This window comes from Salipiger sp. H15, from assembly GCF_040409955.1.
GTDB lineage: Bacteria > Pseudomonadota > Alphaproteobacteria > Rhodobacterales > Rhodobacteraceae > Salipiger.
On record NZ_CP123384.1, the window covers coordinates 2424020 to 2478543 of the forward strand.

The window sequence follows — 54524 nt, forward strand, 5'->3', positions numbered from 1 at the left end:
CAGAACGAGTACAACGCGGAAGGGCCCCTGGCGCAGCCGATCTGCCTGCAGGTGCAGCGCGGCTCGAACTTCGGCCGCGTCTCGCGTGACCTTGCCGAACAGGGGGCGGTCAGCTCGGACATGCTGTTCCGCCTCGGCGCGGATTACACCGAGAAGACCGGCGCGCTGAAGGCGGGCTCCTACCTCGTGCCCGAGCGCGCCTCCATGTCGCAGATCACCGAGATCGTCACCAAGGGCGGCGCCTCGACCTGCGGCACCGAGGTGGTCTACCGCATTGGCGTGAACACGGCGCAGGTGCAGGTGCGCGAGCTCGACCCCGAGACCGGCCGCTACGTCGAGCGGATCGAGTTCGATCCCGCCAGCGAGGAGCCGCGCCCCGAGGGCTACGAGGCGATCCGCAGCGAGGTCGGCACGCGCTTCCGCGTGGCGCTGGCCGAGGGCGTGACCAGCTGGAAGGTGATCGAGGAGCTGGGCCTGATCGACATCCTCGAGGGCGAGGCCGGCGACCGGCCCGCCGAGGGCTCGCTCGCACCCGACAGCTACGAGATCAGCCCCGGCGACACGCGCGCCGACCTGGTCGCGCGGATGACCCAGGCGCAGGAGGCGATCCTCGCCGAGGCCTGGGCCAACCGTGCCGAGGGCGTGCCCTATGCCTCGCCCGAAGAGGCGCTGGTCATGGCCTCGATCGTCGAGAAGGAAACCGGTGTCGCCGAGGAGCGCCCGCTGGTGGCCTCGGTCTTCGTCAACCGGCTCGAGCGCGGCATGCGCCTGCAGACGGACCCAACGGTGATCTACGGCCTGACCAACGGCGAGGGCGTGCTGGGCCGTGGCCTGCGCCAGTCCGAGCTGCGCAAGGAGACGCCCTACAACACCTACGTGATCGCCGGCCTGCCGCCGACCCCGATCGCCAACCCGGGCCGCGCCAGCATCGAGGCGGCGCTGAACCCGGCGCAGTCCGACTTCCTCTACTTCGTGGCGGACGGCACCGGCGGCCATGCCTTCGCGGCGACGCTCGAAGAGCACAACCGCAACGTCGCCAACTGGCGCAAGATCGAGGCGGAGAAGCCGCAGGGCAACTGAGCCCGCGGCGCGGAAACGGCAAAGGCCGGGCGTGACGCCCGGCCTTTTTCATTCAGGCGCGCTGCAAAGGCGTGCCAGCCCGGAGCCAGGATCAGCCCTTCAGCACCCGCGCCAGCGCGCAGAACTGCTCGAGCGAGACCTGCTCGGCGCGCTCGGTGGGCTCGATGCCCGCGGCCAGGAGCTTCTCCTCGATGTCCGGCGCCAGCCCCTTCAGCGCAGCGCGCAGCATCTTGCGGCGCTGGTTGAAGGCCATGGCGACGACGCGCTCGAGCGTCTTGGCATCGGCGGGATAGCGCGGCTCGGGCAGGGCCTTGAGGTGCACCACGGCCGAGGAGACCTTGGGCGGCGGGGTGAAGGCCGAGGGCGGCAGGCTGATCACGATGCGCGCCTCGCAGCGCCACTGTGCCAGCAGCGCCAGCCGGCCGTAGGCCTTGGATCCCGGCTGCGCCACGATGCGCTCGGCGACCTCGCGCTGGAACATCAGCGTCAGCGTCGACCAGAACGGCGGCCAGTCGGTCGGGGTCAGCCAGCGCACCAGGAGTTCGGTGCCGACGTTGTAGGGCAGGTTGGCGCAGATCGCGATCGGCGGGGTCAGCTTTTCCAGCGGGTCGACCTGCAGCGCGTCGCCGTTGATCACCTCGAGCCGCCCGTCGTAATGCCGCGCGATCTCTTCGAGCGCCGGCAGGCAGCGTTCGTCCTTCTCGACCGCCAGCACCCGGCGTGCCCCCTCGGCCAGCAGCCCGCGGGTGAGACCGCCCGGACCGGGGCCGACCTCGAGCACGTCCATCCCCGAAAGATCCCCCGCCGCCCGCGCGATCTTGGCGGTGAGGTTGAGGTCCAGCAGGAAGTTCTGGCCCAGCGACTTCTTGGCGCTGAGCTGGTGCGTCGCGATCACCTCGCGCAGCGGAGGAAGGCCGTCGATCCCGCTCATGCTTTCATCTTTCCTTAAATACTCCGGGGTGAGCCCGCAGGGCGAGGGGCAGAGCCCCTCTATACCCTTACCCCCGTGCCGCGCCAGCCGAAAGCCCGGCAGCCATGCGCAGCGCCGCCAGCGTCGAGGAGGGGTTGGCGAGCCCCTTTCCCGCGATGTCGAAGGCGGTGCCGTGGTCGGGCGAGGTGCGCACGAAGGGCAGGCCGAGCGTGACGTTGACGCCCTCGTCGAAGCCCAGCGTCTTGACCGGGATCAGCGCCTGGTCGTGGTACATGCAGACCGCGACGTCGTAGCGGACGCGGGCGGCGGCGTGGAACATCGTGTCGGCGGGCAGCGGGCCGAGCAGCGTCATGCCCTCGGCGCGCAGCCGCTCGAGCAGCGGCGCGATCATCTCGATCTCCTGCATCCCCATGCGCCCGCCCTCGCCGGCGTGGGGGTTGAGCCCCGCGACGGCAATCCGCGGCTGCGCGATGCCGAAGCCCGCCATGGCGTCATGGGTGATCCTGAGCCGCGCCTCGAGCAGATCGGCGGTCAGCGCGTGCGGCACCTCCTCGAGCGCGATGTGGATGGTGGCGGGCACCACCTTCAGCTCGGGGCAGGCGAGCATCATGACGACCTCGGGCACGCCGCCGAGATGGGCGAGGAACTCGGTATGGCCGGGAAAGGCAAAGCCGCAGCCTTCGGCGAGCGCCTGTTTCGAGATCGGCAGGGTGCAGAGCGCCGCGGCCTCGCCCGAGAGGCAGAGCTGCACGCCGCGCTCGATCGCCGCGACCACCCCCGCCGCCTGCGCCGCCTGCGGCACGCCGGGCACGCGCGGCCCGGGCATCTCCTGCACCAGCACCGGCAGGCCGCGCGAGGCCGCCTCGGCCGCCTGCGCGGCGCGCTCGATCACCACGTGCGGCACGCGGCCCGGCAGGTGCCTGGGCTCGCCGATCCAGAAGAAGGGCAGCGAGGCCCCGAGCGCGGACCAGCAGGCCTCGGCCAGTTCCGGGCCGATCCCCGAGGGCTCGCCGCAGGACAGCGCGATGGGCGCCGGGCTCATCTCTCGACGATATGCGCGTTCGAGCGCAGCTGGGCGAGGTAGGCGTCGGCCATCTGGTTGAGCCGCGTGTTGCGCAGGCCCATGGTCACCTGCTGGCGGTCGGCATCCGCGGTCACCGCGGGCGTGCGGCTGCACAGCATGAGGAACATCAGCGTCTGCCCGTTCGAGCGGGTGAGCGCGGTCGACACCTCGCCGGGATCGAGCTTGGAAAGCTCGTAGGCGATGTCGGTCGGCACTTCCGCGGGCGGCAGCGACTGGCGCTGCAGCACCTCGGCCGGCTGGCCCTTGGCGACGCCGTAGAGATCGTCGCAGCGGTCGATCTTGCTGGCCAGCACGCGGGCCTTGGCCAGCGTCTCGGGGCTGCGGCCGCCGGCCATGTAATAGGTGGCGTAGTCGACCGAGGCGATCTCGGGCGCGGCATAGCCGCTCTCCTCGACTTCGCGCATCTGGAACAGCGCCACGGCGCCCTGGATCGGGATCGGGGCGGTGACCTCGCCCGGGGCGAGGCCGATCACCAGCGGGCGCAGCACCGGCGGCAGGGCCGAAAGCTCCTGCCAGGGCAGGCGGCCGCCCTCGCCGCGGGTCGCGGTGGCGGAATATTCGCGCGCGGCGGCCGAGAACTCGGCGGTCGAGCGGTAGCCCGAGATGCGCTCGGCAAGGCTCTGGACCTGCTGCTCGGTGCCGGGACGGATCGGGATGATGATCTCGGAGAGCAGCACGCGCACGTTCGAGCCGGTGCCGGTGCCGGTCAGGGCGCGGTCGACCTCCTCGTCGCTGACATTGGCGCGGGCCTGGAAGCGGCCCTGCACCAGCTGCCGCCAGGCAAAGCCGGCGCGCACGAAGTCGCGGAAGGTCTGCTCGTCGACGCCGTTCTGGCCGAGCAGGGTGATGAACTGTTCGAGGCTGAGGTTGCCGCGCTGCGCGAACTCGGCCATGCCGCCGCGGATCTCCTCGTCGGTGGGCTCGATGCCGGCATCCTTGGCGGCCTGCAGGCGCAGCCGGTCATCCACCAGCTGCTCGCGCGCGAGCTTCATCGGGTCGGCGCCGGAGTTCAGCACCTCGATCATCCGCGCGCGCTGCTGGATCTCGTAGTTGGTGATCACCATCTCGTCGACGAGGATCGCCGGCGCGAACAGGCTCTGCGCCGAGAGCGCCACGGGGGCGAAGGCGAGGCCGGCGGCACAGATGACGGAGCGGAGGAAACGGGCGGGGATCACTTGCATTGGCGTCGATACTCCTTGGCGCTTTCCGAGGTGCCGAAGCCGGTCAGGGCGACGGAGAGGCCATAATCGGTGGACGGTTCCAGGTTGGTCGAGGACGCGTATTTCCGCGTCACCGAGAAGTCGACCTGAACGCATTCATTGCGGTATTGCAGGCCGACGCCCGTGCGGTCAAGCCGTTGATCGGCAAGGTCGTAGCGCCATTCCGCCGAGCCGGTCCAGTTGGTGGCGAAGCGGTAGCTGCCCTCGAGCGACCATTCGGACTGGGTCTCGTCGCGCTCCTCGCCCGGATCCTGCACCAGCAGCAGGTAGGAGGCGCCGAGATCGATGCGCTCGTTGGACCAGTCGACGCGGGCCTCGGCCTTGTTCACGTCGCTCATCCCGACCAGCAGGCCGCGGGCCGAGATGGTGAGCCCGGAGTCGTTGCTGTAGCCGGCGGCGACCAGCCAGTCCGAGAGCGTGCTGTCGAGGCCCGAGGACTTGCTGAAATCCTCGTCGACCTCGCCCTGCCAGATCCGGCCGAGGGTGAGGCCCGCGCGCCAGCCCGCGGGGGCCTCGTGCAGCCAGCGCAGGCCGGCGGCAAGGCTGCGCCCGTGCTCGCGCCGGTCGGCGGCGGGGAAGCGTGACAGCGACAGCAGGTTGGCCTCGTCGAACTCGACCCGGGTGCTCTCGTCGGCGACGATGTTGACCCGGGTGCCGCCCATGATCCCGTATTGCATCACCGGCTCGAGCAGCGTGTGGCTGCCGTCGGCCGCGTGCTTGACCAGCGGCCAGCGCAGCTCGACCCCGAGCCCGCCCATGGCGCGCGACACGTCGCTGTCAGAACTGCTGTCCTGCCAGTAGGAATAGCGGTCGAACCAGAGCTCGGAGGTGAGGCCGAAGCGGATGCCGCCGTCGAGCGTCCAGCGCCGCCGCCAGCTCGCCTCGGCGGTGAGCCGCGCCACGTCGCGCCCGACGATGTCCTCGGACGAGGTCCGGTAATGGCCGTGCACCTCGGTGCCGAGCCGCAGCTCGCCGCCGATGCGGCTGGGGAAGAAGCGCTTCTCGTAGGAGGTGTCGACGATCCACGAGGGCAGCTCCGCGTCCTTTTCGGAGGCGCGCAGCGACTGGTAATGCGCCAGCTCGAGCCGCAGCAGGTCGTCGGCGCGGGCGCGCGACAGGTCGATGGTGCTGTCGAGCCGGTCGAGATCCTCGTAGTCGTAATCGTTGAGATAGGCCTCGTCGCTCACCGACTTGAGGTCGAAGTCGAGCCGGAAGTCGTTCTTCAGGCCAAAGCTGCCCTCGGCAAAGAGGTAGCCGCGGGTCTCGTCCGAGGTCAGCGTGTCGCGGGTCAGCGCGCCGTTCATCTCGACGTCGCCGTTCACGAAGGCGCGGCGGTAGCGCAGCTCCATCGTCTTGGTCACCGGCGAGATGTAGGGCGTGAAGGTGAGGTCCTGGTGATCGCCGATCGGCACGAAATAGGGCACCTTGACGCCGAAGCCGAGCAGCGTGGTGGTGCGGTAGGAGGGCACGAGGAAGCCGCGGGTGCGCTTCAGCGACGGGTCGGGCAGGCGCAGGCGGGGCGCCCAGAACACCGGCACGTCGAGCACGCGCAGTTGCGCGCCCTCGAAGTAGATCTGCTGCGCCTGCTGGTCGTGGACCACCCGCTGCGCGCGGATCGACCAGAGCGGCACCTCGTCGGCGCCGCAGACCTGGCAGGAGCTGACGGCGACGCGGCTGAGCTGGGTGAACCGTCCCTCGGCACGGCGCGCCTCGACGGCGGCGAGTTGCAGCTGCTCTTCCATCACCATGCGCGCGCCCGACAGGATGCCGTTGCGCATCCCCTCGTCGAGCTCTGCGCTCTCCGCCAGCAGGAGGTTGCCGGAGGCGTCGGTGATGCGGATCGGTCCCTCGATCTGCAGCGTGCCGGCCTTCTGGTCGTAGACGATGCGGCTTGCGGCAAGGCGGGTGCCGTCCTGCAGCGCCTCGACGTTGCCCTGCGCGATGAGCCGGCTGCCGTCCTCGACGAAGACCTCGTCGGCGACGAGGAAGGCCGGCCCGTCCCCGGTGGCCGGGGCGGTCTGGGTGCTGGTCTGCGCGCGCAGCGTCTCGGGCAGCGCGGCGGCAAGCGGCAGGCTCAGGGCCAGCGCCGCCGCGATGAGGCGGGTCTGGGGGGTCATCCTTCCTCCATCTGAAGCACCAGCCCCAGCGCGAGGAGCAGCGCGGCGACAGGCGGCACCCATGCCGCAAGCAGCGGATTGAGCTGCCCGTTTTCGCCGAGGATCTGCGCGAAGTTGCGGACGTAGTAAAGCCCGAAGCCGAGCATCACCGCGGCCAGCACGGCAAGCCCGGTGTTGGCAAGCCGCGCGGGACGCATGGTGAAGCCCGCGGCGACGAGCACCATGGCGACGAGGAAGATCGGCTGCGCCAGCTCGGATTGCAGCCAGACGATGTGGCGCCGGGCCGAGAATCCGGCCTCCTCGAGGCCGCGGATGAACGAGGGAAGCTCCCAGATCGGGATCGCCGACGGCTCGCCGAAACGGTCGCGGATGCCGTCCTGCGTGAGGTTCGAGGGCAGGCGCAGCTCGGCGAAGGTCTCGGCCGCCTGCTCGGGGTTGGCGGTGTCGCCGAGCGGCCAGGACTTGGCGTCGGTCAGCACCCAGCCGTTGTCCTCGAGCCGCGCGCTCTTTGCGACGATCCGCCGGTCGGGGCCGCCGCCGGGGGCGTAGGAGACGAAGCTGACGTCGTAGAGCACGCTGGCGTCGGGGTTTGTGCGGCTGGCGCGGATCACCGTCTGGCTGCCCTCGGTGCCCTGCCGCAGCCAGAGCCCCTCGGCGCTGATCGACAGCACCGAGCCGCCGTCGCTGTCCCATTCCTGCTCGAGGTCGGCGGCGCGTTTCGAGGTCGCGGCGACGATCGGGTTCAGCATCGCGACGGCGATCCCCGCGATCAGCAGCGCCACGCCGACCGGCCCCATCAGCGCGGCAAGCCCCGAGCGGCCGGCGGCGCGGCTGACCACCAGTTCCGAGCTGCGCGCCAGCGAGATGCAGAGCGAGATCGCCGCGAGGATCGTGACCAGCGGCAGGATCGAATAGGTGCCGCCGGGAAGGTTCAGCAGCGTCATGTGGATGACCTGCCCGAAGCTCACGGACTCGCCGAACTTGCGCAACTGCTCGACGAGGTCGACCATGAAGAAGAACAGCGCGAAGACGAAGGCGATGGCGAGGAAGAACTTCAGGAAGCGCCGGGCGAAGTAGAAGTGCAGGATCATGCCGCGGCTCCCGAGGTGGTGTCGCGCCGCCCCCGGCGCGGGCGGCGGTTGCGCGAGGCGGCCCAGATCATCGTGCCGCTGATCGCGAAGCCGATGAGGCTTGGCAGGTAGACCAGCGGCCAGAGCGCGGGATTGGCGCGCACCGGCGTCGAGACCGAGCTCTCGATGATCTTGATCAGCACCAGCAGGAAGATCGCGCCGACGATCTGCCGGGTGACGCCGAAGCGCGAGAAGCTGCCGGTCATCAGCGCCGCGTAGCCGATCAGCGCCGCGACGACGCAGAGCAGCGGCTGCTCGAAACGCATGTGCGCCTCTTCCAGCACCTCGCCGACGCTGTCGTTGACCTCGACCGCGACGGCCTCGGTGTCGGTCAGCAGCTCGAGCGTGCCGATCTGCCGGGCGCGGCGGCCCGGGGTGCGGTCGGGGGTGATCAGGCTCGAGATGTCGTAGGTGAGATCCTCGAAGGTGGTGGTCGACAGCGCGGTGTCCGACCGGCGCAGCGTCTGCGCGGTGCCCTCGACCATGGTCAGCATCGTGCTGCCCGCCTCGCCGCGGATGATGTAGGCGGTGCGGGCGGTGTAGATGACCTCGCGCTCGGGCTGGCGGCGGTCCGACAGGAAGACGTCGCGCAGTTCGCCCTCGGGCGAGATCTCGCGGATGTAGAAGGTCACGCCCTTCGTCGGGTGCAGGAAGGTGCCCTCGTGCAGCAGCCGGGCCGAGATCGAGCCCGATATCTCTGCCTCGCGCTGGCGCAGCTGGCCGTAGGAGAGCGGCACCAGCACATGCGCCAGCACCGCCATCATCGTGCCAATGATCAGCCCGAAGACCAGCACCGGCCGGGCCAGACGCCAGGGCGAATAGCCGGTGGCCTGCACCACGGTCAGCTCCGAATCGTTGCTCGAGCGGTTGATGACGTAGACCGAGGCGGCAAAGGCGGCGATCGGCAGCACGATGGCGATCACCGCGGGCAGGCTCAGCAGCGTGAACTCCAGGAAGATGCCACCCGAATGACCCTCGGCGATCAGGTCGCCGAACAGGCTCACAGCGCGGTTGACCCAGTAGACCATCACCAGAACCAGCGAGAAAAACCCGAACAGGATCATGAGCTGCGACAGCATGTATCTGTCGAATCTCTGCACTCGATTTCCCCCGGCTTTCCTTTGACGACGACCCTAGACGATCGGTCATCGCGGGAAAAGGTGCCTCTGGTCAAGCCGATTGCCGCGCTCTAGGACTCCCTGAACGGACACGTGAACAGGGAAGACAGGCGAATGACCGAGCTGCGCACATTCGAATTCTCGGCGGTGGATCTCGATACGCTGGCAGAACGCCAGGGCCGGATCGCGCTGCTGATCAATGCCGAGGGCCGGATGAGCCCCGGGGCGCGGCGCCTGAACCGGCTGACCAAGGGCACGCTGGCGCGCCTGCTGGCGGCGGAGCGCTGGGAGAAGGCGAAACCGGGCGAGGTGATCTCGCTGGCCTATCCCGCCGGGCTCGCCGCCGAGGCGCTGGACGTGGTGAAGCTGGAGCGCCGCCCGACCGTGGCCGAGGCGCGCAAGGCGGGCGCGGCGCTGGCCTCGGCGGTCGGCGGCAAGGCGCTCACCTTGGTCGGCGAGAGCACCGCGCGCCTGCCGCACCTCGCGCTGGCGCTGGCGCTGCGCGGCCACGCGGTGGTCAACCACAAGTCCGAGAGTGCCGAGACCCCGGCGCCCGCGACAATCCTCTGCGCCAAGCCCGAAGAGACCGGCAGGGCCGCGGCCTCGCTGCTGGCGGTGGCGGAGGGCGTCGCCTTCACCCGCGACCTCGTGAGCGAGCCGGCCAACGTGCTGACCACCGAGGAATTCGCGGCGCGGCTGCTGGCGCTGACCGAGCTCGGGATCGAGGTCGAGGTGCTGGAAGAGGCGCGCATGGCCGAGCTTGGCATGAACGCGCTTCTGGCCGTGGGGCAGGGTTCTGCCGCGCCGTCGAAGATGGTGGTCATGCGCTGGAAGGGCGCGGCGGGCGATCCGCTGGCGCTGGTCGGCAAGGGCGTGGTCTTCGACACCGGGGGCATCTCGCTGAAGCCGGGGCCGGGCATGGAGGACATGACCATGGACATGGGCGGCGCGGGCACCGTCGCGGGGGTGATGAAGGCCCTCGCGCTGCGCAAGGCCAAGGCGCATGTGGTCGGCCTCGTGGGCCTCGTCGAGAACATGCCCTCGGGCACGGCGATGCGCCCGGGCGACATCGTGAAGTCGATGAAGGGCGACACGATCGAGATCCTCAACACCGACGCCGAGGGGCGGCTCGTGCTCTGCGACGTGCTCTGGTACGCGCAGGAACACGTGAAGCCCGCCGCGATGGTGGACCTCGCCACGCTCACCGGCGCCTGCATCGTCGCGCTCGGCCACGAGAACGCGGCGGTCTTCTCCAACGAGGACGGCTTTGCCGAGGATTTCCTCAGGGCGGCGAAGACCGAGGGCGAGGGCGCCTGGCGAATGCCGCTGGCGCAGGCCTACGACGACATGCTGAAATCGCCGCTGGCGGACATGAAGAACATCGGCGGCCGTCCCGCGGGCTCGATCACCGCGGCGCAGTTCCTCAAGCGGTTCGTCCGGGACGAGATGCCGTGGATCCATCTCGACATCGCGGGCGTTGCAAAGCTGAAGGCGGCGTCGCTGCTGGCGCCTGCCGGGGCCACCGGCTGGGGCGTGCTGTCGCTCGACCGGCTGATCCGCGACCGCTTCGAGAGCAAGGACGACTGAGCCATGATCCTTCCCGCCCTGCGCTATCGCGACACCGAGGCGATGCTCGCCTTCCTCACCGGGGCCCTCGGGCTCGAGGAACACGCGGTCTATCGCGACGCGGAGGGCGGGATCATCCACGCGGAGCTGAGGCTCGGGACCGGCATGATCATGTTCGGCCCGGCCGCGCGCGAGAACGGGTTCGGCAAGCTCCTGGTCTCGCCCGGCGCCGCGGGCGGGGTCACCGGCACGATCTACGCGGTGGTGTCCAACGTCGCGGGGCATTATTCCCGCGCCGTGGCGGCGGGCGCCGAGATCGTGCTGCCGCTCGAGGAACAGCCCTACGGCGGGCAGAGCTACACGCTGCGCGACCCCGAGGGGCAGATCTGGACCTTCGGCGACTACCATCCCGAGGGCGATCACGACGGCGGTCACGACGCCAATCAGGAGGGCTGACCCCGATGGGCGTCGCGATGTTCTACCACCTCACCCAGCGGCCGGTCGAAGAGACTCTGTCGATGCTGCTCGAGAAGTCGCTGGCGGCGGGCTGGCGCGTCGCGGTGCGCGGCGGCAATCCGCGGCGGCTCGACTGGCTCGACGAACGGCTCTGGCTCGGCGCCGAGGACAGCTTCCTGCCGCATGGAAGGGCGGGCGGGCCGCATGACGCGGCGCAGCCGGTGCTGCTGACAGAGCGGGCCGAGATGCCGAACGGCGCCTCCTGCCTGATGACGCTCGACGGCGCGCAGGTCTCGCCCGAGGAGGTCGCAGCGCTGGAGCGGGTCTGCATCCTCTTCGACGGCAACGACATGGAAGCGCTCGACGCGGCCCGGGGGCAGTGGAAGGCGCTGACCGGCGCCGGGGTGACGGCCCAATACTGGTCCGAGGAAAGCGGCCGCTGGGAGAAGAAGGCCGAATCCTGAGGCCGCGCCGGGCGCCACGCGAAGAACACGCGCCGCCCACGCAAAAGCTGTGACGCTCGGACACGTTTGACAGATGAGCAGATTGCCGCTCATTCTGGGTCTTGCCGGCGTGCCGTGACATGTCACGGAAAAGAGACGGAAAAAATTTTGATTTTTGCGAAAAAAACCATGGTTATGTCGTCCCGCTTACACACCCCGGCAAAATATTTCCTACATGGTGCCTGCAAGTCCGACGGGCGCGACTCATGTCGTGCCGACAGCGACTGCCTCGAACGGATTTGTCCGCGAGAGGGTGAGGGTACACGAGTAACGGCCATTCCAGCGTCGTCTTCCGGGGTCGGATCCCTGGCGGGGCACTCCCGTCAATTCCGCCCGGGCCACGACGCCGGAATGGCCATTTGTCGGCAACGACGCTGGCGAGACCGGATGGTTTCCACGGGTGCCCGTGCGGGTGCCCGCAATTCCTTTGCGCATTTTTCCCTTGCGTCATCCGGTGAAGCCGCTATCGGACTGATTTCATGACAACTCCTATCGATTTTCGCCCATTGCTCGACTGCGCGCTCCTCAACGATCTGAGCGTCGAGAAGAAGGAAGCCTTCCTCGCGGAATGCACCGTCCAGCATTTCGAGGCACCCACCGACATCCTGCGACAGGGCGAGACCACGCCGGTCATGTACCTGATCGCGCGTGGCCGGGTGGAGGTGATCTACCTCGACAAGCAGGGCAATGCCGCGGTGCTGCACGTCGCCGGGCCCGGCGAGGTGCTGGGCGAGGTCGAGGGGCTTTCGGGGACGACCTGCTCGTCGACCTGCCGGACGCTGCCCGACGCGCTGGTGCTCTCGGCCTCGACCGAGCTCCTGCTCAAGCACATCCCGCCCGCGCTGCTCCTGCGCAACTCCGCCGCGATCATGCAGACCCGGCTGACCCGCGACAACGAGTTGCGCGCCATCGCGCAGTTCTTCTCGGTCGAGGAGCGGCTGCGCATGTACCTGCACCAGTTCACCACCGAGATGCACCGCGAGGCGCGGCTGAGCCAGTCCTACCTCGCCTCGATGGTGGGCTGCTCGCGCCAGACGATCAACAAGCTGCTGGGCGACCTGCGGCGCGACGGTCTGATCGAGATCCGCCGCGGCGCCATCGTGGTGATCGACCGCGCGGCGCTGAAGATCGAGGTCTGAGCCCGGAGGGGCTCAGCGCCGCTCCAGCACCATCTTCCCGCCCGAGATCTCGAGCCGGTCGAAGCGTTGCAGGTAGCTCATGCCGAGCAGCGAGTTGTCCATCTCGCCGCCGTTGACGAAGGCGGGCAGGTTGCGGTCCTCGAAACCGCCGAGCGCCACCCTGTCGAGCCGCACCGGCGCCGTCTCGACCGCGCCATTGGCGGTGCGGGCGCGGGAATGAAAGGCGAGATCCTCGCCGGTGAGGCCGACGCGCTCGGCATCCTCTTGGGTCAGCACCATGCCGGTGGCGCCGGTGTCGACCACGAAGCGCACCGGCGTACCGTTGATCTGCAGCGTCATGTAGTAGTGCCCGTCGGAGGCGCGCGGCAGCTCGATGCGGCCCTGCTCGGCGAAGACCGACTGCTGCGGCGCCACGGTGTGGCGGATGTCGTCCCAGAGCCCGATCGCGGCGATCGTGCCGAGGAAGATCAGCCCCCAGGCCGCAAGCTGCTGCAGCTTGCGGACGACCTGGCCGCGGTGTCTGACGAACATCCACAGCACCAGCGCCGCCAGCAGCAGGCCGAGATAGGTCAGCTGACCGAAATCAATTTCCGACAAATTCGCGCGCTCCCCTTGCTTCGGAAGCAATGTAGGCGCTCGCGCGCGATCCTGCGAGTCTCAGCCGAAGACGCCTGACCAGTCGAGCCCGCGGATGCCGTCGATCACGAACTGCACCGCCAGCGCCGCCAGCAGCATGCCGAAGAGCCGGGTGACCACGACGATGCCGACGTGCCCCAGCGCGTGCTCGATCGGCCCCGCGACGAAGAAGCAGGCGAGGGTCATCAGCAGCACGATCACCAAGACGCCCAGCACCATGGCGGTCTCGAGCGGGCCGCCGGAATGGCCGACCAGCAGGATGATCGAGGCGATGGCGCCCGGGCCCGCGATCAGCGGGATGGCGATGGGAAAGATCGACGGGTCGGGCATCACCTCGTCCTCGACCTTGTCCTCGCGCCGCTTGGTGCGACGCTCGAACAGCATGTCGAGCGCGGTGAGGAAGAGCAGCAGCCCGCCCGAGATGCGGAAGGCCGACATGGAAATGCCGATGAATCCCAGCACCGCCTCGCCGAAGAAGGCGAAGAGCATCAGGATGACCAGCGCGGTGATGCAGGCCCGGATTCCCACGGCGCGCCGATGCTGGGCATCGGCGCCCTGGGTCAGCGCGATGAAGACGGGCGTCAGCCCGATCGGGTCGATCACCACGAAGAGCGTGGCGAAAGCGCTGATGAGGAAGGCCATATCCATGAGAAATGGCTAGGGTCTTCGGCAGATTCTGTCCAGAAAAGCCTTTCGGCTCAGCCGGCTTCCGCCGCCTCGAGCTTCTCCATCGCCGTTTCCCACAGCGCCTCGGCGCGACGCAGCCCGTCCATGACCTCGGCGTACTTGCGGTTCCAGGTCTCGAGCTCGCCGGCCCGGGTCGCCTCGTAGAGGTCCGGGTTGGCAAGCTTGGTGGCCAGCTTCTCGCGCATGTCCTCGATCTTGGCGACGCGCTCCTCGCATTTGCGCGCCTCCGAGCGCAGGGCGAGGATCTCGTCGCGCGTGGCCTTGCGCGGCTTCGGCGCGGCCTTCTCGGCCTTGCCCGGCTTCTCGGGCTTGTCCTGCGTCAGCAGCAGCTTGCGATAGGCCTCGAGGTCGTCCTCGTAGGGGGTCACCGTGCCGTCCTTGACCAGCCACAGCCGGTCGGCGACCAGCCCCAGAAGGTGCATGTCATGCGACACGAGGATCACCGCGCCGGAATAGGCGGTCAGCGCCTCGACGAGGGCCTCGCGGCTCTCGATGTCGAGGTGGTTGGTTGGCTCGTCGAGGATCAGCATGTGCGGCGCGTCGAGCGTCGCCAGCAGCAGCGAAAGCCGCGCCTTCTGCCCGCCCGAGAGGCGGCCCACCTCGGTCTCGGCCTGGTTGGCGCCAAGTCCGAAGCCCGCCAGCTGCGCACGCAGTTTCGAGGGCTGGGTGTCGGGCCGCTCGCGCTGCAGGTGCTGCAGGGGCGTCTCGTCGAGGTGCAGCTCGTCGACCTGGTGCTGGGCGAAATAGCCGATGCGCAGCTTGGAACTGGAGGTCATCTTGCCGTCCATCAGCGCCAGCCGGCCGGCAAAGAGCTTCGACAGCGTCGACTTGCCCTGGCCGTTGCGGCCCAAAAGCGCGATGCGGTCGTCCTGGTCGATGCGCAGCGAGAGCTTGCGCAGCACCACCTTGTCGCCATAGCCGGTCGTGCCGTTCTCGATCGCGAGGATCGGCGGCGAGAGCTCGTCGGGCTGCGGGAAGGTGAAGACGCGCTTGGCGGCCTCCTCGGGCGGGGTGATCCGCTCCATCTTCTCCAGCATCTTGACCCGCGCCTGCGCCTGCCGGGCCTTCGAGGCCTTGGCGCGGAAGCGGTCGACGAAGCTCTGCAGGTGCGCGCGGCGGTCGTCCTGTTTCTTCGCGGCCGCCGCCAGCACGGCGCGGCGCTCGGCGCGGGTGCGCGCGAAGGTGTCGTAATTGCCCTGGTAGAGCACCAGCTTGCGCTCCTCGAGGTGCAGGATCGCCCCCACCGCGCGGTTGAGCAGCCCGCGGTCGTGGGAGATCACGATCACCGTGTGCGGGTAGCTCTGCAGGTAGCTCTCAAGCCAGAGCGCGCCCTCGAGGTCGAGGTAGTTCGTGGGTTCGTCGAGCAGCAGCAGGTCGGGCTCGGCGAAGAGCACGCCGGCCAGCGCCACGCGCATCCGCCAGCCGCCCGAGAAGTCCGAGCAGGGGCGCTGCTGCGCCGCCTCGTCGAAGCCGAGCCCCTTGAGGATCGTCGCGGCGCGCGCCTCGGCGGACCAGGCGTCGATGTCGGCGAGCCGGGTCTGGATGTCGGCGATGCGGTGCGCATCGGTGGCGGTCTCGGCCTCTGCCATGAGCGCGGCGCGCTCGAGGTCGCAGGCCAGGACGGTCTCGATCAGCGAGACATCCGACGCCGGCGCCTCCTGCGCCACGCCGCCGATCTTGGCGCGGGCGGGCAGCTCGATCTCGCCGCCGTCGAGCGTCAGCTCGCCGCGGATGAGCCGGAAGAGCGTGGTCTTGCCCGCGCCGTTGGGACCGACGAGGCCGACCTTGTGGCCGGCGGGAATCACGGCGGAGGCCTCCTCGAGCAGAGGGCGGCCTTCGACGGAATAGGAGATGTCTCGAATACTCAGCATGGGCTGCCCATAGCAGAGCCCGCGGCCGGGCAAAATCCCCCATCGCGCGCCATGGCCGGTGTTTGTGACGCGCGCGCATTTTCCCGGCGGGGCGCCCGGCGGCGGCGTCGCGCCGTGCGTATTTGGAAAGAGAAGACGCGGGGGGGCGCGGGCCCCTTCTTCTTTTTCCAAATACGCCGGGGGTGAATTGGCCGCAGGCCAAGAGGGGGCAGCGCCCCCTGACTTGCCCGGCGGACGGGCAGCGGCGGCGGTCGGGGTCTTCCAAATCCGGCAGCCCCATGATAACGCCCCATCCGGAGAATACTGGCCGGGCCGTCGCCCGGCCTTCTGACATTGGAGAGACCAAATGGCCGTCGAACGCACCCTGTCGATCATCAAGCCCGACGCAACCCGCCGCAACCTGACCGGCAAGATCAACGCCAAGTTCGAGGAAGCGGGCCTGCGCATCGTCGCGCAGAAGCGCATCCAGCTGACCCCGGCACAGGCCGGCGAGTTCTACAAGGTGCACGCAGAGCGCCCGTTCTACGGCGAGCTGTGCGAGTTCATGGCGTCCGAGCCGGTCGTCGTGCAGGTGCTGGAAGGTGAAGGCGCGATCGCCAAGAACCGCGAAGTGATGGGCGCCACCAACCCGGCCGACGCCGCAGCCGGCACCATCCGCGCAGAGTTCGCCGAGTCGGTCGGCGAGAACTCGGTGCACGGCTCGGACGCTCCCGAGACCGCCGCTCAGGAAATCGCCTACTTCTTCTCGGGCCTCGAGCTCGTCGGCTGAGCCTTTCGCTCACCCGGACTATTACGAAGGGCGCCCCTCGGGGCGCCCTTTTTCGTTGGTGTGGACGGGGCTCCCGTCCGGCTGCGGCGTCAGGCGGCGAGGTCGATCGGCGCGGCCGGGCCTTCGCCGGTCGCCGTGTGGCGTGCCTCGAGCCAGCGCCGCAGCAGCGCCGCGTTGCGGCTGTTGGCGCGGTAGCCGATGTCGAAGATGTCGCCGACCAGCGGCACGAGGCCGACCAGCCAGTCCACCGCGAGATTGCCGCCCATCCGGCCGAGCAGCGGCGTCGGCGCGCCCATGCCATGCGCCTCCTTCAGGATCCAGAGCGCCGGGGCCAGCGCCAGCGTGTCACCGATGCCGGGCACGAGGCCCAGCATGGCGTCCCAGCCGAAGCGCACCCCGGTGAAGGGGATGCGGTAGGCGCGGTCCATGCGCCGCGCCCAGACCTCGATCCGCTCGAGGCGGCGGAAGTCGGCGTGACGGGGGTGCTGCGGGCTCATCGCGCTCACGCGGTGCGCTCTTCCGGGCCGGTGCGGGCGATCACCCAGACCGCGTGCACGATGCCCGGGATGTAGCCGAGGAGGGTCAGCAGGATGTTGATCCAGAACTGCTTGCCCAGACCCACCTGCAGGAACACGCCGAGCGGCGGCAGGAAGATCGCGAGGATGATGCGGATCAGGTCCATGTCGGTTTCCTTCTGGGTTGACTGCGTCGTTGGCAGATCAACACGAAGACCGCGGTCCGGGTTCCGGCAGCGCCTGAAGGTGCCGGCTCAAACCCCTGAGATGGCGGTGTTTGCGGGAGGTTAGCGCCGCCGGTTCGGGTCGATCACGCCGATCTCGTCGAGGATCGCCTCGATCCCGGCGAGCGGCGCGTTGCCCCGGCCTTCAGCGACCAGTGCATCGAAGCGCGCGCGCAGCGCCTCCTTCTCCTTGCCGCGGGCATCGTTCCACGGGCGCCCCTGCAGCGCCATGTGCAGCACGTAGAAGCCGATGAAATGCGGCTTGGTGCCATGGGCGAGCAGGCGGCGGTAGGTCTCGTCGGCGCCGAGGGCGCGCAGGGTCTCGGCATCCGCGATCCCGGCGCGTTTGCAGGCCGATTCCACCGCCGGGCCGAGGTTGCGGATGCTGGAGATCGGCGTGCCGGACATCGGCTCAGGCGGCCTTCGAGAGGCGCGCGGCGAAGCCGGTGAGGGTCGAGAGCGCCGCGGCGAAGGCCTCGTCGGGGATGGTCATCGCGACGCGCAGGAAGCCCGCGGCGGAGGGGCCGAAGCTTTCGCCCGGCATGACCGCGATGCGGTGCGCGTCGAGCAGGGCATCCGCGAAGGCGATGCCGGAAAGCCCGGTCGCGCGGATGTCGAGGAAGAGGTACATCGCGCCGCCGGAGGGCACGAGGCCGACGATGGTCTGCCCGGCGAGGATCTCCTGCGCCAGCGCGCGGCGGCGGCGGAAGGGCGCGGCGACGCGCGGCTCGAGGCTCTCGTCGGCGGTGAGCGCGTAAAGCGCTGCGTCCTGGATGTAGCCGGGCACGCCGTAGGTGGTGTTGGTGGCAAGGTCGATCAGCACGGCGATGGCGGGCTCAGGGGCGATGAGCCAGCCGATGCGGCTGCCGGTCATGGCGTGGCTCTTCGACAGGGAGCCGATCACCATGGTGCGTTCGGCCATGCCGGGCAGCGCGCGCGGGCTGAGGTGCTCGCCCTCCCAGATCTGCGTGTCGTAGACCTCGTCGGAGATCAGCCAGAAGTCCTCGTCCCGCGCGGCGGCGGCGAGGCCCTCGAGCACGCTGCGCGGATAGACCGCGCCGGTGGGGTTGTTGGGCGAGTTGACCAGCAGCGCCGCGGCGCCGGTCTCGCGCGCCCTGCGGCGGACCTCGGCGGCGTCAGGGAAGAAGCTGTGCTCGGGGCGGGTCTCGATGCCGTGCGGGATGGCGCCGGCGGCGCGGATGGTGCCGGGGTAGGTCACGTAATGCGGCTCGACCATCAGCGCGGCGTCGCCGGGGTTGCAGGCGGCCATGTGCGCGGCAAAGAGCGCCGACTGCCCGCCGGGGGTGACCAGCACGTTGTCGCGGCTGGTGGCCACACCAGTGCGCTCGGTGACCCGCGCGGCGATGGCGTCGCGCAGCGCCGGGATGCCTGGCACGACGGCATAGCCGGTATGGCCGGCGGTGGCGGCGCGGTGCATCTCGGCAAGGATCGGCGCCTCGGTGCGCACGTCGGGCTCGCCGATGGTCAGCTCGGTCACCGCCACGCCGGCGGCGCGCAGCGCGCGGGCCTTGTAGAAGATTTCCCAGCCGTCGCCGCCACCGGCGTTGAGAGAGGTGATGCGGGTGGAAAGGGGTGGCATGGCAGGCTCCGGACTGTGCTCTGGACGGTGTTGTGCCAGAGGGGCGCGGAGGCGGCAAGCCGGGGCGTGTCGGCGTGGCGGCGGACGCTGCGTTCATCTGGTATTATCTTTCATTAACAACGTGTTGATCCGGGGCGTTCGGTGCCCCGACCTTGACTTTGCGCGCGCTCCGGCGTAGGGTTTGCGCATGCTGGACGAAATGGGCAGGCGGCCCCGGGGCAATTCCCCGGCGGCCGCTTTTTCGTTCCGCACGCGGGCGGGGCGACGCGGGCAGAGACCCGGGCGCACACCTGCGAGGCAGAACCACAGGCACCCCCACAGGCAAGAAAGGTATCGAGCGATGATCCTCATCCATCTCGAGGAAGAGCTGTCCCGACTGGAAGAAGAGCGGGACGAACTGGCCGACATGCTGCGGCATCTCGGCAAGGACATGCGGCGCCTGCGCGACCGCTTCGAGGAAGACGGAACCCTGGACAAACCCGAGACCGGCAAGGCAGCGGCGGATCTGCGCTACTGGCTCAAGGTCGCCCATGAAACGGAGGCACAGATCAGGAATGTCAGACGCAAGCAGAAGGGAATTGCCGGAGACTGGGCGCTCGACCTCGAGCGCGCACGGGTTGAGGTCGGGTGCCGCATGGCTCGCCTCCGCCGGTGCTGCGGTGCAGGAGAGCTTCCTGAGTGAGCTCACGGAGGGGGAGCGCCTTGCGCTCCCCTTCCTCTTCGAGTTCTGGGCGCTCGAGCACCAACTGCCGCCCGAGGGGGAGTGGCGGTCCTGGGTGATCCTCGGCGGGCGCGGCGCGGGCAAGACGCGGGCCGGGGCGGAATGGGTGCGCGGCGCGGTCGAGGGCGCGCTGCCGCTCTCGCCCGGGCGCTGCCGGCGCGTCGCGCTGGTGGGCGAGACGCTCGACCAGGCGCGCGAGGTGATGGTGTTCGGCGACTCGGGCATCCTCGCCTGCTCGCCCCCCGACCGGCGACCGGACTGGAGCGCGACGCGGCGCTGCCTCACCTGGCCGAACGGCGCCGAGGCGATGGTCTTCTCGGCGCATGACCCCGAGGCGCTGCGCGGCCCGCAGTTCGACGCCGCCTGGGCGGACGAGCTCGGCAAGTGGCGCAAGGCGCGCGAGACCTGGGACATGCTGCAATTCGGGCTGCGGCTGGGAGAGAGCCCGCGGGTCTGCGTCACCACCACGCCGCGCAACATCGGCGTGCTGAAGGAGCTGCTGGAGCAGCCGAGCACCGTGGTGACCCGCGCGCCCACCGAGGCCAACCGCGCCAACCTCGCGGCCAGCTTCCTCGACGAGGTGCGGGCCCGCTACGGCGCGACGCGGCTGGCGCGGCAGGAGCTCGACGGCGAGATGGTCTGCGACGTGGACGGCACCCTCTGGACGCAGGAGATGCTCGAGCGCGCGCGGCTGCGCGGCGTGCCGGATCGGCTGGACCGCATCGTCGTGGCGGTGGACCCGCCCGCCGGGGACGGGGCCGGATCGGACGCCTGCGGCATCGTCGTCTGCGGCGTGCTCCGCGAGGGCCCGCCGCAGGGCTGGCAGGGCTTCGTTCTGGAAGATGCCTCGGTGCAGGGGCTCGGACCCATGGGCTGGGCGCAGGCGGCGGTCGAGGCATTCGAGCGCTGGCAGGCGGACCGCATCGTCGCCGAGGTGAACCAGGGTGGCGCCATGGTCGAGGCGGTGCTGCGGCAGGTGGCGCCCTCGGTGCCGCTGCGCAAGGTCACCGCGACCCGCGGCAAGGTGCTGCGCGCCGAGCCGGTGGCGGCGCTCTACGAGCAGGGCCGGATCGGCCACGCGCGGCGCTTCGAGCTCCTGGAAGAGCAGATGGGGCTGATGACCGGCGCGGGGTTCCGGGGACAGGGCTCGCCCGACCGGGTGGACGCCCTCGTCTGGGCGCTGACCGAGCTGGTCACCGCGCCCGCGGAGACCTGGCGCAGGCCGCGGCTGCGGCTGCTCTGACGACAGGAGAAAGGGGGGCGCTGCCCCCCTCGGCGCTGCGCGCCTCACCCCCCGGCGTATTTGGAAAGAGAAGAAGGACGGGCGCGCGCGCCTGCTTCTTCTCTTTTTCAAATACGCATGGCGCGCCGGTGCCGAAAGCGCCGTGCCGGGGTGTTGCGCCACCGCCGGGCGCTGCGGGAGGACGGGGTTAACGCGTTGCGCCTAGATTTTCCCTCGACGCGAACCGGGACCGATTGGGTGCCGGGGGCCCGGGACACGAGGAGCGGAGCATGGTGTTCGACTTTCTGCGGCGGGGACGCGAGGCGGAGCCGGTGGCCGAGACCAAGGCCTCGGCCGCGGGCAGGCTGATTGCCGTGCTGGCGACCGGGCGGGTCGCCTGGTCGCCGCGCGACACCGGGTCGCTCACCCGGCAGGGCTTCACCGGCAACCCGGTGGGGTTCCGCGCGGTGAAGCTGATCGCCGAGGCGGCCGCCGCCCTGCCGCTGCTGCTGCAGGATGCCGAGACGCGCTATGCCGCCCATCCGATCCTGCGCCGCATCGCCGCGCCCAACCCCATGCAGAGCAAGGCCGAGCTGCTGGAGGCGCTCTATGGCCAGCTGCTGCTCTCGGGGGACGGCTATGTCGAGGCGGTGGGGAGCGGCGAGGGGCTGCCCGCCGAGCTGCACGTGCTGCGCTCGGAGCGGATGCGGCTGGTGCCGGGGCCCGATGGCTGGCCCGTCGCCTACGAATACCAGGTGGACGGGAGAACGCACCGCTTCGACGTGCGCGGCGATCCGGCGCCGATCTGCCACGTGAAGAGCTTCCACCCGCAGGACGATCATTACGGGCTGTCGCCGCTGCAGCCCGCCGCGCAGGCGGTGGACGTGCACAACAGCGCCTCGCGCTGGTCCAAGGGGCTGCTCGACAATGCGGCGCGCCCCTCCGGGGCGATCGTCTGGACCGGCGGCGACGGGCAGGGCTCGATGGCGCAGGACCAGTACGAGCGGCTGGTCTCGGAGATGGAGAGCCAGCACCAGGGCGCGCGCAACGCCGGGCGGCCGATGCTGCTGGAGGGCGGGCTCGACTGGAAGCCCATGGGCTTCTCGCCCTCGGACATGGAGTTCCAGCAGACCAAGGAGGCCGCGGCGCGCGAGATCGCCATCGCCTTCGGCGTGCCGCCGATGCTGCTGGGGATCCCCGGGGATGCCACCTATGCCAATTACCAGGAGGCCAACCGCGCCTTCTACCGGCTGACCGTGCTGCCACTGGCGCAGCGGGTGAGCGTGGCGCTGGGCCGGTGGCTTGCGGGTTTCACCGGCGAGGAGGTGGAGCTGACGCCCGACCTCGACCAGGTGCCGGCCCTGTCGGCCGAGCGCGAGACCCATTGGCGGCGCGTGTCGGAGGCGGCCTTCCTCACCGTGCCGGAAAAGCGTCGCATGCTGGGCCTGCCGCCGCTGGCGGAGGGGGGCGAGGGTGCATGAGCGCGGGCTGGCCTACGAGCCCTTCGCCTGCGCCCCGGCGCTGAGGCTGGAGGCGCACGAGCGGCTGAGCGCGCTGCAGATCGCCGCGCTCGAGGACCGGCTGATGCGGCTCGAGGCGGTGCTGGAACGGCTTGAGAGGCGGCTCTGGCTGGCGGTCTACGGCGTCGCCGCGGGGCTGCTGGCGCAGGCGGCGGAGGGGCTTTTCACCATGACCCCCTGAAGGGCGCGCCGGGCGTGTCCGCAGGATTGGAACAAGAGGGGAACATCGCATGGAGCTGGAACACAAGTTCTGCCATCCCGGGGGCGAGACGACCGCCGGGCTCACCCTCTCGGAGGGGCTGCGGATCGAGGGCTATGCCTCGCTGTTCGGCAAACCCGACCAGGGCGGCGACATCGTGGCGCCCGGGGCCTATGCCGCCTCGCTGACGCGGCTCGCCGGTGAGGGGCGCGCGGTGCGGATGCTCTGGCAGCACGACCCCGCCCAGCCGATCGGCATCTGGGACGAGGTGCGCGAGGACGCGCTGGGCCTGCATGTGAAGGGACGGCTGCTCGAGACGGTGGCGAAGGGGCGCGAGGCGGCGGCGCTGGTGGCCGCGGGGGCCATCGACGGGCTTTCCATCGGCTATCGCACCGTCTCGGCGGTGAAGGATCGCGAGGGGCGCAGGCTCCTCCGGGAACTGGAGCTCTGGGAGGTGTCGCTTGTCACCTTCCCGATGCTGCCCAGTGCGCGGGTGGCGGCAAAGGCCGAGGAGGCCGGACCCGACATGCTGCGCGAACTGGCGCTGGCCATCGACGCCGCGCGCCTCGACCTGGCGGGCGACTGACGCGCGCCTTCAACACGGGACCGAGCTGATGAGCAGAACCGAGAGCCATTCCCGGACCGGGGAAGATCTGTCCCCGGTCGCCCGGGTGGGCGCCGCGATGGCGGGGCTGACCGCGGACATAAGGGCCATGCGGGCCGACATTCACGCGAAACTGGACACATACGAAGAGCGACTGACCATGCTGGACACGAAGACTTCGCTTGCCGCGCGCCGCCCGGCGCTGGGCACCCTGGCAGAACCGGAACTGCCGCACCGCAAGGCCTTCGGGGCCTACCTGCGCACCGGCGACGACGACGGGCTGCGCGGGCTGGTGCTGGAGGGCAAGGCGCTCTCCACCGCCGTTGCCGCCGATGGCGGCTACCTCGTGGACCCGGTGACCTCCGAGACGGTCCGGTCCGTGCTCGAGAGCGGCGCCTCGATCCGCGCCATCGCGACGGTCGTCACCGTCGAGGCCTCGTCCTTCGACGTGCTGGTCGACCAGGGCGACACCGGCGCGGGCTGGGCCGACGAGGGGACCGACGCCGGCGAGAGCGACACGCCGACCATCGACCGCATCCAGATCAAGCTGCACGAGCTCTCGGCCATGCCCAAGGCCTCGCAGCGGCTGCTGGACGACGTGGCCTTCGATCTCGAGGCCTGGCTGGCGGGGCGCATCGCCGACCGGTTCGCCCGCGCCGAGGCGGCGGCCTTCATCACCGGGGACGGTGTCGACAAGCCGATGGGCCTGCTGTCGCATGACGCGATCGACAACGAGATCTGGGAATGGGGCAACCTCGGCTACGTGCCGACGGGTGCGGCCGCGGGGCTCGGCGACGGTGACGCGATCATCGACCTCGTCTACGCGCTGGGCGCCGAGTACCGGGCGAAGGGCTGCTTCGTGATGAACTCGAAGACCGCCGGCACGCTGCGCAAGCTCAAGGACGCGGACGGGCGGCACCTGTGGTCCGACGGGCTTGCCGCCGGGCAGCCGGCGCGGCTCATGGGCTATCCCGTGCTGATCGCCGAGGACATGCCCGACATCGCGGCCGATGCCTATCCCATCGCCTTCGGCGATTTCGCGGCCGGCTACACCATCGCCGAGCGCCCGGACCTGCGCGTGCTGCGCGACCCGTTCAGTGCCAAGCCGCACGTGCTGTTCTACGCGACCAAGCGCGTCGGCGGCGACGTGAGCGACTTCGCGGCTATCAAGCTGCTGCGCTGCGCCACGAGCTGATCGGGGCGGCGAGGGCGGCGGGCAAGGGGTCCGCCGCCGAGCCCCCGCGGGGATGAGCGGAGAGAGCTGATGATGGTGATCGAAGAAACCCAGGTGGCAGACGCGGCGCTGCCGCTTGCCGCGCTGAAGCGGCAGCTGCGCATGGGGAGCGGCTTTGCCGAGGACGGGCTGCAGGACGATGTTCTTCTTTCGTTCCTGCGCGCGGCACTGGCGGCGATCGAGGCGCGGACCGGCAAGGCGCTGCTGAGCCGCGGCTTCCTCTGGACGCTGCACGGCTGGCGCGACGCCGAGGGCGCGGCATTCCCGCTCGCGCCGGTGGTGGCGGTCTCGCGGCTGACGCTGGTGGACCGCTTCGGCGTGGCGCTCGACGTCCCGCCCGAGCGCTACCGGCTGGAGATCGACGCCTTTGCGCCGATGCTGCGCCCGCAGCGCGGAACGCTGCCGGACGTGCCCTCGGGCGGCTCGGCCGAGGTCCGTTTCACCGCCGGTTACGGCGAGAGTTTCGACGACCTGCCGCCCGACCTCGGGCAGGCGGTGCTGCTGCTCGCGGCGCATTACTACGAATACCGGGACGAGACCGCGCTGGGCCAGGGCTGCATGCCCTTCGGGGTGACCGCGCTGATCGCGCGCTACCGCCCGCTGCGGCTGGGGTTCTCGGCATGAAGGCGGTGCGTCTGGCGCACAGTCTCGTGCTCGAGACGCCGGTGCGGGTGCCGGATGGCAGCGGCGGCTTCACCGCGGGCTGGCAGGTGCTGGGCACGTTCTGGGCCGAGCTCACGCCGCGCTCGGGACGCGAGGCGCAGGGCGCGGCGGGGCCGCTGGCGCTCGGGCGCTGGCGGATCACCGTGCGCGGTGCCCCGGAGGGCGCGGCGCGCCGCCCGGTTCCCGGCCAGCGCTTCCGCCTCGGCGGGCGGGTCTTCGACATCCTCGCGGTGGGCGAGCGCGACGCGGCGGGGCGGTACCTCGCCTGCGAGGCGCAGGAGGAGGTGGCGACATGAGCTACGCGCTTTCCGGACCCCTGCAGGCGGCGCTCTACGCCGCGCTGCGGGATGATGCGGCGCTCGCGGCGCTGGTCGGCGAGGCGATCTACGACGCGCCGCCCTCGGGCACCTTGCCGGGGCTCTACGTGACGCTGGGAGCGGAGCGCGTGCGCGATGCCTCGGACGGCGAGGTGGCGGGGGCCTGGCACGACCTGACGGTGGCGGTGGTGACCGACGCCGCGGGCTTCGCCTCGGCCAAGGCGGTGGCGGCGGCGGTGTCGGAGCGGCTGCACGAGGCGGAGCTCGGGCTCAGCCGCGGCAGGCTGGTGAGCCTGCGCTTCCGGCGCGCCGAGGCCCGGCGCGAGAGCGGCGGCATCCGCCGCATCGAGTTGACATTCCGCGCGCGCGTCGAGGACGCGTGAGGCGCTTTTCAAGGGAGTTGCGGCAATGGGTGCGCAGAACGGCAAGGACCTTCTGATCAAGGTCGATCTCACCGGCGACGGCCAGTTCGAGACCATGGCGGGGCTGCGCGCCACGCGGGTCAGCTTCAACGCCGAGAGCGTCGATGTCACCTCGCTGGAAAGCGCGGGGGGCTGGCGCGAGCTGCTGGCGGGGGCCGGGGTGAAATCGGCCAATCTCTCGGGCTCGGGGGTGTTCCGCGACGCGGGCACAGACGAGCGGGCGCGGCAGATCTTCTTCGACGGCGAGACGCCGGATTTCCAGGTGATCATCCCCGATTTCGGCACGGTCGCGGGGCCGTTCCAGCTGACCTCGATCGACTACGCGGGCAGCCATGACGGCGAGGCGACCTACGAGATCGCGCTGGCCTCGGCCGGGGCGCTCAGCTTCGTGCCGGCGACGGAGGCGTAGGTGGCGAACCCCTGGCGCGGCGAGGTGGAACTGGTGCTGGGCGGCGAGCGGCGGGTCATGCGGCTGACGCTGGGCGCGCTGGCCGAGCTCGAGGCGGCGCTCGAGGAGGGCTCGCTGGTCGACCTGGTGCGCCGCTTCGAGGGCGGCGCCTGTTCCAGCCGCGACGTGCTGGCGCTGATCGTGGCGGGGCTGCGCGGCGGCGGCTGGCAGGGCTCGGCGGCGGATCTGGTCAGTGCCGAGATCGGCGGCGGGCCGATGGTGGCGGCGCGGGCGGCGGCGGAGCTGCTGGCGCGGGCCTTCGCGCTGCCGGGGGGCACGGGATGAACGGTTTCGACTGGCCCGCGCTGCTGCGCGCCGGGCTGCGCGGGCTCGCGCTGCGCCCGGACGATTTCTGGGCGCTCACCCCGGCGGAGCTGCGGCTCATGCTGGGCGAGGAGAGCGGCGCGCGGCCGATGGGGCGGGCGCGGCTCGAGGAACTGATCGCGGCCTTTCCGGACGCGGGAACGGGAGACGGGAGATGACCGATTTCGACGGGATCGACGATCTCGACAGCGCCCTCGGCGCGCTCGAGGCCGGGCTTGGCGGGGCTGCGGCCATGGCGGCGGGCTTCGGTGCCGAGTTGCGACGCATCCACGAGACCTTCTCGGCCACGGGGCGCGGCGCGGCAAAGCTCGAGGGCACGCTCAGCCGCGGGCTGGCGCGGGCCTTCGACGGGGTCGTCTTCGACGGGATGCGCGCCTCGGAGGCGCTCGAGCGCGTGGCGCGGGGCGTGGTGGACAGCGCCTATCGTGCCGCGGTGCGGCCGGTGACGGACCAGCTCGGCGGCGCGCTGGCGGCGGGGATGACGCAGCTCTTCGGGGCCTTCTCTCCCTTCGCGCAGGGCGGCGCCTTCAGCCAGGGCCGGGTCATGCCCTTTGCCACCGGCGGCGTGGTCAGCGGCCCCGTGCGCTTTCCCATGCGCGGCGGCACCGGGCTGATGGGCGAGGCCGGGCCCGAGGCGATCCTGCCGCTGTCGCGGGGTGCCGACGGACGGCTCGGCGTGCGCGCCGAGGGACGCGGCCAGCCGGTGACCGTGGTGATGAACATCCAGACGCCCGACGTCACGGGCTTCCAGCGCAGCCGGTCGCAGATCGCCGCGCAGATGAGCCGCGCGCTCGGCCAGGGCGCGCGCAACCGCTGAGGAGGGGCCATGAGCTTTCACGAGATACGCTTTCCCGCCGACCTGAGCTTCGGCGCCATGGGCGGGCCCGAGCGGCGCACCGACGTGGTCGAGCTGAGTTCCGGCTTCGAGGAGCGCAACAGCCCCTGGGCGCAGTCGCGGCGGCGCTTCGATGCCGGGCTCGGGCTGCGCTCGCTCGACGACATCGCGCAGCTTCTGGCCTTCTTCGAGGCGCGGCGCGGGCAGCTCTACGGCTTTCGCTGGAAGGACTGGTCGGATTACAAATCCTGCCTGCCCTCGGGCACGATCTCGGCCACCGACCAGGTTATCGCGCGGGGCGACGGCGTTACCCGGGTGTTCCAGCTGGCCAAGACCTACCGCTCGGGCAGCGCGAGCCACGTGCGGCCGATCACCAAGCCGGTGGCGGGCACGGTGCTGGCGGCGGTGCAGGACGTCGAGATGCAGGAGGGGGTGCATTTCTCCATCGAGCTCGGCACCGGGCTCATCACCTTTGCCGAGCCGCCGCTCGCCGGGGTGGAGGTCAGCGCGGGGTTCGAGTTCGACGTGCCCGTGCGCTTCGACACCGACCGCATCTCGGTCTCGGTCGCCAGTTTCAAGGCCGGGCAGGTGCCCGACGTGCCGGTCGTGGAGCTGCGGGTCTGATGGGTGCGGCGGAGCTTCATGCCCATCTGGCGACCGGGCTGACCACCGTGGCGCGCTGCTGGGCGCTGACGCGGGGGGACGGCACGCGCTACGGCTTCACCGACCATGACCGGGATCTGTCGTTCGAGGGGCTCACGTTCCGCGCCGGCTCGGGGCTGAGCGCGCTGGCGCTGCAGCAGGCGACGGGGCTCTCGGTCGACAACACCGAGGCCATGGGCGCGCTGTCGGACGAGGCGCTCTCGGAGGCGGAGATCGAGGCCGGGCGGTTCGACGGCGCCGAGCTGGTCTCATGGCTGGTCAACTGGTCCGACGTGGCGCAGCGCCGGGTGATGTTCCGCGGCACGATCGGCGAGATCCGGCGCGGTGACGGCGCCTTCCATGCCGAGCTGCGCGGGCTCACCGAGGCGCTGAACGTGCCGCTTGGCCGGGTCTACCAGAAGCCCTGTTCGGCGGTGCTGGGGGATGGCGCCTGCCGCTTCGATCTTGCCACGCCGGGCTTCGTGCACGAGGGCGCGGTGCTGGCGGTCGAGGAAAACCGCCGCTTCGAGTTCGGCCCCCTGCCGGGCTTCGAGGAGGGCTGGTTCGCGCGCGGGCGGCTCGAGATGCGGAGCGGCGCGGGCGCCGGGCTCGGCGCGGCGGTCAAGCGCGACCGGCTGCTGGACGGCGTGCGGGTGATCGAGCTCTGGGAGCCGCTGCGTTCCGCGCTGGCGGCGGGGGACATGTGCCGGGTCACCGCGGGCTGCGACAAGCGGCTCGACACCTGCCGGCTGAAATTCGGCAACCTCGTCAACTTCCAGGGCTTCCCGGACATCCCCGGGGACGACTGGCTGCTCGTCCCCGCGGGCCGCGCGGCGCTCACCGGCGGGGGATCGCGGCGATGAGCGGGGCGCGCATCGTCGCCGCCGCGCGCGGCTGGATCGGCACGCCCTACCTGCACCAGGCCTCGGTGAAGGGGGCGGGCTGCGACTGTCTCGGCCTGCTGCGCGGCGTCTGGCGCGAGGTGATCGGCCCCGAGCCCGAGCCGGTGCCGCCCTACAGCCGCGACTGGTCCGAGCCGCAGGGCGACGAGGCGCTGCTGCGCGCGGCACTGCGGCACCTGCGTGCCAAGGCGCTGGCCGACGAGGCCCCGGGCGACGTGCTGCTCTTCCGCATGCGCGAGGGGGCGGTGGCCAAGCATCTCGGGATGCAGAGCCGGTGCGGGTCGGCCCCCGCCTTCGTCCACGCCTACAGCGGTCACGGGGTGATCGAAAGCGCGTTCACCGCGCCCTGGCGCCGCCGCCTCGCGGCGCGCCTTGCCTTTCCCATGGAGCAAGACTGATGGCCACGATCCTCCTTTCCGCCGCCGGGGCGGCGCTTGGCAGCGCGGTCGGCGGGTCCTTCCTCGGCCTGTCGATGACCGCCGTGGGCCGCTTTGTCGGCGCGGGGCTCGGCCGGGCACTCGACCAGCGGCTGATGGGGGCCGGGTCCGAGACGGTGGAGACCGGGCGCATCGACCGCCTGCGCCTTGCCGGCGCGGGCGAGGGCGCGGCGGTGCCGCAGGTCTGGGGGCGGGTGCGGGTCGGCGGGCAGGTGATCTGGGCCACCGAGTTCGCGGAACACGTCCGCAAGGAGCGGGTCGGCGGCGGCAAGGGCAGCCCGCGCAGCGAGACCACGGTGAAGGGCTACAGCTACTCGGTCAGCCTTGCGCTGGCGCTCTGCGAGGGCGTGATCACCGGAGTCAACCGGGTCTGGGCCGACGGCGTCGAGATCGCGCCGCGTGATCTGAACATGCGCGTTTATCCCGGCAGCGCCGACCAGATGCCGGATCCCAAGATGGAGGCGGTGGAGGGCACCGGGCTGGTCCCGGCCTATCGCGGCACCGCCTACGTGGTGATCGAGGAGCTGATGCTCGACCGCTTCGGCAACCGCGTGCCGCAGTTCAGCTTCGAGGTGACCCGGCCCGAGCTCGAGGATCGGCTGGACGTGCCCGGCGCGATCCGGGGCGTGGCGGTGATCCCCGGCACCGGCGAATACGCGCTGGCGACGCGGCCGGTCTACCTCGATTACGGCGGCGGCGCGCAGGCGGCGGCGAACCTCAACACGCCCGCCGAGGTGCCCGATTTCCTGGTCTCGCTCGACCAGCTGCGGGACGAGCTGCCGGGGTGTCGCGCCGCCTCGCTGGTGGTGAGCTGGTTCGGTGACGACCTGCGCTGCGGTGCCTGCCGGATCCGCCCGCGGGTGGAGCAGGTGGAGTGGGACTCCGCGCAGATGCCCTGGCGCGTGTCGGGGCTGGGACGCGGTGCGGCGGCGCCGGTGCCGCGGCAGGACGGGGTCGCGGTCTATGGCGGCACGCCCGCCGACGCCTCGGTGATCGAGGCGCTGCGCGAGATGGCGGCGCGCGGGCTCGACGTCGTCTACTACCCGTTCATCCTGATGGAACAGACCGAGGGCAATGCGCTTCCCGATCCGTGGAGCGGGGCCGCCACGCAGCCGGCGCTGCCCTGGCGCGGCCGCATCACCCTCAGCGTCGCGCCGGGCCGTGCCGGATCGCCCGACGGCAGCGCGGCGGCGGAGGCCGAGGTGGCGGCCTTCTTCGGCAGCGCCTCGGCCGCGGATTTCGCCGTGGCGGGGGACGCGGTGGCCTATTCCGGCCCCGACGAATGGTCCTTCCGCCGCTTCATCCTGCACCAGGCGGCGCTCTGCGCGGCGGCGGGCGGGGTCTCGGCCTTCTGCATCGGCTCGGAGCTGCGCGGGCTCACCCAGATCCGCGGCGCCTCGGGCTTCCCGGCGGTGGCGGCGCTGCGCGCGCTGGCGGCCGAGTGCCGGGCGCTGCTGGGGCCGGGGGTGAAGATCGGCTATTCCGCCGACTGGAGCGAGTATTTCGGCTACCAGCCGCAGGACGGCTCGGGCGACGTCTTCTTCCACCTCGACCCGCTCTGGAGCGACCCCGAGATCGACTTCATCGGCATCGACAATTACATGCCGCTCGCCGACTGGCGGGACGGCGATGACCATGCCGACGCGGGCTGGGGCGCGATCTACAACCCGGACTACCTCATGGCCAATGTGGAGGGCGGCGAGGGCTTCGACTGGTACTACCCCAGCGCCGAGGCGCGCGCGGCGCAGCGCCGCGAGGCGATCACCGACGGCGCGCATGACGAGCCCTGGGTCTACCGCTGCAAGGACCTGCGCGGCTGGTGGTCGAACCTGCACCACGAGCGCATCGGCGGGATCCGGCAGGAGGCGCCCACCGCCTGGGAGCCGCAGGGCAAGCCGATCTGGTTCACCGAGCTTGGCTGCGCCGCCATCGACAAGGGCGCGAACCAGCCCAACAAGTTCCTCGATCCGAAAAGTTCCGAGAGCCAGCTTCCACGTTATTCCAATGGCTTGCGAGACGAACTTATGCAGCGGCAATACCTGCGCGCGCTCCATGCCCACTGGAACGACCCGGCGCACAACCCGGTCTCGGAGATCTACGGCGCGCCGATGATCGACATGTCGCGCGCGCTGGTCTGGGCCTGGGATGCGCGGCCCTACCCGTGGTTCCCGGGCCTGTCCGATCTCTGGGCCGACGGCGGCAACTACCGGCGCGGGCACTGGCTGAACGGGCGCGCCTCGGCGCGGACCCTCGCCTCGGTAGTGGCCGGGATCTGCGCGCGCTCGGGCGTTGCCGAGGTCGACGTGAGCCGGCTCTGGGGCTGGGTGCGGGGCTACCAGCTCGAGCGGGTGAGCGATGCCCGCGCGGCGCTGCAGCCGCTCCTTCTCGCGCATGGGGTGGACGCGATCGAGCGCGACGGGGCGCTGGTCTTCCTGCCGCGGCGCGGGCGGGCGCCGGTCACGCTCGATCCGGGCGCGCTGGTGCACGAGCCGGGCGAGGAGGGTGATCTCGTCCGCATCCGCGCCGCCGAGGCAGAGACCGCCGGGCGGCTGCGGCTGCGCTTCGTCGAGGCCGACGGCGACCACGCGGTGAGCGGCGAGGAGGTGGTGCTGCCCGACACGCGCAGCCACGGCGTCGCCGAGACTGAGCTGGCGATGGAGCTGACCCGGGCCGAGGCGCGGATGGTGCTCGAGCGCTGGCTGGCCGAGGCGCGCATCGCCCGCGAGACCCTGCGCTTCGCGCTGCCGCCCTCGCAGATGCCGCTCGGCGCGGGGGACATCGTCGCGCTGCCCGGCCCCTCGGGCGCCGTGCGCGCGCGGGTGGACCGCGTCGAGATCGGCACGCACCAGCGCATCGAGGCGGTGCGGATCGAGCCCGACACCTACCTGCCCGCCGAGATGGCCGAGAGCGACCCGGCTCTGCGCCCCTTCGCCGCCCCGGTGCCGGTGCTGCCGCTCTTCCTCGACCTGCCGCTGATGAGCGGCGACGAGGTTCCGCACGCGCCGCATCTCGCGGTGACGGCGACGCCCTGGCCGGGCAGCGTCGCGATCTACGATGCCGCCTCGGATGCCGACTACCTGCTGAACGAGATCATCGCCGCGCGGGCCACCGTGGGAGTCACCGAGACCCCGCTCTTCGCCGCGCCGCCGGGGCGGATCGACCGCGGCGCGGCGCTGCAGGTCGCGCTGCGCTCGGGAAGCCTGCAGTCGGTCGAGGAGGCGGCACTGCTCGGCGGGGCGAACCTCCTGGCGAACGGCGACGGCACGCCCGGCACCTGGGAGCTGCTGCAGTTCCGCGACGCGCAGCTGGTCGAGCCGGGGCGCTGGCTGCTTTCGCACCGGCTGCGCGGGCAGGCGGGCAGCGACGGGCTCATGCCCGAGGTCTGGCCGGCGGGGTCCTGGGTGGTGCTGCTCGACGGCGCGCCGCAGCAGATCGCGCTGGCCCCGGCGCAGCGGCGGCAGGCGCGGCACTACCGCATCGGCGCGGCGCGGCGCGGCTACGACGATCCCTCCTACGTGCACCGGGTGCTGGCCTTCGACGGCAACGGGCTGCGGCCCTACCGCCCGGCGCACCTGCGCGCGGTCGCGGCCGGGGGCACCGCGCTCGCGATCAGCTGGATCCGGCGCACCCGCCTCGAGGGCGACGACTGGGAGGCGCCCGAGGTGCCGCTCGGCGAGGAGAGCGAGCGCTACCTGCTGCGCGTCACGCAGGGCGAGACGCTGGTCCGCGAGGCGTTCTGCACGGCGCCCGAATGGTCTTACGACCCGGCGGCGGACGGGCTTTCGGGCGACTACGAGCTGCGGGTGGCGCAGGTCTCGGCCCGCTTCGGTGCGGGCCCCTTCGCGGTGCTGGCGCTCCTCGCCTGAGCGGCGGTTCCGCGGGGTCTTCCATCTCGGGGCACGATCCCCTAGATCACGGTTTTGCATTTCGACCCGCGCTGGCGATCTGCTAGAGTGTGCGCAACTCACGGAGGAATCCTATGGCCAAGACCCGCGCCAAGATCGCCGAACTCGACCCCGTCTGGGCCCGCATCGTCCGCGAGGGCGAGGAGGTTGTCGCCACCGAGCCGCTGCTCGGAGGGCTCGTGCACTATTCCATCCTGCACCATCCGACCATCGAGCGGGCGCTGGCCTACCGCATCTCGCTCAAGCTCTCGAACGGCGAGATGTCCGAGCAGATCCTGCGGGAAATCTGTGACGAGGCCTACAGCTCCGACCCCTCGCTGGCGCTGAAGGCGCGCGCCGACATCCAGGCCACCTACGAGCGTGACCCGGCCTGCCACCGCTACCTGCAGCCGCTGCTCTTCTTCAAGGGCTTCCAGGCGGTGCAGAGCCAGCGCGTGTCGCACTGGCTGTGGAACCAGGGGCGGCGCGACCTGTCCTATTTCTTCCAGATGCGCTCGTCCGAGGTCTTCGGGGTCGACATCCACCCCGCCGCAAAGATCGGCAAGGGCATCATGATCGACCACGCGCACTCGATCGTCATCGGCGAGACGGCGGTGGTCGGCGACGACGTGTCGATCCTGCACTCGGTGACGCTCGGCGGCACCGGCAAGGAGGACGAGGACCGTCACCCGAAGATCGGCAACGGCGTGCTGATCGGCGCCGGGGCGAAGGTGCTGGGCAACATCAAGGTGGGCGACCGCTCGCGCATCGCGGCGGGCTCGGTGGTGCTGGCCGAGGTGCCGCCCTGCAAGACGGTCGCCGGGGTGCCCGCGAAGATCGTCGGCGAGGCGGGCTGCGACCAGCCCTCGCGCTCGATGGACCAGAAGCTGACCGGCTGCAACTGCAGCGACTGAGGCGCGGCTTCGGCGGAATGAGAAAAGGCGCGGTCCCGGGGGGCCGCGCCTTTTGCTTTGGACTGTCGTGTCGGTCTGTCGGAAGGTCAGCCCGGCCCGCGTCTCAGCAGCCCGCGGCCATCGCCGGGACCACCCGGCGGGCGCGGCCGCGGCTCTCGACCCAGGCCAGCCCCAGCATCGCGATGCCGCCCAGGGCCAGCGCCGCGCCGACCTGTCCGGTCGAGCCCCAGCCATGGCCCGCGGCCAGCGCACGCCCGGCAAGGAACGGCCCCAGCGCGTTGGCGGCGTTGAAGGCGGCGTGGTTGAGCGCCGCGGCCAGCGTCTGCGCCTCGCCCGCCACGTCCATCAGGCGCATCTGCAGCGGGATGGCGAGGCTGGCCGTGGTGCCGAGCAGGAAGAGCGCGAGCCCCATCATCACCCAGTCGCCGATCACCGCAGTGTAGAGCAGCGACATGACCGTCATGCCGACAAGCAGCAGCAGCGAGCCGCCGAGCCGCGACCAGTCCGCCAGCCGCCCGGCGACGAGGTTGCCGGCGATGCCGCCGAGACCGAAGCCCGAGAGCGCCGCGGGGACCGCCCAGGCGGGGGCGTCGGTGGCGGCGAGCATGGCCGCCGAGAAGTAGGAATAGACCGCGAAGACCCCGCCGAAGCCGATCGCGCCGACCAGCAGCGTGGTCCAGACCGCGCGGTTGGCCAGCGCCGAGAGCTCGCGCAGGGGGCTCGGCATCGGACCGGACTGCACGCTGGGGGCGAAGCGGGCAATCATCAGCGCCGAGGCGGCGGCGATGCCGGTGGTGACCACGAAGCAGAGCCGCCAGCCGAAGACCTGTCCCGCCGCGCCCGCGAGCGGCACGCCGATCACGTTGGCCAGCGTCAGCCCCATCAGCACCTGCGCCACGCCGCGCGCCTTGCGCCCCTCGGGCGAGAACTCGGCGGCGAACAGCATCGAGATGCCGAGGAAGGCGCCATGCGGCAGCCCCGCGAGGAAGCGCCCGGCGATCAGCAGCGTGAGGTCCGGGGCCATGGCGCTCACGAGGTTGCCGAGGCCAAAGAACGAGATCAGCAGGATCAGCAGCGTCTTGCGCGGGATCATCGAGCCGAGCACCGCCAGCACCGGCGCGCCGAAGACCACGCCGAGCGCATAGGCGCTGACCGCGTGGCCGGCGTCGGGCTCGCTCACGCCGAGCTCGGCGGCGTAATAGGGCAGCAGACCCATGGCGGCGAATTCGGAGACGCCGATTGCAAAGGCGCCAAGCGCCAGCGAGAGGATCGTCAGCAGGCCCTGACGGTCTTGGATAGCCATGTCTCAGCTCCGGAAGTCGGACGTCGGATGTCGGGAGTGCCCGGCCGCGGGACGTGATCCGCCCGCCGCGGTGCAGCACGGCTCAATGCTATGCCTTGGGTACATCTTCACAAGCGCCGGTTGCGCAATCTCGCCATGCAGGCAGCGCATGACGTATCGGCAAGGAGGCGCGCAGGCACCGCGCGACGCTCTGCCGCGAGCCGCCGATGGGCGAAGTTACCGCTACGTCAGAAAAATGGTCGGTGGTAGTGTGTTACCGGCTGACACGCGTCAGGCGTGTGCTAGTCTGAACACGTTTTCTTGATTCCAAGCGATTGTCCAACGGGAGAAAAATGATGTTGAGGCCATTTATCCTGGCGATCCCTCTCGCCGTCCTCGGGCTTGCCGCGCCTGCCGTGGCGCAGGACCAGCCCGAGAAGCCGAACATCCTGGTGATCTGGGGCGATGACATCGGCTGGCAGAACGTCTCGGCCTACGGGATGGGCACGATGGGCTACACCACGCCCAATATCGATCGGATCGCGGCGGAAGGCATCCGCTTCACCGACCACTACGCGCAGCCGAGCTGTACCGCGGGCCGCGCCGCCTTCATCACCGGTCAGTACCCGATCCGCTCGGGGATGACGACGGTGGGCCAGCCGGGCTCGGCGCTCGGGCTGCAGGCGGGCTCGCCCAGCCTTGCCGAGGAGCTCAAGCAGATCGGCTACCGCACCGGCCACTTCGGCAAGAACCACCTCGGCGACCGCAACGAGCACCTGCCGACGGTGCACGGCTTCGACGAGTTCTTCGGCAACCTCTACCACCTCAACACCCAGGAAGAGGCCGAGCAGCGCGACTACCAGCGCTTCGGCGAGGGCTTCTCGGGCTCGCTCGAGGCCTACGAGGAGCAGTTCGGCACGCGCGGCGTGATCCACTCCTTCGCCTCGGACGTGGATGACCCCACCGAGCAGCCGCGCTTCGGCAAGGTCGGCAAGCAGACCATCGAGGACACCGGCCCGCTGACGCAGGAACGGATGAAGATGTTCGACGAGGGCGAGGTGATCCCGCTGGCCGAACAGTTCATGGCGAATGCGAAAGAGGCGGGCGAGCCCTTCTTCGTCTGGCTCAACACCAGCCGGATGCACCTCTACACGCGGCTCAACGACGAATGGCGCTACGCCGCCGAGACCTACACCTCGGAGGCCGACTACCACGGCTCGGGCATGCTGCAGCACGACCATGACATCGGGCTGGTGCTCGACTGGCTCGACGCGCAGGGCCTCGCCGACAACACCATCGTCTGGTACTCGACCGACAACGGACCCGAGCATTCCTCCTGGCCGATGGGCGCCACCACGCCGTTCCGCGGCGAGAAGATGACCACCTACGAAGGCGGCGTGCGCGTGATCTCGATGGTGCGCTGGCCGGGCCAGCTCGAGCCGGGGCAGACGCTCAACGGCATCCAGGGACACCAGGACATGTTCACCACGCTGGCCGCCGCGGCGGGCATCGAGGACGTGGCCGCCGAGGTCATGGACGAGAAGAAGCAGTACATCGACGGGGTCAACAACCTTCCCTACTGGAAGGGCGAACAGGACCACTCGAACCGCGACAGCATCTTCTACTACTACGAGAGCAAGCTGACCGCCGTGCGGGTGGGGCCGTGGAAGTTCCACTTCTCCACCAAGGAGGACTACTACGCCAACGTGATCCCGCGCACCGTGCCGCTGGTCTTCAACCTGCGCATGGACCCGTTCGAGAGCTACGACAGCAAGGACTCCTACGGCCACCTGATGCAGAAGGTCTCGTGGCTGATCCAGCCGATCAACGTGCTCATGCAGCAGCACCTGCAGACGCTGGCCGAGTACCCGCCGGTGCAGGGCGGCACCTCCTTCGACATGTCGAACGTGGTCGCCGAGTTCCTCGAGAAGGCGCTGCAGTAAGGCATTCTCCCCGGGGCGCGTGCGTCCCGGGGGCCGCGCAAAGCGAAACGGCCCCACCTTGCGGTGGGGCCGTTCTCATTTCAAGCGATGCGCCCGGGATCAGGCGAGCATCACCATCGGGTTCTCGAGGTTGTCGGCGATCGCCTGCAGCAGCTCGGCACCCAGCGCGCCGTCGATGACCCGGTGATCGACCGAGAGGGTCACCGACATCACCGTCGCCACGGTCAGCTCGCCATCGGCGCCGACGACCGGCTTCTTGACGCCCGCGCCCACGGCGAGGATCGCGCCATGCGGCGGGTTGATCACCGCGTCGAAGTTGTCGATGCCGTACATGCCGAGGTTGGAGATCGCGAAGCTGCCGCCGATGTACTCATGCGGCGCGAGCTTCTTGGTCCGGGCCCGGCCCGCGAGGTCCTTCATCTCGGCGGAAAGCGCCGAGAGCGACTTCATCTCGGCATCCTTCAGCACCGGGGTGAAGAGGCCACCCTCGACCGCAACGGCCACCGCCACGTCGGACGGTTTCAGCTTGAAGATGCGGTCCCCGGCCCAGACGGCATTGGCATCCGGCACCGCCTGCAGCGCCAGTGCGCAGGCCTTGATGACGAAGTCGTTGACCGAGAGCTTCACGCCGCGCGCTTCCAGCTGCTTGTTCAGCTGGCCGCGGAACTTCAGCAGCGCGTCGAGCTTGATGTCCTTGCGCAGGTAGAAGTGCGGGATGGTCTGCTTGGCCTCGGTGAGGCGGCTGGCCACCGTCTTGCGCATGCCGTCGAGCTTGACCTCTTCGATCTCGCGCCCCTCGTACATCTTGCGCACCGCGTCGGCAGTGGGACCGGAGGGCATCGCCGCCGCCTTGGGGGCCTCGGCTGCCTTGGTCTCGGCTGCTGCCGCCGGAGCGGCTGCCGCGCCGGGCTTGGCGGCCTCGACGTCGGCCTTCACGATGCGGCCGTGCGGGCCGGTGCCCTTGACCTGCGCAAGGTCGAGCCCCTTGTCCGCCGCGATGCGGCGGGCGGGCGGGGGGGCGAAGATGCGCGTGCCATCGGCGGGGGCGGGCGCCCCCGGGGCAGGGGTCGCGGCAGCGGCAGCGGCAGGCGCCGGTGCGGCGGCTTCCGCCTTGGGTGCCTCTGCCTTCGCCTCGGCCTTGGGGGCCGCGGCGATGTCGTCGGCGCTTTCACCTTCCTCGAGCAGGACGGCGATGGGGGTGTTGACCTTCACCCCCTCGGAGCCCTCGGCGACGAGGATCTTGCCGATCACGCCTTCGTCGACGGCCTCGAATTCCATCGTCGCCTTGTCGGTCTCGATCTCGGCGATGACATCGCCGGAGCTGACCGTGTCGCCCTCCTTCACCAGCCACTTGGCCAGCGTGCCTTCCTCCATGGTGGGGGACAGCGCGGGCATCAGGATTTCCGTGGGCATGACGCTCTCCTTACCGGTAGGTGACTTGGCGGACGGCGTCGATCACCTCTGCGGTGGTGATCAGCGCGTGCTTCTCGAGGTTCGCCGCGTAGGGCATGGGCACGTCCTTGCCGGTGCAGTTGATCACCGGGGCGTCCAGCCAGTCGAAGGCGTTCTGCATGATGTAGGCCGAGAGGTGGTTGCCGATGGAGCCCACCGGCCAGCCCTCTTCCACGGTCACGCAGCGGTTGGTCTTCTTCACCGACTCGATGACGGTGCCGTAGTCGATCGGGCGCAGGGTGCGCAGGTCGATCACCTCGGCCGAGATGCCCTCTTCCGCCAGCTTGTCCGCCGCCTCGAGCGCGTAGGTCATGCCGATGCCGAACGACACGATGGTGACATCGGTGCCCTCGCGCCAGATCTTCGCCTTGCCGAAGGGCACGGTGAAGTCGTCCATCACCGGCACCTCGAAGGAGCGGCCGTAGAGGATCTCGTTCTCGAGGAAGATCACCGGGTTCGGGTCACGGATGGCGCTCTTCAGCAGGCCCTTGGCGTCGGCTGCCGAGTAGGGCATCGCCACCTTGAGGCCGGGCACCATGGCGTACCATGCGGCGTAGTCCTGGGAGTGCTGCGCGCCCACGCGGGCGGCGGCGCCGTTCGGGCCGCGGAACACCATCGGTGCGCCCATCTGGCCGCCCGACATGTAGAGCGTCTTGGCCGCCGAATTGATGATCTGGTCGATCGCCTGCATGGCGAAGTTGAAGGTCATGAACTCGACGATGGGCTTGAGCCCGCCGAAGGCCGCGCCGACGCCGATGCCGGCAAAGCCGTGCTCGGTGATCGGCGTGTCGATGACGCGCTTCGAGCCGAACTCGTCGAGCAGGCCCTGGGTCACCTTGTAGGCGCCCTGGTACTCGGCCACTTCCTCGCCCATGACGAAGACGGTGGGATCGGCGCGCATTTCCTCGGCCATGGCGTCGCGAAGCGCTTCGCGCACGGTCTGGGTCTTCATCTGGGTGCCCTCGGGCCAGTCGGGCGTGACCGCCCTGGCCTTGGGGGTCGCCGGGACCGAGGCGGGGGCGGGCGCCGCGGCGGGCGCTTCCTCGGCCTTGGCCGGGGCGGCCTCGGCCTTCGGCGCGGCGATGTCGTCCGCGCTTTCGCCGTCCTCGACCAGCACGGCGATCGGGGTGTTGACCTTCACGCCCTCGGTGCCCTCGGCGATCAGCAGCTTGCCGACGATGCCCTCGTCGACCGCCTCGAATTCCATCGTGGCCTTGTCGGTCTCGATCTCGGCGATGATGTCGCCCGAGCTCACGGTGTCACCCTCTTTCACCAGCCACTTGGCCAGCGTGCCCTCTTCCATGGTCGGCGAGAGCGCGGGCATGAGAATTTCGGTTGCCATGTCGGTTGGTCCTTCTGCCTCAGGCCTCTGCCGCCGTGCCTTGCGGCACCACGTCGGCATAGATGTCGGTCCAGAGCTCCTCGAGCGCCGGCTCCGGGCTCTCCTTCGAGAACTCCGCCGAGGCGTTCACGATGTCCTTGATGTTCTTGTCGATCGCCTTGAGGTCGTCCTCGGTGGCGTGCTTGCCCTGCAGCAGCAGGTCGCGCACGCTCTGGATCGGGTCGCGCTCGTCGCGCATCTTCTGGACTTCCTCGCGGGTCCGGTACTTGGCCGGGTCCGACATCGAGTGGCCGCGGTAGCGGTAGGTCTTCACCTCGAGGATGTAGGGGCCCTTGCCGGCGCGGCAATGCGCCACGGCCTTCTCGCCCGCTTCCTTGACCGCCAGCACGTCCATGCCGTCGACCAGCTCGCCCGGGATGCCATAGGGCGCGCCGCGGGTGTAGATTTCCTCGGTTGAGGTCGAGCGCTTCTGCGCGGTGCCCATGGCGTACTGGTTGTTCTCGATGACGAAGATCACCGGCAGCTTCCAGATCGAGGCCATGTTGAAGGTCTCGTAGACCTGGCCCTGGTTCGCGGCGCCGTCGCCGAAGTAGGCGAAGGTCACGCGGTCGTTGCCGAGATAGGCGTCGGCGAAGGCGAGACCGGCGCCGAGCGGCACCTGCGCGCCGACGATGCCGTGGCCGCCGTAGAAATGCTTCTCGCGGCTGAACATGTGCATCGAGCCGCCCTTGCCCTTGGAATAGCCGCCCTCGCGGCCGGTGAGCTCGGCCATCACGCCGTTGGGGTCCATGCCGCAGGCCAGCATGTGGCCGTGGTCGCGGTAGGACGTGATGCGCTTGTCACCCTCGCTCGCCGCGGCCTCGAGGCCGACGACGACGGCTTCCTGGCCGATGTAGAGGTGGCAGAACCCGCCGATGAGCCCCATGCCATAGAGCTGACCCGCCTTCTCTTCGAAGCGGCGGATGAGCAGCATGTCATGGTAGTATTGCTTGAGCTCCTCGGGCGAGACGTTCGGCTTGGCGGATGGTTTCCGGGCGGCCATGGGGACTCCTCCCAACTAGTTTAGTGTTAAACTTTCTCCCACAGTAAAACGCCGGCGACGGAGTGTCAAAGGGCGGGGAGGAAGGTTTCGTCAAAAAGTGGCCCGGGATGACGCCGGGGAAGGGAAGTGGCGGAACCCCGCCGTTCCCGCGCCGCCCCGGCGGGGTGCCCGGCCGCGCCGTTGCGCCGTGCGTATTTGCAAAGAGAAGAAGCGCAGGTCCTTCTTCTCTTTGAAAAATACGCCGGGGGAGCACGGCGCGCAGCGGCGTGCGGGGGCGGAGCCCCCTCTTGGACAAGGGAGGCGCGGGTGCAGGGCGGGTGAAGGGGGGAGAGTCGCCGGTACCTTACCGGACGACGATCTCGTCGGCGCGGATCATGCCCAGCACGTCGCGCGCCTGCTGGTCGAGCAGGTCGAGGTCGAGGTAATCGTCCGACAGGCGCAGCGTGGCGTTTTCCATGTGCGCGACCTCGGCGTTGATCCCGGCGAGCTCGGTCGTGAGCCGGTCGGCCTCGACCTCGATCTCGGCGCGGCGGAAGAGGCCGAAATCGCCCTGCACGGCGGCGAAGGTGAAATAGCCCGAGAGGCTCAGCGTGATCACCGCGAAGACAAGGCCGCCGAAGGCCGGTTTGCGTCTGCCCGTCATGTGCGTGGAATCCTGTTGCCTGTTCCGACTGCTTTGGCGCCGCGACCCCTCTTTTGCCGGGAGCCTGTCGGACGTCGGGGAAACCATGCCACAAGGCGCGGGTCCCGGGAAAGCCCCAAGGCGCGAAACCTTGGGGAAATCCTGTGATTTGATGCCGGATGTGGCCGATCCGCCCCGGCGGGGGCGGCGCGGTCAGCCGAGCGCGGCGACGCCGGGCAGGGTCTTGCCTTCCATCCATTCGAGGAAGGCGCCGCCGGCGGTGGAGATATAGGTGAAATCCTCCGAGGCCCCGGCCTTGTTCAGCGCCGCCACCGTGTCGCCGCCGCCGGCGACCGAGACCAGCTCGCCGCGCGCGGTGCGCTTGGCGGCATATTTCGCCGCGGCATTGGTCGCGGCGTCGAAGGGCGCGATCTCGAAGGCTCCCAGCGGCCCGTTCCAGATCAGCGTCGCGGCGCGGGCGATGGCCTGCTCGATATGCGCGACGCTGTCGGGGCCGGCGTCGAGGATCATCGCGTCGGCCGGGCAGGCCTCGGCGGGGACCACCTCGGACGGCGCGTTCTCGCGGAACTCGCGCGCCACCACCACGTCGCGCGGCAGCAGGATCTCGCAGCCCGCCGAGGCGGCCTTCTCGGCGATCGCCTTCGCGGTGCCTGTCATCTCGTGCTCGCAGAGCGACTTGCCCACGTCGACGCCCTGCGCGGCGAGGAAGGTGTTGGCCATGCCGCCGCCGATCACCAGCATGTCGACCTTTTCGACGAGGTTGCCGAGCAGGTCGAGCTTGGTCGAGACCTTGGCGCCGCCGACCACCGCCAGCACCGGGCGCTTGGGCGCGCCGAGCGCGGATTCGAGCGCCTCGAGCTCGGCCTGCATCAGCCGGCCGGCGCAGGAGGGCAGCAGGTGCGCCAGCGCCGCGGTCGAGGCATGGGCGCGGTGCGCCGCCGAGAAGGCATCGTTGCAGTAGACGTCACCGAGCGCGGCGTAGCGCCTGGCGAGCTCGGCGTCGTTCTTCTCCTCGCCGGGCTCGAAGCGGGTGTTCTCGACCAGCACGACCTGGCCCGGATCGCAGGCGTCGATCACCACCTCGGCCTCGTCGAGCGTGGTGAAATGCACCCTGGTGCCGAAGGCCGCCTCGAGCGCGGGGACCAGCATCTTCAGCGACATCTCGGGCACGACCTTGCCCTTGGGTCGGCCGAAATGCGCCAGCAGGATCGGCTTGCCGCCGCGCGAGAGGATGTCCTGCACCGTCGGCGCCACGCGCTCGATCCGGGTCGCGTCGGTGACCACGCCGCCGTCCACCGGCACGTTGATGTCGACACGGGTGAGCACGCGCTTGCCGTCAAGTTCCATGTCGTCGAGGGTCTTCCAGGCCATCTCGGTCCTCCTGATCCGTTCTTGGCCAATGGTCTGCCCCGTGCCGCGCGCAAGGTCAATGCAGCAGAGAGTGGGAGGGCGCGCGCGCCGCGCGGCGGGTCCGGCGCGCGCCCGCGCGTCTTGGCATTCGGGTCCGGGCAGACTAAATCTCGCGCAACGCACGCCATAGGGAGTATCGACATGGCCGAGATCAAGGACCCCGAAAACACCATCCTGATGGAGCTCAAGAACGGCACCGTCACCATCGAGCTGCTGCCGGACGTCGCGCCCAAGCACGTCGAGCGCATGAAGGAACTCGCGCGGTCGGGCCAATATGACAACGTCTGCTTCCACCGCGTGATCGAGGGCTTCATGGCGCAGACCGGCGATGTCGAGCACGGCGACATGGAAGACGGCTTCAACCTGCGCCGCGCCGGCACCGGTGGCTCCGAGCTGCCCGACCTGCCGGCGGAATTCTCGCGCCTGCCGCATGACCGCGGCACGCTCGGCGCCGCGCGCTCGATGAACCCGAACTCGGCCAACTCGCAGTTCTTCATCAACTTCAAGGACAACCATTTCCTCAACGGCCAGTACACCGTCTACGGCCGGGTCATCGAGGGCATGGAGCATGTCGACGCGATCACCCGCGGCGAGCCGCCCGCGAGCCCCGACCGGATGATCTCGGTGAAGGTGGCCGCCGATGAATAAGCTCGCGCTTCTGCTTTCGGTGCTGGCCTCGCCCGCGCTGGCGGCCGGGCTCGACGTCGAGGTCGCCGGCGAGGGGGCCAACGGCACCTTCCACATCGAGCTCTACGACGATGTCGCCCCGCAGCACGCCGCGCGGCTGACCGAGCTGGCCAAGTCCGGCGATTACGACGGGGTGTATTTCCACCGCGTGATCGAGGGCTTCATGGCGCAGACCGGCGATGTGCAGTTCGGCCGTGACGGCGGCGACATGCGCATGGCGGGCATGGGCGGCTCGGACCTGCCGGACCTGCCGGCGGAGTTCTCCGAGAAGTCCTTCGAGCGCGGCGTGGTCGGCATGGCGCGCTCGCAGGATCCGAACTCGGCCAACTCGCAGTTCTTCATCATGTTCGCCCCGGCGCCGCACCTCAACGGTGCCTATACCGCGGTGGGCGAGGTGACCTCGGGCATGGAAGTGATCGACGCGATCAAGCGCGGCACCGGGCCGAACGGCGCCGTGGTCGGCAAGCCCGACATCATGGTCAAGGTCACGCCGACCGAGTGACGCCGCAAAAGGGGGAGGGGCTCCGCCCCTCACCCCGAATTTTGGCCGGCGTATTTTGAAAAAGAAGGGCTGGTCATCGTCAGGTGGCCAGCCCTTCTGGCAAGCGGCGGGCGAGCGGCGCGAGGGCGCGCGCGCGCAGCCAGGTGCCGCCGAGCCGGTGCGCCTGTGCCCCGGTGCCGAGCTTGAAGCGGGTGATGCCGGGCGCGTCGTCGCTGTTGAGCATGCCGAGATCGAGCCGGTCGTGGCCCCGGGTGGACAGCCAGCGCATCGCCTCCCAGAGCAGCAGCGTCATCGCCTGGGCGGCGCGCCCCTCGGGGGTGGTGACGCCGGTGGTCCAGCTGGCCATGTGCCCGTGGCGCAGCACCGCGATGGCGGCGAGCGCCGCGCCGTGCCGCCGCGCCTCCCATATCCAGGCCGCGCCGGGATTGGCGGCCGCGAACGCCGCGAGCAGTCGCGGCGGCAGGTTGCGGTAGCGCCGGGCGCGGGCCTGCGCGGCCTCGGCGGCGAGCAGCCAGTGGTCCCCCTGCAGCGGCAGGCGCCTCACCTCCAGCCCCGAGCCTTCGGCGCGGTTGAGGTGGTTGCGCCATTTCGGCGCCAGCGCGGCGCGCATCTTCGCCTCGGGCCCGAGCGGCAGCAGTGCCAGCGTCATCGGGGTGACAAGCGGCCAGAACCCCGCGCCGCGCAGAGCCGCGGGCGGCAGCGCCTCGGCATTGAGCAGCAGCGGGCCGGGCGGGCGCCAGCTTTGCAGCCAGTCGAGGGCGTCGTCCTGTCTTTCCGTCACCGGACCGCGGGAGAGCAGCGAGACCTGCCCGAGCAGCGGCAGCTGCCGGACCTGGACCTGCCAGTGCAGCGGGTTTCCATTGGGCAGGGGGCCCTTGCCGGCGCGGCAGGGATGCCCCAGCGCGGCGCAGGCGCGGGCGTATTCCGGGGACTGCGGCAGGGGTAGGGCGGGCGCTGTCATGCGCGCCATTAACCCCGCCGAAAGTGAGCGCGTGGTTAATGGTGTGCATGAGCGATCCGCCGTCCCGCAGCCGCCTTGGCCAGCACGTTCCGCGCCCGCGCCCCACGCGCGGCGCCGCGCTGCTGGCCGCGCTGATCCTCTCCTTGCCCTTCGCCCTGCTGGCCCTGATCGAGCTGCTGCTCGCGCTTTCCACATAGCTCGGGAGCCCGCGCGGCTGCCCCGGCGCCCCGTCCGCCACAGCCCGCCGCGGCGAATTTCCGTGGGGTCTTTCCCCCGCCGGTCATCCGTGCAATAGGGACGTGCCAACCGATACCCTCCCAAGGAGCCGCCCCCATGGAGATTCGCGAGGCCTTCACCTTCGACGATGTCCTGCTGCTGCCCGCAGCGTCCAGCGTTCTGCCGTCCACGGCCGACACGCGCACCCGGGTCACCAAGAGCATCGCGCTCAACATCCCGCTGCTGTCCTCGGCCATGGACACCGTCACCGAGGCGCGCATGGCGATCACCATGGCGCAGGCCGGCGGCATGGGGGTGATCCACAAGAACCTCGACATCGAGAGGCAGGCGCAGGAAGTGCGCCGGGTGAAGCGCTTCGAGAGCGGCATCGTCTACAACCCGGTCACCCTCACCGCCGACCAGACCCTTGCCGATGCGCAGGCGCTGACCGAGCGCTACGGCTTCACCGGCTTCCCGGTGGTCGATGACCAGCACCGCGTCGTCGGCATCGTCACCAACCGCGACATGCGCTTCGCGCAGAAGCCGGACACGCCGGTGCGGGTGATGATGACCTCGGAGAACCTCGCCATCCTGCGCGAGCCCGCCGACCGCGACGAGGCGATCAGCCTGATGAAGGCGCGCCGGATCGAGAAGCTGCTGGTCACCGACGCGCAGGGCAAGCTCACCGGGCTGCTGACGCTGAAGGACACCGAGAAGGCCGTGCTCAACCCCACCGCCTGCAAGGACGAGCTGGGCCGCCTGCGCGTCGCCGCGGCGACCGGGGTCGGTGACGCGGGCTTTGCCCGCACCGAGGCGCTGATCGACGCGGGTGTCGACATCGTGGTGATCGACACCGCCCACGGCCACAGCGCCGGGGTGATCGACGCCGTGGCCCGGGCCAAGGCGCTGTCGAACCAGGTGCAGGTCATCGCCGGCAACGTCGCCACCGGCGACGCCACCAAGGCGCTGATCGACGCGGGTGCCGATGCGGTCAAGGTCGGCATCGGGCCGGGCTCGATCTGCACCACGCGCATGGTGGCCGGCGTCGGCGTGCCGCAGCTGACCGCGATCATGGATTGCGTCAAGGCGGCGGGCGACGTGCCGATCATCGCCGACGGCGGCATCAAGTTCTCGGGCGATTTCGCCAAGGCCATCGCCGCGGGCGCCTCCTGCGCCATGGTGGGCAGCATGATCGCCGGCACCGACGAGAGCCCGGGCGAGGTCATCCTCTACCAGGGCCGCTCGTTCAAGGCCTACCGCGGCATGGGCAGCCTCGGCGCCATGGCGCGCGGCTCGGCCGACCGCTACTTCCAGAAGGACGCGGCGAGCGACAAGCTGGTGCCCGAGGGCATCGAGGGTCAGGTGCCCTACAAGGGCGCCGCGGGCGCGGTGATCCACCAGCTCGTCGGGGGCCTGCGCGCCGCCATGGGCTACACCGGCAACGCCACCGTCGAGGAGATGCGCCGCAACTGCCAGTTCGTGCGCATCACCAACGCCGGCCTGTCGGAGAGCCACGTGCACGACGTGCAGATCACCCGCGAGTCGCCGAACTACCGCGTCGGCTGAGCGCGCGACCTGCGAGGGAACAAGGGGGCCGGTCCGCGAGGGCCGGCCCTTTGCGTTCGGCGCGGGACGCCGGATAATCTCTGGACCTTGCGCGCCGCGCGCGGGTAGAGGGGCGGTGGCCCGATCCGGGCCGCGGGCGACAGCGGCAGGAGCACGAGACGATGCAGCACCACGACATCCCGATGAGCCGGGCGGCAACCGCCGGGGCGGCGCGCGCATGACCCCCGGCGCGAGGCTTCAGGCCGCCGCCGAGGTGCTCGACCGCATCGCCGGCGGCATGGCGGCGGAGCAGGCGCTGCTCGGCTGGGCGCGCGGCGCGCGCTACGCCGGCTCGAAGGACCGCGCCGCGGTGCGCGACCATGTCTTCGACGTGCTGCGCCGCTGGCGCTCGACCGCCGCCGAGGGCGGCGGCGAGAGCGGCCGGGCGCGGCTCATCGGCCTTCTGCGCCAGCAGGGCATCGCGCCCGGCGATCTCTTCACCGGCGGCCACGCGCCCGCCGCGCTGACCCCCGACGAAGCGGCCGCGGGACGGCCGCCCGAGGGTGCCGAGGCGCGCGACCTGCCCGACTGGATCGACGCGCTGCTCGCCGGGAGCCTCGGTGACGGGGCTGCCGCCGCCGCCGAGGCGCTGCGAGAGCGGGCCGCGGTCTTCCTGCGGGTGAACACGCTGCGCGGGGATCTGGCCGCGGCGCAAGCCGCGCTGGCGGAGGAGGGCATCGAGACCCGGCCGCACCCGCTTGCCGCCGGGGCGCTCGAGGTGACCTCCGGCGCGCGCCGAATCGCGCAGAGCCGGGCCTTCACCGAGGGGCTTGTCGAGCTGCAGGACGTCGCGAGCCAGGCCGTGGTCGAGGCGCTGCCGCTGAAGTCCGGCCTGCGCGTGCTCGATTACTGCGCCGGCGGCGGCGGCAAGGCGCTGGCCATGGCCGCGCGCACCAAGGGCGAGGTCGAGGCGCATGACGCCGACCCGCGCCGCATGTCCGACCTGCCGGCCCGTGCGAACCGCGCCGGGGCGCGCGTCCGGCAGGTGGCGAAGCCGCAGGGGCAGTACGACCTCGTGCTCTGCGACGTGCCCTGTTCCGGCAGTGGTGCCTGGCGCCGATCGCCCGAGGGCAAGTGGCGGCTGACCGCGGAGCGGCTGGCCGAGCTCGAGGCCATCCAGGCCGGGATCCTCGACATCGCGGCACGGCTGATCCGCCCGGGCGGGGTGCTGGCCTATGCCACCTGCTCGATGCTGGCGGCGGAGAACGCCGCGCAGGTCGAGGCCTTCCTCGCGCGCCATCCCGGCTGGACGCTGGGGCAGATGCGCCAGTTCCTGCCCGGCGACGGCGGCGACGGCTTCTTCGGTGCCCAGCTGCATCCGCCTGTCTGAGCGGCGTTTCCGGCCGGGTTCGAGCGGGATGACGCGCCGAAAGAGATGGGTTAACCTTTAGTTAAGCCTCGCCATGCCACATGGAGGCGCGGTGACACGGTTGAGGGGGAGGCCCGCGTGACGCAATCCGTCACTGGCGAGGAACAGCGCGGTCCGGCGATGCCCCGGCGCATCTTGCCCGAGCTCGCCCTGACCATGGCGGGCTGGGCCTGCATCGCGCTCGGCGTGCTGCTGATGGGCCGCGCCGCGGCGCTGGCCTTCTTCGCGGCGGCGGGGGCGTTCTTCGCGCTCGGCGTCCTGATCGGGCTGCGGCGGCACTTCCGCGGCCGGCGCGGCCGGCGCGAAGACGCGGCGGTCCGCCAGTTGATCGAGGCCGATCCCGCCCCGGCGCTGCTCGCCGACCTGGACGGAGAGGTGATCTTCGCCAACCGCGCGGCCCGCGCCGAGGCCGGGATCGCGCCCGGCGACGGCCTCGTGGCGATCCTCTCGGGCCTCGTCCCCGATGCCGGGACGCTGGTGCAGCGCCTGCGCGCGCGGGCCAGCGGCAGGGGCGGCGCGAGCGAGGATGTCGTCTCGCAGGCCGGGCGGCTGCGCCTCGCCGTGGCCGAGACCGGCGGCGCCCTCTACTGGCGGATCGAGCGGCTGCCCGCGCGCGGCCCGTCCGAGGCGGCGCAGGACGCCGCCGCCCTTGCCGGCGATGCCCGTGACGCGCCGGTGCTGACCATCGGGCGCAGCGGTGCCGTGCTCTACATGAACGCCGCGGCCCGCGCGCTTTTCGGACGCCGGATCAAGCGCGTGGACGAGGTTCTCGAGGCCCCGGTGCGGCCGGGCAAGGTGCAGGTCATCAGCACGCCCGAGGGCGCGCGCAGCGTGCTGGTGCGCTGCTCGGATGCCGGGGTGGGGCGGCAGGAGCTGGTGCTGCACCCCGTCGAGGAGCCGGGCCGGGCCGAGGTGCGCGACGGGGTGGACGAACTGCCCGTGCCGCTTCTTCGCCTCGCGCCCGACGGGCGCATCCTGCGCGCCAATGCCGAGGCCTGCCGCATGCTCGAGGTGGCCAGCGCCGACGGCAGCTCGATCGAGGAGCACATGGCGGGGCTCGGGCGCTCGATCACCGACTGGCTGTCGGACGCGGCGGCGGGGCGCGACCTGCACCGTTCGGAATTCCTGCGCCTCGTCCGGCCCGAGCGCGAGGTCTTCGTGCAGGTGACGCTGAACCGCGTGGTGACCGCGGGGCGGGCCGAGCTCATCGCCGTGCTGAGCGATGCGACCGAGCTCAAATCGCTCGAGGCACAGTTCGTGCAGAGCCAGAAGATGCAGGCGATCGGCCAGCTTGCCGGCGGGGTCGCGCATGATTTCAACAACCTGCTGACCGCCATCTCGGGCCATTGCGACCTGCTGCTGCTGCGCCACGACCAGGGCGACGCGGATTACGCCGACCTGCTGCAGATCAACCAGAACGCCAACCGCGCCGCCTCGCTGGTCGGGCAGCTGCTGGCCTTCTCGCGCAAGCAGACGCTGAGCGTCGAGAAGCTCGACCTGCGCGACACGCTGTCGGATCTCACGCACCTGCTGAACCGCCTCGTCGGCGAGCGGGTACACCTCACGCTGCGCCACGACCCGGTGCTGCCGCCGATCCGCGGCGACCGCCGCCAGCTCGAGCAGGTGATGATGAACCTCGTGGTGAACGCCCGCGACGCCATGCCCGAGGGCGGCGAGATCGTCATCGAGACCGAGCGCCGCCTCGTGCGCGAGCCGCTGATCCGCGACCGCGCGCGGGTCGAGCCCGGCGCCTATGTCTGCGTCAAGGTGATCGACCAGGGGCTCGGCATCGCGCAGGACAAGCTGCAGAAGGTGTTCGAGCCCTTCTTCACCACCAAGCGCACGGGCGAGGGGACGGGGCTCGGCCTCTCGACCGTCTACGGCATCGTCAAGCAGACCGGCGGCTTCATCTTCGTCGACAGCGTGCTGGGCGAGGGCAGCTGCTTCACCTTGCTCTTCCCGGCCTACGAGGCGCCGGGCGAGCTCGAGGCCCCCGCCGCCGAGCCGGCGCGTCCCGCCGCGCCGCGCGACGGCAGCGTGGTGCTGCTGGTCGAGGACGAGGCGCCGGTGCGCGCCTTCGCCGCCCGCGCGCTGCGCCTGCGCGGCTTCACGGTGATCGAGGCCGAGACCGCCGAGCAGGCGCTCACGGCGCTCGAGGAGCCGGCGCTGAAGGTCGATGTCTTCGTCACCGACGTGGTGATGCCCGGCATGGACGGCCCGAGCTGGGTGCGCCGCGCGCTCGAGGACCGGCCGGGAACCCGCGTCGTCTTCGTGTCGGGCTATGCCGAGGAGGCGCTCGACAAGAGCCGCGTGTCGGTGCCGAACTCGGTCTTCCTGCCCAAGCCCTTCTCGCTCAGCGACCTGACCGAGACGGTGCAGCGGCAGCTTGGCGGCGCCGCCTAGCGCGCCCGCTCCCAAAGCTCGAAATCCGCCGCGCAGCGACGCCGGAGCCGCGCCTCGACATCGGGCGACAGGTCGAGATCGGCGCGCGGCGAGACGTTCTCGCGCGGCAGGTCGAGCGTAACTCCGAGCCGCTCCTCGAGGAAGGCGGTGATCCCGGCCTGGTTCTCGTAGCGGAAGAGGTGGCTCACGTCGGTGCCGTTCGGCCGCGGCTCGACGAACTTGGCCTGGCTGCCGACATTGGCATAGGCCGGGCGGGCGCCGCCGGCATAGGCCGCGACGAATTCGTCGAAGCTGATCCCGCGGGTCGAGGTGGGCTTGCCATCGAGGAAATCGCGCTGGCGGTAGCGGTACCAGGAGCCGAGCCAGGACACGGGCTCGCGCACCACCGCCATCAGCTCCATGTGCTCGACCCCCATCTTCTCGAACATCGGGCGGAAGAAGCGGTTGTAGCGGTAGACCGGCGCGTGTTTCAGCTCGGGCGGGTCGAGCACGCTCATCGAGGCATGCGGCCCCAGCGCCGCCTCGTAGGCCGACGTTCCCGTCTTCGGCACGGCCAGCATCACCAGCCGCGCCTTCCAGAATACCAGCATGTCCCTTGCCCCTCATCGTGTTCTTTTTGCCGATAAACTACTCCTTAACCCTGTTCCGCAACAGTGGGTTCAGTTCCTGCTTGAAATGTTCTCCTTTTGGTCCCATAACCGCACAGAAGAACAAGAGGCGAACAAAAGCAGCGATTGCCGCCCCGGACGCGGTATGAAATAAGGATCGGAAATCATGGCAACGGCAGATCTTCTGACAATGGACAGCAAGCGAAACGCGGACCGGCAAAAGGCACTCGACTCCGCGCTGGCCCAGATCGAGCGTCAGTTCGGCAAGGGCTCGATCATGAAGCTGGGCGGCGACAACGCCCTGCGCGACATCGAGGCAACCTCCACCGGCTCGCTCGGGCTCGACATCGCGCTTGGCATCGGCGGCCTGCCCAAGGGCCGGATCGTCGAGATCTATGGCCCCGAGAGCTCGGGCAAGACCACGCTGACGCTGCATGTCGTCGCCGAGGAACAGAAGAAGGGCGGCGTCTGCGCCTTCGTCGACGCGGAACACGCGCTCGACCCGCAATATGCCAAGAAGCTCGGCGTCGACCTCGAGGAGCTGCTGATCTCGCAGCCCGACACCGGCGAGCAGGCGCTCGAGATCACCGACACCCTGGTGCGCTCCGGCGCGGTCAGCCTCGTGGTGGTCGACTCGGTCGCCGCGCTGACCCCCAAGAGCGAGCTCGAGGGTGACATGGGCGACAGCTCGGTCGGCGTGCACGCGCGCCTGATGAGCCAGGCGATGCGCAAGCTCACCGCCTCGATCAGCCGCTCGAACTGCATGGTGATCTTCATCAACCAGATCCGCATGAAGATCGGCGTCATGTTCGGCTCGCCCGAGACCACCACGGGCGGCAACGCGCTGAAGTTCTACAGCTCCGTGCGGCTCGACATCCGCCGCATCGGCTCGATCAAGGACCGCGACGAGGTGGTCGGCAACCAGACCCGCGTCAAGGTGGTGAAGAACAAGGTGGCGCCGCCCTTCAAGCAGGTCGAGTTCGACATCATGTACGGCGAGGGCATCTCGAAGACCGGCGAGCTGCTGGATCTCGGGGTGAAGGCCGGCGTGGTCGACAAGTCCGGCGCCTGGTATTCCTACGGTGACGAACGCATCGGCCAGGGGCGCGAGAACGCCAAGACCTTCCTCAAGGAGAACAGGCAGATCGCCAACGAGATCGAGGACAAGATCCGCGCGGCGCACGGGCTCGACTTCCACATGTCCGAGGATGACGGGGACGTCACCGAGGATTGAGGCACCGGGACAGGGAGGGGCGCTGCCCCTCTTGGCCTTCGGCCAATTCACCCCGGCGTATTTGGAAAGAGAAGAAGGCGCGTCCGATGCGGGGCGCGCCTTTCCCGTTTCATGCCAAGATGATGCGGTGTGCTCCGAAGGTGCTGCGCGAAGTGTAGGCCGCGTCTCGAGGGCGGCGGGACGGCACGAAAAAGGGCCGCGCCGGACGGCACGGCCCCTGTCGCGAGGCGCTTTGTCAGATCGAGAAGCTGGTGCCGCAGCCGCAGGAACTGGTGGCGTTCGGGTTCTCGATGATGAAGCGCGCGCCGATCAGCTCCTCGGAGAAGTCGATCACCGCGTCGGCGAGGAAGGGCAGCGAGACGCTGTCGACCACCACGCGCTCGCCCGCGCGCTCGAGCACGAGGTCGTCCTCGGCGGCGTCGTCGAGCTTGATCTCGTACTGGAAGCCCGAGCAGCCGCCGCCCTCGACGGCCACGCGCAGCGCCTTGCCCTGCGCGCCGGCTCCGATCTCGGCAAGGCGCTCGTAGGCGCGGTCAGTCACTTTCGGGGGCAGGTTCATGGGGTGCCTCAAAGGTTTATCTCCCGGTCGCTCCATAATATAGGGATCTCCGAGAGCAGCGGCAACCGCCCGGCTTGCGCCGCGGTCGCCGCAGACACATGTGCGTGACAGTGAGGCGCGCGACTTGAGGCGCGTGAAAGGCAGAGGCTGATGGAACCCTATTCCTGCGACCCGAATGGTGCGCGCCCCCGCCGCGTGGCGGAGGAGGAGAGCGCCTTCCGCTCCTGCTTCCAGCGCGACCGCGACCGGATCATCCACAGCTCGGCCTTCCGTAGGCTCAAGCACAAGACGCAGGTCTTCGTCGAGCACGAGGGCGATTTCTACCGCACCCGTCTCACCCACAGCATCGAGGTGGCGCAGGTGGCGCGTACGATGGCCGGGGCGCTGGGGCTCAACACCGACCTCACCGAGGCGGTGGCGCTCGCGCATGACCTCGGCCACACGCCCTTCGGCCATACCGGCGAGGACGCGATGCACGCGCTGATGGCGCCCTACGGCGGGTTCGACCACAACGCGCAGGCGCTGCGCATCGTCACCCGGCTCGAGTGCCACTACGCTGAGTTCGACGGGCTCAACCTCACCTGGGACACGCTCGAGGGGATCGCCAAGCACAACGGCCCGCTCCTGCCGCTGAAGCCGGGCGAGACGCTGCCGCTGGCGCTCGCCGAGTACAACGCCGAGCACGATCTCGAGCTGCACACCCATGCCAGCGGCGAGGCGCAGGTCGCGGCCATCGCCGACGACGTGGCCTACAACAACCACGACCTGCAGGACGGGCTGCGCGCCGGGCTCTTCACCGAGGAAGAGATCGCCGAGCTGCCGCTGATCAAGCCCGCCTATGCCGAGGTCGACCGGCTCTATCCGCAGCTCGACGCCTACCGCCGCCGCCACGAGGCGCTGCGCCGGGTCTTCGGCTATATGGTCAGCGACGTGATCGACACCAGCCGCGCCCGGCTGCAGGCGGCGGATCCGCAGAGCTGCGACGACATCCGCGGGCTCGGCCACCCGGTCGTCGCCTTCTCGGACGGCATGTACCAGGAGCTGAAGCAGGTGCGCAGCTTCCTCTTCACCCGCATGTACCGCGCGCCCTCGGTGGTGGTGATCCGCGAGAAGGTGACGCAGGCGCTGATGGAGCTCTTCCCGATCTACATGGAGAACCCGCTGCTGCTGCCGGCGCGCTGGCATGCGACCGATCCCAAGAGCGAGACCGAGCTCGCGCGCATGGTGGCCGATTACGTCGCCGGCATGACCGACCGCTTCGCGCTCCTGCAGCACGCCAAGCTCACCGGCACCGACATCCTGCACGACGCGCGCTGAAGCGCCGATCCCGGG

55 protein-coding genes (1 of these 55 cut by a window edge) are annotated in these 54524 nt (G+C 70.4%); 33 read left to right on the forward strand and 22 right to left on the reverse strand.

Going from position 1 to position 54524, the window contains the following annotated elements; translation table 11 throughout:
- On the forward strand, positions 1 to 1080 hold the 3' portion of the coding sequence (mltG, locus tag PVT71_RS11775) for an endolytic transglycosylase MltG (protein ID WP_353471977.1). 81 nt of this gene lie to the left of the window's left edge; only the last 1080 of its 1161 coding nucleotides appear in the window; its start codon lies beyond the left edge, outside the window; its stop codon occupies positions 1078 to 1080.
- Positions 1081 to 1171: 91 nt separating this feature from the next.
- Here mltG and rsmA read toward each other — a convergent pair whose 3' ends face one another.
- From rsmA to lptF, 6 genes are all read right to left on the reverse strand, one after another.
- Positions 1172 to 2011, reverse strand: coding sequence for a 16S rRNA (adenine(1518)-N(6)/adenine(1519)-N(6))-dimethyltransferase RsmA (gene rsmA / locus PVT71_RS11780; RefSeq protein WP_353471978.1), 840 nt, complete (start codon positions 2009 to 2011; stop codon positions 1172 to 1174).
- A gap of 67 nt (positions 2012 to 2078) precedes the next feature.
- Complete coding sequence (pdxA, locus tag PVT71_RS11785; protein ID WP_353471979.1) at positions 2079 to 3053, reverse strand: 4-hydroxythreonine-4-phosphate dehydrogenase PdxA; 975 nt, start codon at positions 3051 to 3053, stop codon at positions 2079 to 2081.
- The gene (locus tag PVT71_RS11790) at positions 3050 to 4276 is read right to left on the reverse strand and encodes a peptidylprolyl isomerase (protein WP_353471980.1); all 1227 of its coding nucleotides are present in this window, start codon (positions 4274 to 4276) and stop codon (positions 3050 to 3052) included. The genes pdxA and PVT71_RS11790 overlap by 4 nt, the downstream gene beginning before the upstream one ends.
- The gene (lptD, locus tag PVT71_RS11795; RefSeq protein ID WP_353471981.1) at positions 4267 to 6432 is read right to left on the reverse strand and encodes an LPS assembly protein LptD; all 2166 of its coding nucleotides are present in this window, start codon (positions 6430 to 6432) and stop codon (positions 4267 to 4269) included. Before lptD ends, PVT71_RS11790 begins: the two co-directional genes overlap by 10 nt.
- A complete protein-coding gene (lptG, locus tag PVT71_RS11800) occupies positions 6429 to 7523 on the reverse strand; it encodes an LPS export ABC transporter permease LptG (RefSeq protein ID WP_353471982.1) in 1095 nt (364 codons plus the stop codon). Before lptG ends, lptD begins: the two co-directional genes overlap by 4 nt.
- The gene (gene lptF, locus PVT71_RS11805; RefSeq protein WP_353473875.1) at positions 7520 to 8641 is read right to left on the reverse strand and encodes an LPS export ABC transporter permease LptF; all 1122 of its coding nucleotides are present in this window, start codon (positions 8639 to 8641) and stop codon (positions 7520 to 7522) included. The genes lptG and lptF overlap by 4 nt, the downstream gene beginning before the upstream one ends.
- A 153-nt stretch (positions 8642 to 8794) precedes the next feature.
- On the opposite strand from lptF, the gene PVT71_RS11810 reads away from it, so the two are divergent.
- The 4 genes from PVT71_RS11810 to PVT71_RS11825 all read left to right on the forward strand — a co-directional run bounded on the left by PVT71_RS11810 (position 8795) and on the right by PVT71_RS11825 (position 12344).
- Positions 8795 to 10267 carry a leucyl aminopeptidase gene (locus PVT71_RS11810; RefSeq protein WP_353471983.1) on the forward strand — a complete coding sequence of 491 codons (1473 nt, stop codon included), beginning with the start codon at positions 8795 to 8797 and terminating at the stop codon, positions 10265 to 10267.
- 3 nt (positions 10268 to 10270) lie between these two features.
- Positions 10271 to 10702 (forward strand): VOC family protein, encoded by a 432-nt coding sequence (locus tag PVT71_RS11815; RefSeq protein ID WP_353471984.1) that lies wholly within the window; start codon positions 10271 to 10273, stop codon positions 10700 to 10702.
- 5 nt (positions 10703 to 10707) lie between these two features.
- Positions 10708 to 11166, forward strand: a complete 459-nt coding sequence (locus PVT71_RS11820; protein WP_353471985.1) for a DNA polymerase III subunit chi — start codon at positions 10708 to 10710, stop codon at positions 11164 to 11166.
- Positions 11167 to 11684: 518 nt separating this feature from the next.
- Positions 11685 to 12344 (forward strand): Crp/Fnr family transcriptional regulator, encoded by a 660-nt coding sequence (locus PVT71_RS11825; RefSeq protein WP_353471986.1) that lies wholly within the window; start codon positions 11685 to 11687, stop codon positions 12342 to 12344.
- A 12-nt stretch (positions 12345 to 12356) separates the two neighbouring features.
- Here the strand turns inward: PVT71_RS11825 and PVT71_RS11830 are convergent, their stop codons facing one another.
- Genes PVT71_RS11830 through PVT71_RS11840 form a run of 3 tightly spaced genes read right to left on the reverse strand, consistent with a single transcriptional unit; the run spans position 12357 to position 15538 of the window.
- Entirely contained in the window at positions 12357 to 12941 is a 585-nt protein-coding gene (locus tag PVT71_RS11830) for a TIGR02281 family clan AA aspartic protease (RefSeq protein WP_353471987.1), read from the reverse strand.
- Positions 12942 to 13001: 60 nt separating this feature from the next.
- Positions 13002 to 13628 (reverse strand): MarC family protein, encoded by a 627-nt coding sequence (locus PVT71_RS11835; protein ID WP_353471988.1) that lies wholly within the window; start codon positions 13626 to 13628, stop codon positions 13002 to 13004.
- A gap of 50 nt (positions 13629 to 13678) precedes the next feature.
- Positions 13679 to 15538 (reverse strand): ABC-F family ATP-binding cassette domain-containing protein, encoded by a 1860-nt coding sequence (locus tag PVT71_RS11840; protein ID WP_353471989.1) that lies wholly within the window; start codon positions 15536 to 15538, stop codon positions 13679 to 13681.
- Between the two features lie 346 nt (positions 15539 to 15884).
- Here PVT71_RS11840 and ndk point away from each other — a divergent pair, with 346 nt between their 5' ends.
- Positions 15885 to 16307 (forward strand): nucleoside-diphosphate kinase, encoded by a 423-nt coding sequence (gene ndk, locus PVT71_RS11845; protein WP_353471990.1) that lies wholly within the window; start codon positions 15885 to 15887, stop codon positions 16305 to 16307.
- An 89-nt stretch (positions 16308 to 16396) separates the two neighbouring features.
- On the opposite strand, the gene PVT71_RS11850 is transcribed toward ndk, so the two are convergent.
- The 4 genes from PVT71_RS11850 to PVT71_RS11865 form a co-directional block, all read right to left on the reverse strand.
- Positions 16397 to 16804, reverse strand: a complete 408-nt coding sequence (locus PVT71_RS11850; RefSeq protein WP_353473876.1) for a DUF4112 domain-containing protein — start codon at positions 16802 to 16804, stop codon at positions 16397 to 16399.
- A gap of 5 nt (positions 16805 to 16809) precedes the next feature.
- Complete coding sequence (locus PVT71_RS11855) at positions 16810 to 16989, reverse strand: YqaE/Pmp3 family membrane protein (RefSeq protein WP_353471991.1); 180 nt, start codon at positions 16987 to 16989, stop codon at positions 16810 to 16812.
- 120 nt (positions 16990 to 17109) lie between these two features.
- Positions 17110 to 17454 carry a TfoX/Sxy family DNA transformation protein gene (locus PVT71_RS11860; protein WP_353471992.1) on the reverse strand — a complete coding sequence of 115 codons (345 nt, stop codon included), beginning with the start codon at positions 17452 to 17454 and terminating at the stop codon, positions 17110 to 17112.
- 4 nt (positions 17455 to 17458) lie between these two features.
- Positions 17459 to 18646 carry an aminotransferase class I/II-fold pyridoxal phosphate-dependent enzyme gene (locus PVT71_RS11865; protein ID WP_353471993.1) on the reverse strand — a complete coding sequence of 396 codons (1188 nt, stop codon included), beginning with the start codon at positions 18644 to 18646 and terminating at the stop codon, positions 17459 to 17461.
- A gap of 340 nt (positions 18647 to 18986) precedes the next feature.
- Between PVT71_RS11865 and PVT71_RS11870 the strand changes: the two genes are divergently transcribed.
- The 18 genes from PVT71_RS11870 to cysE all read left to right on the forward strand — a co-directional run bounded on the left by PVT71_RS11870 (position 18987) and on the right by cysE (position 33934).
- Positions 18987 to 19328: a hypothetical protein gene (locus tag PVT71_RS11870; RefSeq protein ID WP_353471994.1), complete on the forward strand. Its 342-nt coding sequence runs from the start codon at positions 18987 to 18989 to the stop codon at positions 19326 to 19328.
- Positions 19306 to 20610, forward strand: coding sequence for a terminase family protein (locus PVT71_RS11875; RefSeq protein WP_353471995.1), 1305 nt, complete (start codon positions 19306 to 19308; stop codon positions 20608 to 20610). The genes PVT71_RS11870 and PVT71_RS11875 overlap by 23 nt, the downstream gene beginning before the upstream one ends.
- A 269-nt stretch (positions 20611 to 20879) precedes the next feature.
- The gene (locus tag PVT71_RS11880; protein ID WP_353471996.1) at positions 20880 to 22070 is read left to right on the forward strand and encodes a phage portal protein; all 1191 of its coding nucleotides are present in this window, start codon (positions 20880 to 20882) and stop codon (positions 22068 to 22070) included.
- A complete protein-coding gene (locus PVT71_RS11885) occupies positions 22063 to 22290 on the forward strand; it encodes a hypothetical protein (RefSeq protein ID WP_353471997.1) in 228 nt (75 codons plus the stop codon). Before PVT71_RS11880 ends, PVT71_RS11885 begins: the two co-directional genes overlap by 8 nt.
- 49 nt (positions 22291 to 22339) lie before the next feature.
- On the forward strand, positions 22340 to 22894 hold the full coding sequence (locus PVT71_RS11890; protein WP_353471998.1) for an HK97 family phage prohead protease: 555 nt from the start codon (positions 22340 to 22342) through the stop codon (positions 22892 to 22894).
- Positions 22895 to 22922: 28 nt separating this feature from the next.
- Positions 22923 to 24107 carry a phage major capsid protein gene (locus PVT71_RS11895; protein WP_353471999.1) on the forward strand — a complete coding sequence of 395 codons (1185 nt, stop codon included), beginning with the start codon at positions 22923 to 22925 and terminating at the stop codon, positions 24105 to 24107.
- A gap of 69 nt (positions 24108 to 24176) precedes the next feature.
- On the forward strand, positions 24177 to 24770 hold the full coding sequence (locus tag PVT71_RS11900) for a head-tail connector protein (RefSeq protein ID WP_353472000.1): 594 nt from the start codon (positions 24177 to 24179) through the stop codon (positions 24768 to 24770).
- Complete coding sequence (locus tag PVT71_RS11905; protein ID WP_353472001.1) at positions 24767 to 25105, forward strand: head-tail adaptor protein; 339 nt, start codon at positions 24767 to 24769, stop codon at positions 25103 to 25105. Before PVT71_RS11900 ends, PVT71_RS11905 begins: the two co-directional genes overlap by 4 nt.
- Entirely contained in the window at positions 25102 to 25509 is a 408-nt protein-coding gene (locus PVT71_RS11910) for a DUF3168 domain-containing protein (protein ID WP_353472002.1), read from the forward strand. Before PVT71_RS11905 ends, PVT71_RS11910 begins: the two co-directional genes overlap by 4 nt.
- Before the next feature lie 25 nt (positions 25510 to 25534).
- Entirely contained in the window at positions 25535 to 25957 is a 423-nt protein-coding gene (locus PVT71_RS11915; protein WP_353472003.1) for a phage major tail protein, TP901-1 family, read from the forward strand.
- Positions 25958 to 26281 (forward strand): gene transfer agent family protein, encoded by a 324-nt coding sequence (locus PVT71_RS11920; protein WP_353472004.1) that lies wholly within the window; start codon positions 25958 to 25960, stop codon positions 26279 to 26281.
- Positions 26278 to 26478, forward strand: a complete 201-nt coding sequence (locus PVT71_RS11925; protein WP_353472005.1) for a rcc01693 family protein — start codon at positions 26278 to 26280, stop codon at positions 26476 to 26478. The genes PVT71_RS11920 and PVT71_RS11925 overlap by 4 nt, the downstream gene beginning before the upstream one ends.
- Positions 26475 to 27137, forward strand: coding sequence for a phage tail tape measure protein (locus PVT71_RS11930; protein ID WP_353472006.1), 663 nt, complete (start codon positions 26475 to 26477; stop codon positions 27135 to 27137). The genes PVT71_RS11925 and PVT71_RS11930 overlap by 4 nt, the downstream gene beginning before the upstream one ends.
- A gap of 9 nt (positions 27138 to 27146) precedes the next feature.
- Positions 27147 to 27779 carry a DUF2460 domain-containing protein gene (locus PVT71_RS11935; protein ID WP_353472007.1) on the forward strand — a complete coding sequence of 211 codons (633 nt, stop codon included), beginning with the start codon at positions 27147 to 27149 and terminating at the stop codon, positions 27777 to 27779.
- Positions 27779 to 28660, forward strand: a complete 882-nt coding sequence (locus PVT71_RS11940; RefSeq protein ID WP_353472008.1) for a DUF2163 domain-containing protein — start codon at positions 27779 to 27781, stop codon at positions 28658 to 28660. The genes PVT71_RS11935 and PVT71_RS11940 overlap by 1 nt, the downstream gene beginning before the upstream one ends.
- Positions 28657 to 29097 carry a peptidase gene (locus tag PVT71_RS11945; RefSeq protein WP_353472009.1) on the forward strand — a complete coding sequence of 147 codons (441 nt, stop codon included), beginning with the start codon at positions 28657 to 28659 and terminating at the stop codon, positions 29095 to 29097. Before PVT71_RS11940 ends, PVT71_RS11945 begins: the two co-directional genes overlap by 4 nt.
- Complete coding sequence (locus PVT71_RS11950; RefSeq protein ID WP_353472010.1) at positions 29097 to 33002, forward strand: glycoside hydrolase/phage tail family protein; 3906 nt, start codon at positions 29097 to 29099, stop codon at positions 33000 to 33002. Before PVT71_RS11945 ends, PVT71_RS11950 begins: the two co-directional genes overlap by 1 nt.
- Positions 33003 to 33115: 113 nt before the next feature.
- On the forward strand, positions 33116 to 33934 hold the full coding sequence (gene cysE, locus PVT71_RS11955; RefSeq protein WP_353472011.1) for a serine O-acetyltransferase: 819 nt from the start codon (positions 33116 to 33118) through the stop codon (positions 33932 to 33934).
- A gap of 103 nt (positions 33935 to 34037) precedes the next feature.
- On the opposite strand, the gene PVT71_RS11960 is transcribed toward cysE, so the two are convergent.
- Positions 34038 to 35237 carry an MFS transporter gene (locus tag PVT71_RS11960; protein WP_353472012.1) on the reverse strand — a complete coding sequence of 400 codons (1200 nt, stop codon included), beginning with the start codon at positions 35235 to 35237 and terminating at the stop codon, positions 34038 to 34040.
- Between the two features lie 335 nt (positions 35238 to 35572).
- On the opposite strand from PVT71_RS11960, the gene PVT71_RS11965 reads away from it, so the two are divergent.
- Complete coding sequence (locus tag PVT71_RS11965; RefSeq protein WP_353472013.1) at positions 35573 to 37159, forward strand: arylsulfatase; 1587 nt, start codon at positions 35573 to 35575, stop codon at positions 37157 to 37159.
- A gap of 99 nt (positions 37160 to 37258) precedes the next feature.
- Here PVT71_RS11965 and PVT71_RS11970 read toward each other — a convergent pair whose 3' ends face one another.
- The 5 genes from PVT71_RS11970 to PVT71_RS11990 all read right to left on the reverse strand — a co-directional run bounded on the left by PVT71_RS11970 (position 37259) and on the right by PVT71_RS11990 (position 43009).
- The gene (locus PVT71_RS11970; RefSeq protein ID WP_353472014.1) at positions 37259 to 38572 is read right to left on the reverse strand and encodes a pyruvate dehydrogenase complex dihydrolipoamide acetyltransferase; all 1314 of its coding nucleotides are present in this window, start codon (positions 38570 to 38572) and stop codon (positions 37259 to 37261) included.
- 10 nt (positions 38573 to 38582) lie between these two features.
- Entirely contained in the window at positions 38583 to 39953 is a 1371-nt protein-coding gene (locus tag PVT71_RS11975; protein ID WP_353472015.1) for a pyruvate dehydrogenase complex E1 component subunit beta, read from the reverse strand.
- A gap of 19 nt (positions 39954 to 39972) precedes the next feature.
- Positions 39973 to 40995 (reverse strand): pyruvate dehydrogenase (acetyl-transferring) E1 component subunit alpha, encoded by a 1023-nt coding sequence (gene pdhA, locus PVT71_RS11980; protein ID WP_353472016.1) that lies wholly within the window; start codon positions 40993 to 40995, stop codon positions 39973 to 39975.
- Between the two features lie 343 nt (positions 40996 to 41338).
- Positions 41339 to 41638 carry a septum formation initiator family protein gene (locus tag PVT71_RS11985; RefSeq protein WP_353472017.1) on the reverse strand — a complete coding sequence of 100 codons (300 nt, stop codon included), beginning with the start codon at positions 41636 to 41638 and terminating at the stop codon, positions 41339 to 41341.
- A gap of 192 nt (positions 41639 to 41830) precedes the next feature.
- A complete protein-coding gene (locus tag PVT71_RS11990; RefSeq protein WP_353472018.1) occupies positions 41831 to 43009 on the reverse strand; it encodes a phosphoglycerate kinase in 1179 nt (392 codons plus the stop codon).
- Between the two features lie 180 nt (positions 43010 to 43189).
- Between PVT71_RS11990 and PVT71_RS11995 the strand changes: the two genes are divergently transcribed.
- Together PVT71_RS11995 and PVT71_RS12000 are read left to right on the forward strand one after the other, a co-directional pair.
- Positions 43190 to 43696 carry a peptidylprolyl isomerase gene (locus PVT71_RS11995; protein WP_353472019.1) on the forward strand — a complete coding sequence of 169 codons (507 nt, stop codon included), beginning with the start codon at positions 43190 to 43192 and terminating at the stop codon, positions 43694 to 43696.
- Entirely contained in the window at positions 43689 to 44237 is a 549-nt protein-coding gene (locus PVT71_RS12000) for a peptidylprolyl isomerase (RefSeq protein WP_353472020.1), read from the forward strand. Before PVT71_RS11995 ends, PVT71_RS12000 begins: the two co-directional genes overlap by 8 nt.
- Before the next feature lie 79 nt (positions 44238 to 44316).
- Here PVT71_RS12000 and PVT71_RS12005 read toward each other — a convergent pair whose 3' ends face one another.
- Positions 44317 to 45207 carry a GNAT family N-acetyltransferase gene (locus tag PVT71_RS12005; protein WP_353472021.1) on the reverse strand — a complete coding sequence of 297 codons (891 nt, stop codon included), beginning with the start codon at positions 45205 to 45207 and terminating at the stop codon, positions 44317 to 44319.
- Positions 45208 to 45245: 38 nt separating this feature from the next.
- Between PVT71_RS12005 and PVT71_RS12010 the strand changes: the two genes are divergently transcribed.
- The 4 genes from PVT71_RS12010 to PVT71_RS12025 all read left to right on the forward strand — a co-directional run bounded on the left by PVT71_RS12010 (position 45246) and on the right by PVT71_RS12025 (position 50791).
- Positions 45246 to 45395, forward strand: a complete 150-nt coding sequence (locus PVT71_RS12010) for a hypothetical protein (protein ID WP_353472022.1) — start codon at positions 45246 to 45248, stop codon at positions 45393 to 45395.
- 136 nt (positions 45396 to 45531) lie between these two features.
- Entirely contained in the window at positions 45532 to 46980 is a 1449-nt protein-coding gene (gene guaB / locus PVT71_RS12015; RefSeq protein WP_353472023.1) for an IMP dehydrogenase, read from the forward strand.
- A 217-nt stretch (positions 46981 to 47197) separates the two neighbouring features.
- Positions 47198 to 48349 carry an RsmB/NOP family class I SAM-dependent RNA methyltransferase gene (locus PVT71_RS12020; RefSeq protein ID WP_353472024.1) on the forward strand — a complete coding sequence of 384 codons (1152 nt, stop codon included), beginning with the start codon at positions 47198 to 47200 and terminating at the stop codon, positions 48347 to 48349.
- Positions 48350 to 48544: 195 nt separating this feature from the next.
- On the forward strand, positions 48545 to 50791 hold the full coding sequence (locus tag PVT71_RS12025; RefSeq protein ID WP_353473878.1) for an ATP-binding protein: 2247 nt from the start codon (positions 48545 to 48547) through the stop codon (positions 50789 to 50791).
- On the opposite strand, the gene PVT71_RS12030 is transcribed toward PVT71_RS12025, so the two are convergent.
- Complete coding sequence (locus PVT71_RS12030; RefSeq protein WP_353472025.1) at positions 50788 to 51381, reverse strand: gamma-glutamyl kinase; 594 nt, start codon at positions 51379 to 51381, stop codon at positions 50788 to 50790. The genes PVT71_RS12025 and PVT71_RS12030 overlap by 4 nt on opposite strands.
- Before the next feature lie 184 nt (positions 51382 to 51565).
- On the opposite strand from PVT71_RS12030, the gene recA reads away from it, so the two are divergent.
- Positions 51566 to 52633 carry a recombinase RecA gene (gene recA / locus PVT71_RS12035; protein ID WP_353472026.1) on the forward strand — a complete coding sequence of 356 codons (1068 nt, stop codon included), beginning with the start codon at positions 51566 to 51568 and terminating at the stop codon, positions 52631 to 52633.
- Positions 52634 to 52868: 235 nt separating this feature from the next.
- On the opposite strand, the gene PVT71_RS12040 is transcribed toward recA, so the two are convergent.
- Complete coding sequence (locus PVT71_RS12040) at positions 52869 to 53192, reverse strand: iron-sulfur cluster assembly accessory protein (RefSeq protein ID WP_353472027.1); 324 nt, start codon at positions 53190 to 53192, stop codon at positions 52869 to 52871.
- 150 nt (positions 53193 to 53342) lie between these two features.
- Here PVT71_RS12040 and PVT71_RS12045 point away from each other — a divergent pair, with 150 nt between their 5' ends.
- Complete coding sequence (locus PVT71_RS12045; RefSeq protein WP_353472028.1) at positions 53343 to 54509, forward strand: deoxyguanosinetriphosphate triphosphohydrolase; 1167 nt, start codon at positions 53343 to 53345, stop codon at positions 54507 to 54509.
- The last annotated feature ends 15 nt before the right edge of the window (positions 54510 to 54524 follow it).

Excerpts from the sequence above, each read along its gene's own strand:
- rsmA (WP_353471978.1), bottom strand. The coding sequence starts at position 2,011 with ATGAGCGGGATCGACGGCCTTCCTCCGCTGCGCGAGGTGATCGCGACG.
- pdxA (WP_353471979.1), bottom strand. The coding sequence starts at position 3,053 with ATGAGCCCGGCGCCCATCGCGCTGTCCTGCGGCGAGCCCTCGGGGATC.
- PVT71_RS11790 (WP_353471980.1), bottom strand. The coding sequence starts at position 4,276 with ATGCAAGTGATCCCCGCCCGTTTCCTCCGCTCCGTCATCTGTGCCGCC.
- lptD (WP_353471981.1), bottom strand. The coding sequence starts at position 6,432 with ATGACCCCCCAGACCCGCCTCATCGCGGCGGCGCTGGCCCTGAGCCTG.
- lptG (WP_353471982.1), bottom strand. The coding sequence starts at position 7,523 with ATGATCCTGCACTTCTACTTCGCCCGGCGCTTCCTGAAGTTCTTCCTC.
- lptF (WP_353473875.1), bottom strand. The coding sequence starts at position 8,641 with ATGCTGTCGCAGCTCATGATCCTGTTCGGGTTTTTCTCGCTGGTTCTG.
- PVT71_RS11810 (WP_353471983.1), top strand. The coding sequence starts at position 8,795 with ATGACCGAGCTGCGCACATTCGAATTCTCGGCGGTGGATCTCGATACG.
- PVT71_RS11815 (WP_353471984.1), top strand. The coding sequence starts at position 10,271 with ATGATCCTTCCCGCCCTGCGCTATCGCGACACCGAGGCGATGCTCGCC.
- PVT71_RS11820 (WP_353471985.1), top strand. The coding sequence starts at position 10,708 with ATGGGCGTCGCGATGTTCTACCACCTCACCCAGCGGCCGGTCGAAGAG.
- PVT71_RS11825 (WP_353471986.1), top strand. The coding sequence starts at position 11,685 with ATGACAACTCCTATCGATTTTCGCCCATTGCTCGACTGCGCGCTCCTC.
- PVT71_RS11835 (WP_353471988.1), bottom strand. The coding sequence starts at position 13,628 with ATGGATATGGCCTTCCTCATCAGCGCTTTCGCCACGCTCTTCGTGGTG.
- PVT71_RS11840 (WP_353471989.1), bottom strand. The coding sequence starts at position 15,538 with ATGCTGAGTATTCGAGACATCTCCTATTCCGTCGAAGGCCGCCCTCTG.
- ndk (WP_353471990.1), top strand. The coding sequence starts at position 15,885 with ATGGCCGTCGAACGCACCCTGTCGATCATCAAGCCCGACGCAACCCGC.
- PVT71_RS11850 (WP_353473876.1), bottom strand. The coding sequence starts at position 16,804 with ATGAGCCCGCAGCACCCCCGTCACGCCGACTTCCGCCGCCTCGAGCGG.
- PVT71_RS11855 (WP_353471991.1), bottom strand. The coding sequence starts at position 16,989 with ATGGACCTGATCCGCATCATCCTCGCGATCTTCCTGCCGCCGCTCGGC.
- PVT71_RS11860 (WP_353471992.1), bottom strand. The coding sequence starts at position 17,454 with ATGTCCGGCACGCCGATCTCCAGCATCCGCAACCTCGGCCCGGCGGTG.
- PVT71_RS11865 (WP_353471993.1), bottom strand. The coding sequence starts at position 18,646 with ATGCCACCCCTTTCCACCCGCATCACCTCTCTCAACGCCGGTGGCGGC.
- PVT71_RS11870 (WP_353471994.1), top strand. The coding sequence starts at position 18,987 with ATGATCCTCATCCATCTCGAGGAAGAGCTGTCCCGACTGGAAGAAGAG.
- PVT71_RS11880 (WP_353471996.1), top strand. The coding sequence starts at position 20,880 with ATGGTGTTCGACTTTCTGCGGCGGGGACGCGAGGCGGAGCCGGTGGCC.
- PVT71_RS11890 (WP_353471998.1), top strand. The coding sequence starts at position 22,340 with ATGGAGCTGGAACACAAGTTCTGCCATCCCGGGGGCGAGACGACCGCC.
- PVT71_RS11895 (WP_353471999.1), top strand. The coding sequence starts at position 22,923 with ATGAGCAGAACCGAGAGCCATTCCCGGACCGGGGAAGATCTGTCCCCG.
- PVT71_RS11900 (WP_353472000.1), top strand. The coding sequence starts at position 24,177 with ATGATGGTGATCGAAGAAACCCAGGTGGCAGACGCGGCGCTGCCGCTT.
- PVT71_RS11905 (WP_353472001.1), top strand. The coding sequence starts at position 24,767 with ATGAAGGCGGTGCGTCTGGCGCACAGTCTCGTGCTCGAGACGCCGGTG.
- PVT71_RS11910 (WP_353472002.1), top strand. The coding sequence starts at position 25,102 with ATGAGCTACGCGCTTTCCGGACCCCTGCAGGCGGCGCTCTACGCCGCG.
- PVT71_RS11915 (WP_353472003.1), top strand. The coding sequence starts at position 25,535 with ATGGGTGCGCAGAACGGCAAGGACCTTCTGATCAAGGTCGATCTCACC.
- PVT71_RS11925 (WP_353472005.1), top strand. The coding sequence starts at position 26,278 with ATGAACGGTTTCGACTGGCCCGCGCTGCTGCGCGCCGGGCTGCGCGGG.
- PVT71_RS11930 (WP_353472006.1), top strand. The coding sequence starts at position 26,475 with ATGACCGATTTCGACGGGATCGACGATCTCGACAGCGCCCTCGGCGCG.
- PVT71_RS11935 (WP_353472007.1), top strand. The coding sequence starts at position 27,147 with ATGAGCTTTCACGAGATACGCTTTCCCGCCGACCTGAGCTTCGGCGCC.
- PVT71_RS11940 (WP_353472008.1), top strand. The coding sequence starts at position 27,779 with ATGGGTGCGGCGGAGCTTCATGCCCATCTGGCGACCGGGCTGACCACC.
- PVT71_RS11945 (WP_353472009.1), top strand. The coding sequence starts at position 28,657 with ATGAGCGGGGCGCGCATCGTCGCCGCCGCGCGCGGCTGGATCGGCACG.
- PVT71_RS11950 (WP_353472010.1), top strand. The coding sequence starts at position 29,097 with ATGGCCACGATCCTCCTTTCCGCCGCCGGGGCGGCGCTTGGCAGCGCG.
- cysE (WP_353472011.1), top strand. The coding sequence starts at position 33,116 with ATGGCCAAGACCCGCGCCAAGATCGCCGAACTCGACCCCGTCTGGGCC.
- PVT71_RS11960 (WP_353472012.1), bottom strand. The coding sequence starts at position 35,237 with ATGGCTATCCAAGACCGTCAGGGCCTGCTGACGATCCTCTCGCTGGCG.
- PVT71_RS11965 (WP_353472013.1), top strand. The coding sequence starts at position 35,573 with ATGTTGAGGCCATTTATCCTGGCGATCCCTCTCGCCGTCCTCGGGCTT.
- PVT71_RS11970 (WP_353472014.1), bottom strand. The coding sequence starts at position 38,572 with ATGCCCACGGAAATCCTGATGCCCGCGCTGTCCCCCACCATGGAGGAA.
- PVT71_RS11975 (WP_353472015.1), bottom strand. The coding sequence starts at position 39,953 with ATGGCAACCGAAATTCTCATGCCCGCGCTCTCGCCGACCATGGAAGAG.
- pdhA (WP_353472016.1), bottom strand. The coding sequence starts at position 40,995 with ATGGCCGCCCGGAAACCATCCGCCAAGCCGAACGTCTCGCCCGAGGAG.
- PVT71_RS11985 (WP_353472017.1), bottom strand. The coding sequence starts at position 41,638 with ATGACGGGCAGACGCAAACCGGCCTTCGGCGGCCTTGTCTTCGCGGTG.
- PVT71_RS11990 (WP_353472018.1), bottom strand. The coding sequence starts at position 43,009 with ATGGCCTGGAAGACCCTCGACGACATGGAACTTGACGGCAAGCGCGTG.
- PVT71_RS11995 (WP_353472019.1), top strand. The coding sequence starts at position 43,190 with ATGGCCGAGATCAAGGACCCCGAAAACACCATCCTGATGGAGCTCAAG.
- PVT71_RS12000 (WP_353472020.1), top strand. The coding sequence starts at position 43,689 with ATGAATAAGCTCGCGCTTCTGCTTTCGGTGCTGGCCTCGCCCGCGCTG.
- PVT71_RS12005 (WP_353472021.1), bottom strand. The coding sequence starts at position 45,207 with ATGGCGCGCATGACAGCGCCCGCCCTACCCCTGCCGCAGTCCCCGGAA.
- PVT71_RS12010 (WP_353472022.1), top strand. The coding sequence starts at position 45,246 with ATGAGCGATCCGCCGTCCCGCAGCCGCCTTGGCCAGCACGTTCCGCGC.
- guaB (WP_353472023.1), top strand. The coding sequence starts at position 45,532 with ATGGAGATTCGCGAGGCCTTCACCTTCGACGATGTCCTGCTGCTGCCC.
- PVT71_RS12020 (WP_353472024.1), top strand. The coding sequence starts at position 47,198 with ATGACCCCCGGCGCGAGGCTTCAGGCCGCCGCCGAGGTGCTCGACCGC.
- PVT71_RS12025 (WP_353473878.1), top strand. The coding sequence starts at position 48,545 with ATGGCGGGCTGGGCCTGCATCGCGCTCGGCGTGCTGCTGATGGGCCGC.
- PVT71_RS12030 (WP_353472025.1), bottom strand. The coding sequence starts at position 51,381 with ATGCTGGTATTCTGGAAGGCGCGGCTGGTGATGCTGGCCGTGCCGAAG.
- recA (WP_353472026.1), top strand. The coding sequence starts at position 51,566 with ATGGCAACGGCAGATCTTCTGACAATGGACAGCAAGCGAAACGCGGAC.
- PVT71_RS12040 (WP_353472027.1), bottom strand. The coding sequence starts at position 53,192 with ATGAACCTGCCCCCGAAAGTGACTGACCGCGCCTACGAGCGCCTTGCC.
- PVT71_RS12045 (WP_353472028.1), top strand. The coding sequence starts at position 53,343 with ATGGAACCCTATTCCTGCGACCCGAATGGTGCGCGCCCCCGCCGCGTG.